Source organism: Rhizobium sp. N122, assembly GCF_002211295.1.
Taxonomy (GTDB): Bacteria; Pseudomonadota; Alphaproteobacteria; order Rhizobiales; family Rhizobiaceae; genus Rhizobium.
On sequence record NZ_LOKU01000002.1, the window covers coordinates 1 to 55654 of the forward strand.

Sequence of the window (55654 nt, forward strand, 5' to 3'; positions counted from 1 at the left end):
AGGCCTATGGCCGCGGCGTCAAACTGATCGGCGCCACCGCCCATTACGTCACCGCCGACCTCGACGAAGGCCCGATCATCGAGCAGGATACGGCTCGCATCACCCATGCCCAGTCGCCCGACGACTATGTCTCGATCGGCCGCGACGTCGAAAGCCAGGTGCTGGCCCGCGCCATCCACGCCCATATCCACCACCGCACCTTCATCAACGGCAATAGAACCGTGGTCTTCCCGGCCAGCCCGGGCAGCTACGCCTCCGAACGCATGGGTTGAGCGCGGTCGAGACCCACATCTCTTTTACAGGCAACGACAATCTCCCGTTGCCTGCCAGCAGCAAGTATTTGATTATCGCCAATAGGTAATCGAATCATGCTGCGGGAGGGGTGTCATGACCGACGAGGCGCTTGTTGATCGCATGACGCTGCCGCGTCCCGACGTCACCGTCGCGGACGCGGAAGAAATCCTTCTTGCCCATTACAGCCTGTCCGGCACCATAACCGAGCTCGGCAGTCAGCAGGATCGGAATTACCGCATCGACAGCGATCGCGGCCGCTACGTGCTGAAGATCTGCCATGCGGCCTACGAGACCCGCGAACTCGAAGCGCAGAATGCGGCGATCCATCACCTCAACAGCAAACAGGATGCGCCACGCGTTCCCAATGTGATCGCCACCAATGACGGGCGGGAGATCGTCGTGCTGACCGTGCGCGGGCAGGGCTGCCAGGTCCGGCTGCTGGAATATCTGGAAGGCCAGGGGCTGACGGAACTGACCTACCTGGCGCCGGCGTCCGTCGCCGCACTCGGCGCGCTCTGCGCTAGGCTGGCGCAGACGCTTGCCGATTTCAACCATCCCGGCCTCGACCGTAGCCTGCAATGGGATCTCCGGCGGGCCGGGCCGGTCGCCGTGCAGCTGCTTTCCGCCATCACCGACAGCGCCGCGCGCGACCGAATCGCCAAGACGATGGTAATGGCCGTTCGCCGCATCCAGCCCTTGGCGCCGTCGCTTCGGCTGCAGGCAGTGCATCACGACGTCACCGGCGACAATGTCGTCGGCCATCGCAGTGCCCATGGCCATATCATTCCCGACGGGGTGATCGATTTCGGCGACATCATTCGCGGCTGGCTGGTCGGCGACCTCGCCGTCACATGCGCCTCGCTGCTGCATCAGGCCGAGGGCGACCCTTTTCATATCCTGCCCGCCGTCACCGCCTATCAGGCGATCTATCCGCTGACGGACGAGGAGTTGAAGGCGCTCTGGCCATTGGTCGTCGCCCGCGCGGTCATTCTCGTCGCGAGCAGCGAGCAGCAGATTTCGATCGACCCCGATAATGAATATGTCCGCGGCAATCTCGATCGCGAGCGGGCGATCTTCGATACCGCGATGTCCGTTCCCTTCGAATTGATGGAAGCCGCAATCCTCAAAGCGGCCGGCGTGGATGTCGCCGCCCCGGAAACATCCGGATGGTTGCCGCTGCTGCCCGACATCGATCCCGCCGGGATCGCCTATGTCGACCTCGGGGTGCGAAGCCCGCATTTTTCCGCCGGCAACTGGCTGAATGCCGACATGGACTGGCGGCTGCTTGCCCGGGCTGCAACCGAAAACGGCACGGCAGCGACGCGTTATGGCGAATATCGGTTGTCCCGGGCGGGAACCGCCGGGAGACAGGCGACCTGCGCCCTGCATATCGATATATGCCTTGCCGCCGGCAGCGCGGTTGCCGCGCCCTTTGCCGGCCGCATCGGCTGGAAGGACCAGCATCTGACGCTGACCGGCGACGGCATGACCCTGCATCTCGACGGGCTCGACCTCTCGGTCGAGGACGGCGCCGAGATTGCCGGCGGCGAGCCGCTCGGCACGGTCGTCGGCGAGGCTTCATCGCTCGGTGGGCTGCGCGTCCAGCTTTGCACTGTCGCGGGGCTCGAGCCACCGCTCTTTGCCACGCCGCGCGAGACGGCAGCCTGGTCGGCGCTCTGCCCTTCGCCCTCGCTGCTTCTCGGCCCTGGAGCCGATGCGCCGAAACCTGAAACCGCCGCGCTGCTCGCCAGGCGGCAGGCGCATCTGGCAGGGGCTCAGAAGAATTATTACGCAGCGCCGCCGCAGATCGAGCGCGGCTGGAAGGAGCATCTGTTCGATGTCGAGGGCCGCGCCTATCTCGACATGGTCAACAATGTCTCCATTCTCGGCCACGGCCATCCCAAGCTTGCGGCGGCGATCAGCACCCAATGGCTGCTGCTCAACACCAATTCACGTTTTCACTATGCCGCGATCACGGAATTTTCCGAGCGGCTCGCGGCACTTTTACCGGATGGGCTCGACGCGGTCTTCCTGGTCAACAGCGGCTCGGAGGCGAACGATCTGGCGATCCGGCTGGCGCAGGCTCACAGCGGCGCGCGCAACATGCTCTGCCTGCTCGAAGCCTATCATGGCTGGTCGTCGGCAAGTGACGCGGTCTCCACCTCGATTGCCGACAATCCTGAGGCTCTGACCACCCGGCCGGACTGGGTGCATGCCGTCGTGTCGCCGAATACCTATCGCGGCGCATTCCGCGGCCCCGATACGGCGGCCGGTTATCTCGGCGCGATAACGCCGGTGCTGGAGGCGATCGACGCCGCCGGCGAGGGCCTTGCCGGCTTCATCTGCGAATCGGTCTACGGTAATGCCGGCGGCATTCCGCTGCCGGACGGGTATCTCACCCAGGTCTATGCGCAGGTGCGCGCCCGCGGCGGCCTCTGCATCGCCGACGAAGTGCAGGTCGGCTATTCCAGGCTCGGCCATTATTTCTGGGGCTTCGAGCAGCAAGGGGTCGTGCCCGACATCGTCACTATCGCCAAGGGCATGGGCAACGGCCATCCGCTCGGCGCCGTCATCACCACCCGGGAGATCGCTCGGTCGCTGGAGAAGGAGGGCACGTTCTTTTCCTCCACCGGCGGCAGCCCAGTCAGTTGCGTCGCCGGCTTGACGGTGCTCGACATCATGGCCGAGGAAAAGCTGCAGGAAAATGCGCGAGAGGTCGGCGACCATCTGAAGGCGCGGCTTGCCGCGCTGATCGACCGCCACCCGATCGCCGGCGCCGTGCACGGCATGGGCCTCTATCTCGGGCTCGAATTCGTCCGCGACAGAACGACGCTGGAACCGGCGACCGAGGAGACGGCGGCCATCTGCGAGCGGCTGCTGAGCCTCGGCGTCATCATGCAACCGACCGGCGATCACCAAAATGTTCTGAAAATCAAACCGCCGCTGTGCCTCAGCACCGAAAGCGCGGATTTCTTCGCGGACATGCTGGAAAAGGTGCTCGATGAAGGCTGGTGACAAGGGCTTGCGGCCTTAACCAAATCGTTCATTTCGAGGCATTTCGATTTTTAATGAAACGGCCCATTGCCTGAATCAGCGGGGCTTCCTATGTCTGCTGCGGCGATGGAAAGAGTTTCGATTCTGTCATGCGAAGTTTACGAAGAGCTGATATGTTTCTTTCCGTAAAGTTCGGCTGGTATGGAATGAATTTTTTCGGATCGTCGATATTTTGACACGTTTCGGAATATGTTTCTGACAGGCCGCAGGGTAATCTCTACCAAGTTGGTAGATTATCAAAAGCAGCCATCGCCGGGCCCGGGCTCTTCCGGGACCTCTCAAGTGCAACGCCAACGCAAGGAACGAGCATGATAGACATCGATATTCTCGCCGACCTTGGGCGATCTGTGCTTGGCAATGACCGTCCGGGCGCCCTCTCCCGCCCGAACTGTCGAATGTGACGTTCGTCCTCCTTTCAACGGTACCAGACAAGTCAATTCGCCATGGCTGCGCATATCGCGCGGCAGGAGTTCTATCTATGAAGAAGCAAGTTATCGAATATGCAGGCGTTCCCGTCGGGATCGTCATTCCCGATCAAGACCGGCTGAAGTTCATCGCCGTGAAATTTCATGTCCACGACCTCGACGAGCAGCGTTTCGGCTCGCCGGACGAGGTGCGGCTGGCCATCCACGACCTGATGACCCGCCGTCATCCAAAGCCGCTTCATGCCTGAGGGCATGAGGCCGGCAATAGCATTCACGGCTTTTCCCGATCTCCGACCGGTCCCGCCATTTGGGGCCGGTCTTGTTTTTTGAAGGCAATTGCAGTCCTATCAGCGCCCATCCGCATAAGGATCCGCCCTTGCCCGATCTTCTCAACCTGATCACCGACATCGAAGGCGTTTCCGTCGGCCACGCCACCGACCTTGCGCTCGGTTCCGGCGTCACAGTCATTGTCTTCGACGCGCCGGCCGTCGCCTCCGGCACGGTGCTCGGCGGCGCGCCGGGCGGGCGCGACACCGGCCTGCTGGACCCGTCGATGACCGTCAACGCCGTCGATGCCTTCGTGCTCTCCGGCGGCTCGGCTTTCGGGCTGGATGCCGCCGGCGGCGTGCAGGCGGGTTTGCGCGAACTCGGCCGCGGCTTCGCGGTCGGGCCGGTGCGCATACCGATCGTGCCGCAGGCGATCCTGATGGATCTGCTGAACGGCGGCGACAAGGATTGGGGCCTGCACTCGCCCTATCGCGACATGGGCTATGCGGCCTTGAAGGCGGCAGCCAAGGGCGCCTTCGCGCTCGGCACGACAGGTGCCGGCACGGGAGCGACGACGGCCACCTTCAAGGGTGGTCTCGGCTCGGCCAGCGCGGCCAGCAGCGCCGGGCATCGCGTCGCGGCCATCGTCGCGGTCAATGCGCTCGGCTCGGCAACGATCGGCGACGGGCCGCATTTCTGGGCAGCCCCCTTCGAGAGAGACGCGGAATTCGGCGGGCTCGGCATGCCTGCGATCGCGGATCACAGGATGCGGCTCAAGGGAATGAATACGCCGGCAACGACGATCGGTGCGGTGGTGACCGACGCGCAGCTGACAAAGGCCGAGGCGCACCGGCTGTCGCTCGCCGGCCATGACGGTCTTGCCCGGGCGCTGCTGCCGGCGCACCTGCCGCTCGACGGCGACACCGTTTTTGCCGCTTCGACGGCCAGGCATCGCCGAGACGACATGGCGAGCCTGATGGAGCTTTGCCATCTTGCCACCATCGTCATGGCGCGGGCGATCGCCCGCGGCGTCTACGCCGCCACCGCGCTGCCGGCCGAGGGCGCGCAAAAGGCGTGGCGTGACCGCTATCCTGACGGGCAATGATTGAATAGGGTCCAGCCCCGACAGAATGGCGGAGAGACGTGAATGCAGATCCGGGCGCTGATGTATTTCGACGAGCTGGTCAGGACCAATTCGATGCGCCAGGCGGCCGAAAACCTCAATGTCGCGCCGACGGCGATCAGCCGGCAGATCGAAAATCTCGAATCTCATTTCGGCGCACCGCTGGTCGAGCGCAGCTCCCGCGGCGTCAAGCTGACGGCTGCCGGTGAGCTGCTTGCCGCCCGCGCCGGCCGCACGCTACGCGAACTCGATCACGTCCAGCAACTGATCGAAGACCTGAAGGGCCTGCAACACGGCCATGTCAGCATCTATGCCAACGGCGCCACACTCACCAGTCTGCTGGCGCCGGTGCTTGCGGAATTCAGCCTGAAATATCCAAAGCTGCGCTTCACAGTGACGATCAGCAGCGCGCGGCAGGCCGTCGACGCCGTCAGCAGCGCCGCGGCGGATATCGCCGTGACGCTGTTTGCGCCGGTCATATCAGGCACCAAGGTCCGGCTGCGCTCCGAAATCGCCTATGATCTTATCGTCGCGCCGCAGCATCCGGCTGCTGCTCAGCCCGATATCCGCTTGAGGACACTTGCCGACTACCCGCTGGCGCTGCCGGAGCATTCTTTTGGTTTCCGTCAAGCCTTCGACGCGCTGATCGAAAAGGAGGGACTGGAGCTCGATCCCGTTTTCGTCACGAGTTCGATCGAGATGCTGAAGGAGCTTGTCCTCAGCGGGGCTGCCGCCACCTTACTGCCGGCGCTTGCCGTTCGCCGCGAGATCGAAGCTGGCCAGCTGCGCGCCATCCCGCTTGCCGGCGAGAGCATTCGCACCCATGTCGATCTCTGCGTCGCGCCCGACCGGCAGTTATCTTTTGCGGCGGCGACCTTGGTTGACTTCATCGAAAACTTCATGCGCGAACGCGCGGAGATCAAAGGCTGACGCTTGCATTTGCAGCGGATTTGCTGTGTAGCTGTTTTGGCTACACCGTTCGTTAAAAATCATCATAATGTGTGCACGGAGTAGGCCGCAGCCTATTGATGAAAGGCCTTCGCCCTAAGCGCGGCCGGACAGGGACACGATGATCAAGGTTTCTTTCGCGCCGTCGGCGCGCTTTACCCGGCAGATTTCCTTCAGGGCTGCGCTTACGGCGGGACTGATGATGGCGGCGATGGCGCCGGCCGAGGCGGCGAAGAGCAGCCTCACTCTCGGCATGAGCGTCGAGCCGACCGGCCTCGACCCGACGGTCGCGGCACCGGTGGCGATCGGCCAGGTGACCTGGCAAAACGTCTTCGAGGGCCTGGTGAGCATCGACCAGGCCGGCAAGGTCCAGCCGCAACTGGCGAAAAGCTGGGAGATTTCTCCCGATGGCCTGACCTATACGTTCAAGCTGCAGACCGGCGTCACATTCCATGACGGCGAGGCCTTCAATGCCGCCAGCGCCAAATTTTCGCTCGACCGCGCCCGCGGCGCCGATTCGGTCAATCCGCAGAAGCGCTTCTTCGCCTCGATCGCCTCGATCGATACGCCCGATGCCGAAACGCTGGTGCTGCATCTCTCGGCACCGACCGGCAGCCTGATCTATTGGCTCGGCTGGCCGGCTTCTGTGATGGTGGCGCCGAAGACGGCGGCCGGCGACAAGGTCACCCCGGTGGGCACCGGTCCCTTCAAATTTGTCGGCTGGGCGAAGGGCGACAAGGTCGAACTGGAAAAGAATGCCGACTACTGGAACAAGGCTGCGGCCGCCAAGCTCGACAAGGTGACCTTCCGCTTCATCGCCGATCCGCAGGCGCAGGCGGCTGCGCTGAAATCCGGCGATCTCGATGCCTTTCCGGAATTTGCAGCACCCGAATTAATGCGTTCCTTCGACGGCGATACCAGGCTCGTCACCCGGATCGGCAATACCGAACTCAAGGTCGTCGCCGGCATGAACAATGCCAGGAAGCCGTTCGACGACAAGCGGGTGCGCCAGGCGCTGATGATGGCGATCGACCGCAAAACGGTGATCGACGGCGCGTGGTCAGGCCTCGGCACGCCGATCGGCAGCCACTACACGCCGAACGATCCGGGTTATCAGGATATGACCGGCGTGCTTCCCTACGATGTCGGCAAGGCAAAGGCGCTGCTTACTGAGGCCGGCTATCCCAATGGCTTCACCTTCACGATCAAATCGCCGCAGATGGCCTATGCGCCGCGCAGCGCCGAGGTGATGCAGGCGATGTTTGCCGAAATCGGCGTGACGATGATTATCGAGCCGACCGAGTTTCCGGCGAAATGGATCCAGGACGTCATGAAGGACCGCAACTTCGACATGACGATCGTCGCCCATGCCGAGCCGCTCGACATCGACATCTATGGGCGCGATCCCTATTATTTTAACTATAAGAACCCCGTCTTCAACGCGCTGATGAAGAAGGTCCAGGAGACGACCGATCCCACCGCGCAGAATGCGATCTACGGCGAGGCGCAGAAGATCCTCGCCGAGGACGTGCCGGCGCTCTACCTCTTCGTCATGCCGAAACTCGGTGTGTGGGACAGGAAGCTGAAGGGGCTGTGGGAGAACGAGCCGATGCCGTCCAATGTATTGTCCGGGGTTTCGTGGGAGGAGTGAGGCGGCCCTGATGAGCAGGAGACCTTGGAAGGATCCGACATGTATTTGGCCGATATAGGACACAACCTTTCCTCTGTCTCGCCAAGTCAGTTTAACCCGGGCCGACATTGTTTGATTTCGCTAGCGGATGGCGCGCCTGGCGCCGGCGCCTCGGAGGTCTCCTTCCGCCCACCCCACCCTCCGTCATGCTCGGCCTTGAGCCGAGCATCCACGCGGCACCCATCAGCAGGCGCGGCATTGATCCTCGGCTCAAGGCCGAGGAGGACGGAGAGTAGGGTTGACCTTCTCGCCAAACCCACCGCCGGCGCATCGGAGAGCCGCCAAGCCACCTCTGCAGCGCGGCCCGCATGATCGCCCTGCTCGCCCGCCGCTTCGCCGGCCTCCTCGTCACCCTCCTCATCGTCTCGCTGCTGGTCTTCGCCATCATGGATCTCCTACCCGGCGATGCCGCCTCGATCATGCTCGGCACTTCGGCAAGCCCGGAGACCTTGGCGGCGCTGCGCCATGATCTCGGGCTCGATCAGCCGCTGATCCTGCGTTACGGGCGATGGCTGGCCGGCATATTTTCGGGCGATCTCGGCCAATCCTACACCTATGGCGTCCCGGTCGCCGGGTTGATCGTCGAGCGGCTGGCGGTGACGCTGCCGCTGGCGCTGATGGCGGTCGTGCTTTCGGTGGCGATCGCGCTGCCGCTCGGGGTGCTGGCCGCGTCACGCCGCGGCGGTCCCTTCGACGTCATCGCCACGCTGTTTTCGCAGATCAGCATTGCCGTGCCTGCCTTCTGGGTGGCGCTGCTGCTGATCATCCTGTTTTCGACGATGCTCGGGCTGATGCCCGCCGGCGGCTTTCCGGGCTGGAGTGCCGGCCTTCTGCCGGCGTTGCAGGCGCTCGTCATGCCGGCCGTCGCGCTGGCGATGCCGCAGGCCGGCGTGTTGACGCGGGTGGCGCGCTCGGCGGTGCTGGAGACCATGCATGAGGATTTTGCCCGTACTGCCGTCGCCAAAGGACTGTCTCGTAGGGCGGTGCTGTGGCGGCATATCGTGCCGAACGCGCTGATCCCGATCCTCGCCATGATCGGGCTGCAATTCACCTTTCTCGTCGCCGGCGCGGTGCTGGTGGAAAACGTCTTCAACCTGCCCGGCCTCGGGCGGCTGGCGCTGCAGGCGCTCGCCCAGCGCGACATCATCGTCATGCAGGATGTCGTGCTGTTCTTCGCCGCCCTCGTCATCATGGTGAATTTCATCGTCGATCTCTCTTATCTGGCGATCGATCCCAGGATGAGAAAGGCGGTTTGAGGCATGGCTCCCATCATCTCCAGCGCCACTGCCGGCCGCCGCACCCTCAAACTTGGCCGGCGAATTAACCTGATTTCCGGAGCCGCGATTATCGGCATGCTGGCCGCCGTTGGGCTGCTATCGCTCGTCTGGACGCCGCTGCCGCCGGCGAAAATGCAGATCATCCATAAGCTCCAGCCGCCGCTTGCCTTCGGCCTGCTCGGCACCGACCAGTTCGGCCGCGACGTGCTGTCGATGCTGATGGCGGGATGCTGGAATTCGCTGTCGATCGCCATCACCGCGGTTGCGGTCGGCGGGACGCTGGGCTCGATCGCCGGCATTTCTGCGGCAGCGATCCGCGGTCCTTTCGAAGCGCTGCTGATGCGCCTCTGCGACGTCATCTTCGCGCTGCCGCCGATCCTGTCGGCCATGGTGCTCGGCGCCTTTCTCGGGCCTGGGCGTTTCACGGCAATCACCGCGATCGCAGTCTTCATGATCCCGGTCTTTGCACGGGTGACGCTTGCGACCTCGCTGCAGGCCTGGAGCCGCGATTATGTGACGGCGGCGCGCGCACTCGGCAATACGCGCCTGAGCATTTCACTGCGCCATGTGCTGCCGAACATCATCAGCCAGATCATCGTGCATGGCGCCATTCAGCTGGGGCTGGCGATCCTGACCGAAGCCGGGCTCAGCTTCCTCGGGCTCGGCATGGCGCCGCCGGCGCCGAGCTGGGGACGGATGCTGGCCGAGGCGCAAACCTATCTGGCGCTTGCGCCCTGGCTGGCGATCCTGCCCGGCCTTGCCATTGCGCTCGCCGTCTTCGGTTTCAACATGCTTGGCGACGGCTTGCGCGATCTGCTCGACCCGCGCGAGGCGTGACCCTGATCAGCCGATCGGACGGCGGTAGTCGGTCGGCTGCTCGTAAAGCCAGCCGATGCGTTTGACGGCGGCCTCGAAATTCTCGCGCGCCACCGTCATGCTGTGGCCGTTGGCGTGCAGGATGGTTTCCGGATCCTCGAAGACGGCCACGTGGCCCTTCCAGAACACCAGGTCGCCGCGGCGGATTTCGGAACGGTCGATCGGCCGGCCGAGACCGGCTGCCTGCATGTCGGTATCGCGTGGCGCATCTCTGCCGGTCATCAGCATTGCCAGCTGGACAAGACCGGAGCAATCGATGCCAAGGCCGGAGCGTCCGCCCCAGAGATAGGGCGTCTCCAGGAAACGGGCTGCGATCTCGACGTAATCGGCGCCATCGAGCCCGCCGATCGGCTGGACGTGTTTGGCGAAGATCGCGGTTCCATCCTCCAGCACGACATAGCGATTGCCGCGCGCCTCCGCCTCGCCGGCGACATGGACGCGGCTTCCCATGGACAGGATCGCCCGGTGGGGTTTGCGCAGCTCCGGTTCCGGATAAAGGAAGGTGCGCTGGACGGTGACGACATGGGTCGGCGCCATCAAGCCTTGCGACAGGGCCTCTGCAGAGAGGTAACCGACATAGCCGTCCGAAGCAGCTTTCACCCAGCACCAGCCATCGGCGCGATCGAACACCGTCACGCCCTCGCCAAGCAGAAGCTCGGTGTCGATGCCACGCGCAAGGTCGGGCTCGGGGCGCAAGGCCGCGACCGGAATGACAATGCGAGCCGGGGCGCCTTCGACGAAGCGCAACGCCTCCACCTTGCCTTCAAGCCCCGCTTCGGCGAGGTCCGACCGATAGGCATGCAGGCGGCGGTCGAGCATCGTCATTGAGTTTCCTTTCAGATGGCCTTTCAAATGGCCTCTCAGAGCGGCAGCCGGCGGGCCTGATCACGGACGAGGTCGCCGAGCTTTTCCAGGTATAGCGCGCCGCCGACCGTGCGCTTGATGATCACGCTGCGCCGGTCGGCGTCGTCGCGCACACGATCGACCAGGCCCATCTCGCCCATCGTGTCCAAGGCGCGGGTAATGACCGGCTTGGTGACCTCAAGCGTCGCGGCAAGCCCGCGCACCGTATGCGGCGGCGGCACCAGATAAATATGCAGCAGGATCGCCATCTGGCGCAACGTCAAATCGCGGTCATCGTGGCGGACCTGATCGAGCGCCACGCCATGCCAGAGTCCCAGCGCCTGCGAGGCGGTCAGTTCGATCGGCACGGCCCCTCCGGAAAATCGTTACGCTAACGTTTCATTTTCCGGCAGTTGCCATGGACATGCAAGAGGCGGCAGGAATTGCCGCCCGGCAGGGTGAATAAAATTTTAACGATCGGCTGCGCGGGCAAGATGCGACCGCCCCTCAGCCCTCGTTTACACCGTCAGCGCAGGCTCTCACGGATATGATGGAAGAGCGCGCGGATTGCCTGCGCTTCACCGCCGCCCGGCGAATGCGGCCGCTCGGACTGGGCCCAGCCGTAAATGTCGAAATGCGCCCAACTCTTGGTCTTACCGATGAAACGCTTGAGGAAAAGGGCCGCGGTAATCGCTCCCGCCATGCCGCCGGCCGGCGCGTTGGTGAGATCGGCGAATTTGGCGCGGATATCCTTGTCGTAGCCGGAATAGAGGGGCAGCCGCCAGATCGGATCGTCGGTTTCCAGGCTCGCTTCGGTCAGGTCATGCGCCAGATTGGCGTCGTCGGTGAAGAAGGGCGGGAGATCGGGACCCAGCGCGACGCGGGCAGCGCCCGTCAGCGTCGCCATGTCGATCAGGAGATCGGGCTCTTCCTCGTCGGCATAGGCCAGCGCATCGGCAAGGATCAGACGGCCTTCGGCATCGGTATTGTCGATCTGGACGGTCAGACCCTTGCGGCTCTTATAGATGTCGCCGGGGCGGAAGGCATTGGAGGAGATCGCATTTTCGACGACCGGGACGATGACGCGCAGATCGACCTTCAGCTTGGCGTCCATGATCATCAGCGCGAGCCCCATGACATTCGCCGCGCCGCCCATATCCTTCTTCATCAGCAGCATGGAGGCGGCGGGCTTGATGTCGAGGCCGCCGGTATCGAAGCAGACGCCCTTGCCGACAAGGGTCACCTTGCGATGGCCCTTCTTGCCCCAGCGCAGTTCGAGAAGGCGCGGCGCATCGGCACTGGCGCGGCCGACGGTATGAACCAGCGGGAAATTCTGCTCGAGCAGATCGTCGCCCGTGATAACCGATACCTCTGCCTTGTAATGTGCAGCCAAACCACGGAACACGGTTTCGAGCTGGTTCGGTCCCATGTCGTTGGTCGGCGTATTGATGAGGTCGCGGGCGAGAAAGACGCCGGCGAGCTGGCGCTTGATGTCGGCACTGTCGGCATCGCGAGGGATCATCAGCGTCGCCGCCGGCGATTTTTCGGACTTGTAGCGGTCGAAACGATAGCTGCCGAGACCAAAGCCGAGCGCCAGACGATTTGCCGTCAGCGGTGCGGTTTCGATGTGCCAGTCGCCGGCGGGCAGCGTCCGGGCGAGCCTGCCGGTAATGTAAGGCTGCTCGGAGGGATTGGTGCCGAGGCCAAAAAGCGCGCCGCCGAGATGGCCTTCGGCCGTCGGGATCAGCAGCAGCGACCCGCTTTCGGCCTTGTAGCCCGCCCTCTGCGCCCAATCGAGCGCGATCGGATCGATCGTGCCGGTCTCGATATGGGCAGGGGTGACGGCAAAGATCGGCAGCGTCGAACCGCCCTTCGTGTTGAAAGGGGTCGGTCTCTCGATAAACTGATAGGGGGCCATGATTGTCCTTCGGCGGTCGTAAGGAATCACTCCTTAACGGTCTGTTAGGGTTAACAGACTATTGCTGGAGCGAAGATTGCGTCAAACCTTTCCCTGTTCCGCTTCGAGGTCAGGCGCCGATTTCGGAATCCAGGGAACGCATCATGCCGGCCTCGCTCACCACCACATTCACCCATCGTCTCCTGCGGGGCGTTGCCGCATCGCTGCTCGTCCTGGCACTTGCCGGCTGCTCGACGACCAAGGATCGGATGACCACAGGCTCGGTGCCGAAGCTTACCAAGCCGGTCGAAGAGATGGACGCGACCGAGCTGCGGTCGGCAACCGACCGCCTCGGTCAGGCCTATGAAAAGAACCCGCGCGATCCGGTCACCGGCGTCAGCTATGCCAATCTGCTGCGCATGAACGGCCGTGATGCGCAGGCGCTCGCCGTCATGCAGCAGGTGGCGATCAGCAATCCCGCCGACCGCAATGTGCTGGCCGCCTACGGCAAGGCGCAGGCGGCGGCCGGCCAGTTCCAGCAGGCGCTCGACACGATCGGCCGCGCCCAGACACCGGATCGTCCGGACTGGAAGCTGATTTCGGCCGAAGGCGCGATCCTCGACCAGATGGGCCGGGCAAGCGATGCCCGGCAGCGCTACCGCGACGCACTCGACATCCAGCCGAACGAGCCCTCGATCCTTTCCAATCTCGGCATGTCCTATGTGCTGACCGGCGATCTGCGCACCGCCGAAACCTATCTGCGCTCGGCCGCCGGCCAACCGTCAGCCGACAGCCGCGTCAGGCAGAACCTTGCGCTCGTCGTCGGCCTGCAGGGACGTTTCCCGGAGGCCGAGCAGATCGCGCGGCGCGAACTTTCGCCGCAGCAGGCCGATGCCAATGTCGCCTATCTCCGCGGCATGCTCTCGCAGCAGAACTCCTGGCAGAAGCTTGCCGCCAAGGACAAGACGCCGGGCGCCGCAGACGCCGGCAACACCAACTGACGATGCTTTAGCGGGCGCTCAGGGCTGAAAGTATAAGACGAAGTCCGAGGCCGCCCATGACCGCACCGGCGGCCCGGTCGATCCAGCTCTTCGCCGCGAGGTAGAGCCGCCGCGGATGGCGGGCCGAAAAGGCCAGCGCCACGATCGAATACCACCCCGCCTCCACCGCAAAGACGCCGAACGGCAGCGCGACCATCAGACCGAGCGGCACCGTCCTCGGCAGAAGCGCGGCAAAGAGGCTGGCATAGACGATGATCGTCTTCGGGTTGCTGAGCTGGGTCAAAAGCGCGGTCGTGAAGCTCAGCCTCGGTGCGCGATGGCCATCGCCGGCTTCGGAAACTTCCAGCGGCTGCGCAGCGCCTCTCCAGATATTAACGGCGATATAGACGAGGTAGGCGCCGCCGGCGACCTTGAGCAGGATATAGAGCCATTCGAACTGCGACAGCAGCGCCGTCAGACCGGCGAGCGCCAGCACGGCAAAAAACACGCCGCCGGCGCCCATGCCGAGTGCGGCGGCAAGACCGTCCAGCCGTGACCGCGAAATGGCAATCCTGGAGACGACGACGAAGCTCGGGCCGGGGCTCATCGCGCCGACCGCCAGAGCTGCCATGATACTGATGAAAACGCCTGCGGAAGACATTCCGGACCCCTCGTGAGGGATCGAAGACTACTGCATTATTCCTCAAATCGGAACCGGTTTAGACGGCGGCAAGCCTCAGAACTTGTCCGACACCTGGATGCCGGCCGGGCCGAGAATGACGGCGATCAGCACCGGCAGGAAGAACAGGATCATCGGCACCGTCAGTTTCGGCGGCAGGGCGGCCGCCTTCTTTTCCGCCTCGTTCATGCGCTCGTCGCGCCCTTCCTGAGCGAGGACACGCAGCGCCTGCGCCACCGGCGTACCGTAGCGATCGGCCTGGATCAGCGCCTGGGTGACCGAGCGCACCAGTTCAATCTGGGTGCGCGTGGCAAGATTTTCGAGCGCCACGCGGCGATCCGGCAGGAAGGAGAGTTCGGCCGTGGTCAGCACCATCTCTTCGGCGAGCGCCGGCGACTGCTCGCCGAGTTCTTCCGACACACGACGCATCGCCGCCTCGATCGAAATGCCGGATTCGACGCAGATCAGCATGAGATCGAGCGCATCCGGCCAGGCACGCTTGATCGAGTGCTGACGCTTGCCCATACGGTTCGAGATATAGATGTTCGGCGAGTAGAAGCCGAGATAGCCGATGCCGATAACGGCAAAGACGCGGATGGGCGTGCCCCTGTCGGCGAGATTGCCGAGGCCGAAGACCCAGAAGGTGGCAAGCGCCAGGAAAAGGAAGGGCAGCAGAAAACGCGCCACCAGGAAAGTATTCAGCGCGTTCTCCGAGCGAAACCCAGCGGCACGCAGCTTGTTGACCGTATTCTCGTCGACGAGCGCCTTGCGCAGGTTGAAGCGCTCGACGATCTGGCGGACCGAGCGATTGTTCTGGTTCCTGAGCGATGCCTTGCCGGCGCCGGTTTCGGTGTTCATGCGGGCGCGTTCGCGCGCGCGGATCTGCTCGCGCTCGGTCGAAACGGCTTTCATACGCTTGTTGAGATCGCCCCGTTCGAAGAAGGGGACGGCGATCGTATAAAACGTGGCGAAGACCGCGATCGCCACGAGGAGCGCGATCAGCATGCTTGGATTGGTCAGGGTTGCGGCAAGGTCCTGCGACATGGTGCGTCCTTCCGGCTAAATGTCAAAATTGACCATGTTGCGCATGACGAAGATGCCGATCGACATCCAGATCGCCGAGATACCCATGATGAGGTGTCCGCGCGGATCGGTGAAAAGGATCATCATGTAGCTTGGCGACGTCAGATAGACGAGGGTCGCGACGATGAAGGGCAGCGCACCGATGATGACCGCCGACGCCTTGGCTTCCATCGAAAGCGCCGAGACCTTGGCCTTCATCTTCCGGCGCTCGCGCAGCACCTTGGAGAGGTTGCCGATCGCTTCCGACAAATTGCCGCCGGCCTGTGACTGGATGGCGATGACGATGGCGAAGAAGTTGACTTCCTGGAGCGGCATATGGAGCGTCATGCGGGCGCAGGCGTCGGGAATGCTGAGGCCGACCTGCTGTGCCTCGATCACCCGCCGGAACTCGCTCTTGACCGGCTCTGTGCCTTCGGTGGCGATGAGGCGGATCGCATCGTTGAGCGGCAGGCCCGATTTGATCGAGCGGGTGATGACGTCAAGCGCATTGGGGAGCTCGTTGAGGAACTTGTTCTGGCGGCGCTTGATCAGGAAACCGACGATCCAGCGCGGCAGGCCGAGACCGGCGACGACGGCAATACCGATCATCACCATCGGCGACATGCCGATGATGAAAGCCATGAGCAGCAGCACGCAGGCGAAGAAGGCACTGATCAGATAGAATCTCCCGACCGTGACCGCCAAACCGGCCTGCACCAGCCGGGATTTCATCGACAGGGTCTTCTTGGTCTTTTCGTGCTGGCGCTTTTCCAGATCCTTGAGATTGTCCTGCACCGATTTCCGGCGCTTCGACATTTCCTGCACCCGGTCTCGGGCAGCCTTGACCTTCACCCGGTCGCTTTCGGCCGATTTGACGCGGTCGATGCGGCTTGCCGATTTCTTGTCGGCCTCGATCCGAGAATACATCAGCGCATAGGCGACCGCCGCCGCGGCGACGGCGGCGAGGACGACAATTGCCAGCACTATCGGATCGAACCCGAACATCTCGCCTAATCCTTCGTTTTCGCTTCCATCGCGTCGAGGGCGGCGGCAAGACGCTTTTCCTCGTTGAAGTAGCGGGCGCGATCCCAGAAATGCGGCTTGCCGACGCCGGTCGACATATGCCGACCGATCAGGCGGCCGCCGGCATCCTCGCCTTCGATCTCGTAACGCATCAGGTCCTGGGTGATGATGACGTCGCCTTCCATGCCGATCACCTCGGTGATCTGAGTGATGCGGCGCGAACCGTCGCGAAGGCGCGCCGCCTGGACGATCACATCAACCGAGCTGGAGATGATCTCGCGCACCGTCTTTGCCGGCAGGGTGAAGCCGCCCATGGCAATCATCGATTCGATACGGCTCAGGCATTCGCGCGGCGTGTTGGCGTGGATGGTGCCCATCGAGCCGTCGTGACCGGTATTCATCGCCTGCAGCAGGTCGAAAACTTCAGGTCCGCGCACTTCGCCGACGATGATGCGCTCGGGGCGCATACGCAGGCAGTTCTTGACGAGATCGCGCATGGTAATCTCGCCCTCGCCTTCGATATTCGGCGGGCGTGTTTCCAAGCGTACGACATGCGGCTGCTGCAGCTGCAGTTCTGCCGTATCCTCGCAGGTGATCACGCGTTCGTCCCTGTCGATATAGTTTGTGAGGCAGTTCAGCAGCGTCGTCTTGCCCGAGCCGGTGCCGCCCGAAATGACGACATTGCAGCGCACGCGGCCGATGATCTGCAGCACGGTCGCACCTTCTGCCGTGATCGCGCCGAAACGGACGAGCTGATCAAGCGTCAGCTTGTCCTTCTTGAATTTGCGGATGGTGAGTGCCGGCCCGTCGATCGACAGCGGCGGCGCGATGACGTTGACGCGCGAGCCATCCGGCAGGCGGGCGTCGCAGATCGGGCTCGATTCGTCGACGCGGCGGCCGACCTGGCTGACGATGCGCTGGCAGATCGAGAGAAGCTGCGCATTGTCGCGGAAGCGGATCTCCGATTCGATCGTCTTGCCGCCGACTTCGATGAACGTCTGGCCGGCGCCGTTGACCATGATGTCGGCGATATCGTCGCGCGCCAGCAACGGCTCCAGCGGACCGTAGCCGAGCACATCGTTGCAGATATCCTCGAGCAGTTCTTCCTGCTCGGAGATCGACATCGCAAAGTTCTTGATGGTGATGATGTCGTTGACGATGTCGCGGATTTCCTCGCGCGCGCTTTCGCCGTCTAGCTTGGAAAGCTGGGAGAGATCGATCGTATCGATCAGCGCGGAAAAGACCTGCGCCTTGGTGTCGTAATATTCGTCGGTGCGAACAGGGCGCTTGCGCTGCGGCGTCTGCATCGGCGGTGGCGTCACCTGCTGGCGTGCGGGCTCACGCGAGGGTTCGACCAGAATGGAGGGAGCAGCGGCCGCAGGGGCGGCAGCCGGAGCCGGCGGCGGGGGAGCAATTGCCCCTCCGACCTTTCCGGAACCTTCATTTCCGCGTTTTCCAAACATGCCGCTTAATCCAATCTGCTTGTTCTGCTTGCTATTTACGCTTCAGGAGGCCCAGCAGGCCGCCCTTCTTCGCCTTCCTTATCGCGACACGGCCGGTGACGACGTGCGATATCTGCGAAAAGGTCTCCGCCGTCGGCGATTTCGGGTCGACCTCCGAGATCATCCGGCCGCTATTGGCAGCGTTGCCGAAAAGATTGATGTCGAAGGGGATGATCGCGATAGGATCGATCTCCAGCGGCTCGCAGAAATCCGACGGTGAAATCTCCGGGCGTTTCGGCATGCCGACCTGGTTGAGGACGAGATGCGGCGGCTTGTCGTTCGGCCGCATCTTGCGCAACGCATCCAGCATGTTCTTGGCATTGCGCAGATTGGCGAGATCGGGAACCGCGGTGATGACCACTTCGTCGACGCTCGACAGCACCGAGCGTGTCCATTCCGACCATGCATGCGGAACGTCGAGCACGGTGACGGGCGCGCTGCGCTGCAGGACATCGAGCACCGGCTGGAAAGCATGGCCGTCGAAATCATAGGCGCGGTCGAGCAGCGAGGGTGCCGCCAGCAGGGAGAGATGCGCAGAGCATTTCGTCAGCAGACGGTCGAGGAAGACCTCGTCGAGACGATCGGGCGCGAAGACCGCTTCGGCGATGCCGAGCGCCGGATCCTGATCGAAGTCGATGTTCGCCGTGCCATAGGGCAGGTCGAGATCCGCCAGGATCGTCTCGGTGGAGAAGAGGTTGGAAATGCCGAAGGCGCAATTATGCGCGATGGTCGAAGCGCCAGTGCCGCCTTTCGAGCCGATAAAGGCGATGCTGCGGCCGAGCGGCTCGGCTTCGGGATCGACGAAGATCGAAGCCATCGACGCCAGAATATCGGGCATCGCGACGGGCTGGACCATATATTCGGAAATACCGTTGCGGATGAGTTCGCGATAGAGCCCGATATCATTGTAATAGCCGACGATCACCACCTTGGTCGTCGGATCGCAGACGGCGGCGAGCGGCGCCAGTTCACCGAGCAGGCTCCCGGAATTCGCTTTGGTCTCCAGGATGATCAGGTTCGGCGTCGGGGCGCCTGAGAACATATTGGCGGCAGCGGCGATGCCGCCGCTGGTGATGCGCATACTGACCTTCGCCATACGCCGGTCATTGGCGCAGCGTTCCATGACCTGCTGCAGCGCTTCGCTCTCGCAAAAGGCATGCACGGAAATGCGCGGCAGCGGCCGCATATTTTCCAGATCCGCCATGCGCACTGCCTCTTCGGCGTGGCGAAGCTCGCTCGGATTTTTGATTTCGTATTCGATCGCGCTCATCGTCCCGTTCCGTCTCAGAAGCTGCTGTCGCTGCCGGCGACCTCTTCGATCGTCGATGTCGTCGTGCGGTATTCCTGAATCGCATTGTTGCGCCGTTGCGCGTCGATCGGGGTCATGCCACGCGGCGCCACCAGATCTTCCGGATTGGCAATCTGGGCCGCGAGGTTGTTCTGCGAGGCGCAGCCGAAATTATAGTAATTCTGGTTGGTGAAATCGTTCGAGATGTCCTTCGGCCACTGGCCGCACTGCGTGGTCACCGCGGTGGTGCCGGTAAAGCTCAGCCGGATCGGCGCCGCGTCGCCGGGGCCGACCGCGGCATAGGAGGTGTTGACGATTTTCGAGCTTGCAATTCCCCTCCTCGCCAGCTCGGCCCGGACCTGATTGCGCAGCTGATAGGCGGCGGCCGAATTCGGCGAACCCTGCGGCGACAGCACGTAAACCGGACCCGAGGCGCGGGCCATGTAGTTTGCGGCAAAGCCGCGGATGAGGTCGCGTTGGGCGCTGGTCAGGCGGCGATCGGTGGAAGCCACCGGTATGTCGACCGTCTGTTCCGCTTCGGTCACGATGATCGGGTGGCGGGCACGATAGTCGTCGGGAATGCCGCCTGTTGTCAGCTGGTCGTGCGGACCGGCGCATCCGGAAAGGATCACCGCCGAGAAGCCGGCTGCGGCCAGCAGCGCCTTCGAGAGTCCGAGGCGGGGTGTCGTCGAATTGATATGGGTCATCGCCTGATCTCTGTTCTCTTCCATTGCTGCCGACCGTGCCCCGCTCATTTGTAGATGAACCCGATCGAGCCGTGGAACTGCGCATCGGCCACGGGCGCCTCGCGGCGGCCATAGACCTTGTTGACACGGTTGAGGAAGAAGGTCGCACCGTCGTTTTCGGGGCTGAAATTATCGTCCGGCCGGTTGAGCTGATTGCGCGCCACCGGGCGCACCAGATAGGGCGTCGCGATGATGACGAGCTCGGTTTCCTGACGCTCGAAACCCTTCTGGCGGAAGAGCGTGCCGAGCAGCGGTATTTTCGAAACACCGGGTGTGCCGCCCATCGTCTGCGAGACGTTGTCGCGGATCAGGCCGGCCAGCGCGATTGAGCCGCCCGAGGGCAGTTCCACCGAGGTTTCCGCCGAACGGCGCTGATAGGTGGCGTTGCCGCTGCCGGCGACCGGTTCGGAGACATTGGTCTTGATCTCAAGGCTGATGCGTCCCGATGAGAGCACGACCGGCTTGAAGGCGAGGTTGATACCGTAATTGAACGGCACGACGGTGACGTTGCCGTCGTTGTCGGTCGTCGAATACAGCTGTTGCCCGCCGGAATTGAAGGTCGCGGCCTGGCCCGATATCGCCGTCAGCGTCGGCTCGGCAAGCGTCTTGACGACCTTGGCCTGCTCCAGCGCGTTGAGGTAGGTCGAAATGTCGTATTTGCCGATCGAGCTCTTGAAAAGCGCCGCCAGCCCGCCGCCAACCGTCGAAGCGGCGCTGTCGGCGCTGGGGGTCCCGAGTTGGGCAACCGTCATGCCGGAAGAATTGGAAACCAGATTGTCGAAGCCGAGCTGTTTCAGCACTTCTCGACGGACTTCGGCGATCGTCACCTTGAGGGTAACCTGGTCCTCGCCCTCGATCTGCAGCAGGTTGACGACCTGCGACGACTGACGGCCTTCGGCAAAGAGCGCCACCGAGCTGTCGCCGCCGGTGCCGGATGCCGTTTCGGTTCTGGTCGTCGCTTCACCGCCCTTCAGGAACACCTGCGCCAGATCGGCCGCCTGCGTGGCATCCTGCGGCGTGCGCACGGTGCCGGTCAGCACGATGTTGTCGGAGACGATTTCGACGTTGATGTTGGAGTCTGGAATAAAGCGGCGGAGATTGACTTCAAGGCCGGACACGTCGCGCTCTATCTCGATGTCGAGATTGACGATCTCCTGCCCGCCGGCGCCGAAAACGAAAATATTCGTCTGGCCGACCTTCTTTCCGAACAGGTAGATGCGCCGCGAAGTGCGGGTGACGGCATCGGCCATAGTCGGATCGGAGACGAGGATATCATGTGCATCCTCGGGCAGATCGACGACGACCGCCTTGTTCAGCCCGAGCTTCAGCCGACGGTGGGCATCGCGGCCAGTCTGCGAGATGCGGACCAGGTTTTCAGAATCGGCACGCGCCTCGCCTGACCCGAGAAGCGGCGCGAAAAAGGCCGGCGCAATACCGGAGACGCCGACTGCCAGCGAGAGGCAACCTTTCAGGAGAAGCCCGGCGCGCCGCTTTGAATTGCCCATTTGCACGTCCTCTTACTCCGCTTTCGGCGCTGCGCCGGCATCGGTAACGATGGCGCCCGATTTGATGACCTGGATGATCGCACTGCCGTTGTCGCCGCTCAGCAGATAGTCGGCCGCGCTGGTATCCTGCTCTTGCGCGTCGGCAACCGAACGCAGCGCCAGCGACAGCCGGTCCGCCATCTGCTGGGCGACGGCGAGGACCTTCGTCTGATCCGGCGTCAACTCGAGCGTGGCGGTCGTTCCCACAACCGATTTCGAGCCGTCATCCTTTTCCTGGATCTGCTGATCGATGGCGAGGACGCGGACATTGCTCAGCACCGTTTCGGTGATGAGCTTGTTGGCCTCGGTGCCCTTGCGGACCATGATGACATCGACGCGGTCGTTCGGCAGGATGAAACCGCCGGCGCCTGTCGCCACCGATATCTCGGTCGCGACGGCGCGCTTGCCGGCCGGCAAGAGCGAGGAAAGGATGCGGCTGTTGGAATCGGCGACCTTTTCCGGCCGGATCGGTTCACCTTCGAAGATCGGCAGGCGCACGACGGCACCCTGCAGATCCTTGATCGCGTCCGGCTTGTCGGCTTCGGTGATCAGGCCCGGGACGACGCCGCCCTGCGGCCAGGGCATCCAATGAACCGTCTGGTCGCTTAGCCTTTCGCCGACCGCCAGATTGCCGGTGGAGACGAGGACGTTGACGGTCGGTTCCTTCTCGATCACCGACTGAACCTGGGTGACGACACCGCCACTACCCGCCATTTGCATCGCCAGGAAGCCGGCGAGACCGGCTGCCACCAGGGCGACAGCTAGGATTATAAGGCGGGCGGGTTTCATCGATCATTCCTCAGGGCACGATATGTTCGCCCTGCAGAATGCTCAGCAATTGGTATAATTATGGTTAATGGAACGCTTACATTTTAAGTTAACAGGCATTTAAAATGCCGTTATTTCAGGCTTTCCAATGCGGCGAGGAAGAGTGGCGAGGAAGGGAAGGCCATGAATCCGCCAATCGCGATGGCGATGCCATAGGGGATTTTCTTGGCGAGCAGGACCGAATTCGGCACCGGCAGGCCAATGGCGAGGATCGTGTTCGATTGCGCTCTCACCAGCAGGATCAGCAAGGTGATCAAGCCGCCGATCACGGCAACATCGGTCATCAGGAAAAGAAGGGATTCGTTCAAGCCGAACCAGAGCGCGGTGGCGCTCAACAGCTTGGCGTCGCCGCCGCCCATCACATTGAAGGCAAAAAGAGCGAAGCAGGCGGTAAAGACGATGGCGCCGGCGGCAAGATGCATGCCGATCGCCTGCAAGCCAAGGCCAGACAGCGGCGCGAGAACGAAAAAGGAGGCGATGAGGATCAGGGAAACGCGGTTCGGGATCGTCATGGTGAACAGATCCGAGAAGGCGGCCATGGCCAGACAGAGGGGCAGTATCACGAAGACTGCAGCTGCGATCATGCGTATACCCGATCCTGATTTGATGCGAAAAGGCTCACGGCCGTTCAGCCTGTGAGCCCGCTCGATAGTTCGGCCAAATCAATGGCCGGTATTATGCGGATGCCGTCGGACGGCAGCTATGATTAGCCGCCGCTTGCGGTCTGAGCGCCATCCATCTTGGTGCTCAAGCCGTTAAACGTGTTGCCGATCTTGCCGCCGAGGGCCGTTGCGCCGGTGATGAGCGCTACGGAAATGAGAGCGGCGATCAGGCCGTATTCGATTGCGGTCGCGCCGGATTCGTCCTTCAGAAAACGGCTAAAAAGCTTGGTCATGGTAACTCCTAACTCCAGTTGATGTTCAGCACGTCCGCCAACTGTTGCCGTTGATCGGATGACTGCAACCTAGCGAATGGGCGTTTCCATCGGCTTAAGGAAAAGAGTTAACCAGGTGTGAACGAGACAACATGCCTTTGTAGAGTAAGTATTTTCTTGCAGGCTTACCTCAATATTTAACAATATTCCCGCTATTTCACCTGCATTCATCCGGAAATAGCACAGGCTCGACTTCCAACCGCCGCGAGCATCTCCCGACGCCGCGCCAAATTGGGTCATCACGCTTCATTCCGGCACAAGGCAACCAGCTTAAGGCTTCGTTCACCAATTTTTTCCATTCTATGGCGATATTGCGCTGTGATCGTGAAAGAGGACCAAATGTCATCGAGCGGCAAAACCATATTCTTTGCCGGCATGATCGCCGTTTTCGGTGTTACGGGAATTTCCGCGGCCGCAGACGATGACATGCTGCGTGTCTATATGGATCACGCGCGCGTGTTGAAGCTCGACCGCCCCGTCAGCAAGGTCATCGTCGGCAACGCCAAGGTTGCCGATGCGACCGTCGCCGACGCCAAGACGATCGTGCTGACAGGACGCAGTTTCGGCACCACCAATCTGGTACTGCTCGATGCCGATGGCAATGCCATTCTCGACGAGCGTATTCTGGTGTCGATCGATGAGGGCAATACGGTGCGCGTTTACCGGCAGACCGAACGCTCCGTGCTGTCCTGCACGCCGAACTGCGAGCAGCACGCCCAGCAGGCGGCCGGCGCCACCTCTCCCTGATCGGCTTCCTTCACTTCTTCGGCCATTCGTTAAAATCGTCGCGTCAGACTGAAACGGAAAATCAACGAACGGACCCTAGTGTGGCGAACAGAGAATGTCGCTCGGGTCCAGGCAATGACGGCAATTGATCAGAAGACGGAAAAGGCGCACTCCCCAGCGCCGTTCCGATTCTTGCGGTTTCGCGCTCTCGCCCGCTCACGCGAAGGGGCTGCGGCAATCGAATTCGCCTTGCTCGCCATTCCCTATTTCCTGGTGATCTTCGCCATCCTCGAAACCTTCGTCGCCTTTGCCGCCGAGGAACTCGTTTCCAACGCCGTCGATACGATGAGCCGCAAGATGCGAACCGGGCAAATCACCTATAATCTCGGCCGCACGACCGATATGAACAAGACGCAGTTCCGTCAGGCTTTCTGCGATGAAATCTCGATTCTGATCCGCTGCTCGACGAGCGAAGTGGCGACGCCGAGCAAGCTCTACGTGGATGTGCAGACGTTCAGCACCTTCTCGGCCATTCCGACGACGATTCCCAAGCTTTCCACCGCCAAATATGCCGACATCAATACGGCAGCCTTCAAATATACGCCGGGCGGCGCCGGCACCATCAACATGGTTCGCGCCTACTACCGCTGGGAAATCATCACGGATCTGGTCCGGCCTTACATCACGACGATACGGCCTTCCGATGGTTCGATGCCGAATTATTATCTGATCGTCGCAACCGCGGCCTTCCAGAACGAGCAGTATCCATAATGGCGCTTCGCAACCCGTTCACCAGGCTGGTATTGGCGGCGCGACGGCTGGCCCGAGACCGCAAGGGCGCCGGAGCGATCGAATTCGCGATCCTCTTCCCCGTGCTCGTCATGCTCTATATCGGCGCTTTCGAGATCACAATCGGCCTCAGCGTCAGCAAGCGGGTGACACGCGCCGCAGGAACGGTGGCCGACCTAGTCACCCAGCAGCAATCCGTCACGAAGAGCGCGCTCGCGCAGATGCCGTCGGTCGCAAACTCGATCTTCGTGCCCTATAACTCGACGTCGCTTACATTGAAGATCACCGGGATCACGGTCGACGCCGGCGCCAATGCGAAGGTGCTCTGGTCCTGGGCGCAGGATGGCACGGCGCCCTATGCCAAGAATACCGCAGTGTCCAACGTGCCGTCCGATATGAAGACGGCGAACAGCTTCCTGGTTCGCACCGAACTCAGCATCCCCTATACGATGTTCCTGTTTGCCCCGAACTTCATGCCGGACGGCATGCGCACGATCACCATCAGCCGCAGCTATTTCTACCGCCAGCGGCAAGGCGACTCGATACCCTGCGGCGACTGCTGACGCCACTTTTGCCTCACCCCGAATTTGCCAAGCCGGCCGCAGCATTATATGGCTGAACCTCTGCCGCCTCTGACATTTCCAGGGCCGGCGATCGGCTCTCTCGGGTGTAAAATGGCGCGTGCCTTTCTTTTCGTTCTGGATTCCTTCGGCGTCGGCGGCGCGCCGGATGCGGCGGCCTATGGCGACGAGGGCGCCGATACGCTCGGCCATATTGCCGAGTTCTGCGCCGCCGGCGCGGGAGACCGCGCCGGATTGCGCAGCGGGCCGCTTTCCCTGCCCAACCTATCGGAACTCGGGCTGATGCAGATTGCCCGCTCCGCCTCCGGACGGTTTCCGGCCGGCATGCCGATCCCGGAAAAGGTCTACGGCATTTACGGCGCCGCTACCGAAATCTCCCGCGGCAAGGATACGCCATCAGGCCATTGGGAAATCGCGGGAACACCCGTCAGTTTCGATTGGGGTTATTTCCCGACGGAGGGCGACGCCTTTCCCGCGGAGCTCATCGAGGCACTCTGCAAGGAGACAGGCGTGCCGGGCATTCTCGGCAACTGCCATGCTTCCGGAACGGAGATCGTCGCCCGGCTCGGCGAGGAGCATATCCGCACCGGCAAGCCGATCTGCTACACTTCCTCGGATTCAGTCTTCCAGGTGGCGGCGCATGAGCTGCATTTCGGCCTCGATCGCCTGCTCGCCTTCTGCGGCACTGCCCGCGGACTGCTCGATCCCTATAATATCGGCCGCGTCATCGCCCGGCCCTTCGTCGGTCACTCCAGCCCTACCTTCCAGCGCACCGGAAACCGGCGCGACTTCTCGGTGCTGCCGCCGGAGCCGACGCTGCTCGACCGGCTGATCGAACATGGCCGGCAGGTGCACGCCGTGGGAAAGATCGGCGACATCTTCGCGCATCAAGGGATTTCGCGCCTCATCAAGGCGAACGGCAACGAGGCGCTGATGGATGCGTCGCTTGCCGCCATCGACGAGGCCGACGACGGCGATCTCGTGTTCACCAATTTTGTCGATTTCGACATGATGTACGGCCATCGCCGCGATGTGCCGGGTTATGCCGCGGCGCTCGAAGCCTTCGATGCACGCTTGGCCGAAGTCCATAAGAAATTGAAGCCGGGCGATCTCGTCGTGCTGACCGCCGACCACGGCTGCGACCCGACCTGGCGCGGCACGGACCATACGCGCGAGCGGGTGCCCGTCATCGCCTACGGCCCCGGCATCCGGTCGCGTTCGATCGGCGTGCGCCGCAGCTATGCCGATATTGGTGAAAGCATCGCGCGCCATCTCGGCATCCCGGCCGGACCGCATGGAAGGAATTTTCTGTGACATCGCATTTGAAGAAGGTCGAGCTGCACTGCCATCTGGAGGGTGCAGCACCTCCTGAACTGACCGAAGCGCAGGCACGCAAATACGGTGTCGATATCAGCGGCGAGCTGCGCAGCGGAGCCTACGTCTGGCATGATTTCGCAAGCTTCCTCGAATGTTATGACAAGGTTTCCGAGGTCTACAGGACCGAGGAGGACTATGCGCTCCTGACTGAAACCTATCTCGACGAACTCGCCGGTATCCATACGATCTACAGCGAACTGATCGTTTCTCCCGACCACGGCAAACGCATCGGTCTCGGCGCCGACGCCTATATATCAGGTGTCTGCGAAGGCATCCGGCGGGCCAGGGAAAAGAGCGGCATCGAGGCGCGGCTGATCGTCACCGGCGAGCGGCATTTCGGCCCGGAGAGCGTGATCGGTGCTGCCGAATATGCGGCAAAAGCCGGCAATCCCTTGATCACCGGCTTCAACCTTGCCGGCGAAGAGCGCATGGGCCGCGTCGCCGACTATAGCAGGGCCTTCGATATCGCCCGCGATGCCGGACTGGGGCTCACCATCCATGCCGGCGAGGTCTGCGGCGCCTTCAGCGTCGCCGACGCGCTCGATGCTGTGCGCCCTGCACGCATCGGCCATGGCGTACGCGCCATCGAGGATCTCGATCTGGTGAAGCGGCTAGCCGATCTCGGCACCGTGCTCGAGATCTGCCCGGGCTCCAATATCGCGCTCGGGGTCTTTCCCGATTTCGGCTCCCATCCGCTGCGCCGGCTGAAGGAAGCCGGCGTGCGGGTGACGATCAGCTCGGACGATCCGCCTTTCTTTCACACCTCGCTTGCGCGGGAATACGAACTTGCCGCCGAGGCTTTCGGTTTCAGCGACACCGAGATCGATGCCATGACGCGAACGGCGATCGAGGCGGCCTTCGTCGACGAAGAGACACGCAAAGTCCTGCTCGCCCGGCTTTGAGAGCCAAATGCTGAGCGAGGCTGGGGAAGATCGGTGCAAATTTGCCGCCACTCTTGCGGTCGGGCCGATTTCCGTGAAAGAAACATTCGACAGAAAGAATGAAAGGCTTCCCCATGGACGGCGTCACGGTCATCGATCACCCGCTGGTGCAGCACAAGCTCACCATCATGCGGCGCAAGGAAACATCGACGGGCAGTTTCCGCCGGTTGCTGCGCGAAATCTCGACACTGCTCTGTTACGAAGTGACCCGTGATCTCGAACTGACGATGGCAACGATCGAGACGCCGCTGCAGACAATGGAATCACCGATCCTCGAAGGCAAGAAGCTGGTCTTCGCCTCGATCCTGCGGGCCGGCAACGGGCTGCTCGAAGGCATGCTCGATCTCGTGCCTTCCGCCCGCGTCTCGCATATCGGCGTCTACCGCGACCACGAGACGCTGCAGCCTGTCGAATATTACTTCAAGGCGCCTGAAGACGTGGCCGAGCGCCTGATCATCGTCGTCGACCCGATGCTGGCGACCGGCAATTCCTCGATCGCGGCGATCGACAAGCTCAAGGAACGCGGCGCCCACAATATCCGCTTCCTCTGCCTGCTCGCCGCCCCGGAAGGCATCCAGAACTTCCGCGCCGCCCATCCCGATGTTCCGGTGTTCACCGCCTCGATCGACAGCCATCTCAACGAGAAGGGTTATATCATGCCCGGTCTCGGCGATGCCGGCGACCGCATGTACGGCACCAAATAAACTTCAGTCTTCTTTTACCAAATCGAAAGAGTTTGCGGCCCGGTGGTTCATTCCGGGCCGTTTTTGTTGTCGGTATTAGCAACTTGTCAGCACTTGTGGCGTAGCAAGCTTGAAGAATGAGGCCCCGCATGAAGCGGGGTTTATACAGGAAGGATTTCTGTTTCATGCTCGTGCGTACCGTCATATTCGCCAGCATCGCCGCAGTGCTGGCCACACAGGCGCCTTCCTTCTTCGGAAGCACCGGCCAGCAGCCCGCCGACACTCTCTCCGCCAATTACATCTCAACCGAAAGCGACAAGTCCGCCGCACCCGCGCCGGTCTCCGCCGGCAATGCTATCCGCCTGCAGGCGGATGCGCAGGGCCACTATACCGGCAGCTTCAGGATCAATGGCAAGCCGGTGCAGGGCCTGATCGACACCGGCGCGACCTATGTGGCGCTCAACGAGACGCTCGCCCGCCGCCTCGGTTACACGGCCAACCAGCTCGATTTCCGCTACGGGGTCAACACCGCCAACGGCCAGACGAAGGCGGCGCATGTGATGCTCGACCGGGTCGAAATCGGCGGTATTCGCGTGCGCAATGTCGAAGCCTTCGTGCTCAAGGACGACGCGCTGACGACGACGCTGGTCGGCATGAGCTTCCTGCAGAAGCTCGCCTCCTATTCCGTCGCAGATGGTTCGCTCAGCCTCAAGCAGTAAACCGCATCAGATCCGGGTCGAAATCACCGGGGTCAGCTGCGGCTTTTCCTCGGCGATACGGTAGTGCGCGGCAAGCGCGGCCGCTGCACTTTGCGCCGCTGTGTCATCGGCGGCGTGAACCAGCGCGATCGGTTCCCCCGCGCTGACGCGGGTGCCGAGCGGCAGGAGTTCGGAAAAGCCGACACGATGGTCGATCCGGTCGGCCGGATGGCGTCTGCCGCCGCCGAGATCGATGACGCTGACGCCGATACCGCGCGCATTGCAGGCGGCAAGCCAGCCGGACCGGGCGGCCGGGACCGGCTTTTCCACCGGCGCCCTGGCGAGGTGCCGGTCGGGGTTTTCAAGGAGATCGGCCGGACCGCCGAGCAGGGATACCATGCGCGCAAAAACCTCTGCCGCCCTCCCCGATGACAGTGCCCGACGCGCCATCCCCTCACCTTCCTCAGAAGACGCGGCAACGCCCGATGTCACCAGCATCTCGGCAGCGAAGGCAAGAACGACGGTCTCGAGCCGCGTGTCCGCTTTCCCACCGGCCAGGAAATCCAGGCAATTGCGCATTTCAACGGCGTTGCCGGCAGCATCGGCGAGCGGCTGGTTCATGTCGGTGATCAGCGCCGAGGTCCTGACACCCGCGCCATTGGCCACCTCGACCAGCGACTGCGCCAGGATCTCTGCCTGGTCGCGGTCGGCCATGAAGGCGCCGTTGCCGACCTTGACGTCGAGCACCAGGGTCTGAAGCCCGGCCGCCAGCTTCTTCGACAGGATGGAGGCGGTGATAAGCGGAATGGAATCGACGGTGGCGGTCACGTCGCGCACGGCATAGAGCCTGCCATCGGCCGGCGCCAGAGCGCCGGTCTGGCCGATGATGGCACATCCCGCCTCCTTCACGACCTTGTGGAACAGACGGGCATCCGGCGTGACCCTATAGCCCGGAATGGATTCGAGCTTATCCAGCGTGCCGCCGGTATGACCGAGGCCGCGCCCTGATATCATCGGGACGGCGAGGCCGCAGGCGGCAGCAATCGGCGCCAGCATCAACGAAACGTTGTCGCCGACGCCGCCGGTCGAGTGTTTGTCAGCGATCGGGCGGTCGATATCCCCCCATTGCAGCCGATCGCCGGAATCGGCCATCGCCAGCGTCAAGGCGACGATTTCCTCACGCGACATGCCCTTGAACCAGACGGCCATGGCAAATGCGCCGATCTGGCCTTCCGACAGGTGACCGGCCGCGAGTGCCGCAATGAAGGACCGGATATCGGCGGGGTCGAGTTCGTCGCCGTCGCGTTTACGCCGGATGATCTCCTGCGGGATCATGTCAATAGCTCGACGCCGCGGCAGGTGCAGACTGCGTTCCGCTCAGGACTGCCAGGATATCATCGAGCAGGCCCGAGGCCCCGAAGCGGAAGGTCGACGGCATCGCCCAGTCGGGCGCCATGATGGTTTCGGCCAGGCTCAGATAGAGCGCCGCATCGGCCACCGAGCCGATGCCGCCGGCCGGCTTGAAGCCAACCTTGCGGCCGCTTTCGCGAATGGCGCGGATCATGATGTCGGCGGCTTCGAGCGTCGCGTTGACGGCGACCTTGCCGGTGGAGGTCTTGATGAAATCGGCGCCGGCTTCGATGGCAAGTTCGGAGGCGCGGCGAATCAATGCCGCCTCCTTCAACTCACCGGTCTCGATGATGACTTTCAGCAGGACCGGGCCGGTGCATTCGGCGCGCACCGCCCTGACCATGTCGGTCACCGCCTTTTCATTGCCCGATATGAGCTTGCGGTAGGGGATGACCAGATCGATCTCATCGGCGCCGTCGGCAATCGCCTCACGGGTTTCGGCGGCGACATCGGCGACTTCCATCTCGCCCGCCGGGAAATTGACCACGGTCGCGATCCGCACAGCATGGCCGGTGCCGAGGATATTGCGGGCCTGCGCGACGAAGCGCGGCCAGATGCAGATCGCAGCACTGTTGCCGTAGGGCGTCTGCGCGCGGGTGCAGAGCGCATCGATCTGCGCCTCGGTACAATCATCCTTCAGATTGGTCAGATCGAGAAGGGAAAGGGCGACCGCCGCCGTTTTCCGGATGGAATGGCTATTCATCTTTACTTCCTCTAGAGCATGATGCCGAAAAGTGTGAGCGGGTTTCGGACGACATCATGCTCTAACTATAGAATTGAGAACAGGATTCAGATTTTAGGCCGACCCGGTCTAAAATCATCCTGTTCTAGCCGCAATCGTCTCTTTCAGAATGGCGGCGAGACGGGCGCCGCCGATCGGCGCCATGTCGTTGGTTTCTTCATGGCTGAGCTCATTGCCGGTCATGCCTGCCCCATAGTTGGTGATAACCGAAGCGGCCGCAACCCTCAGACCGAGCATTCTTGCGATGATCACCTCGGGCACCGTCGACATGCCGACCGCATCGGCGCCCAGGATGCGCGCCATGCGGATTTCGGCCGGCGTTTCGAAGCTCGGGCCGGAGAACCACATATACACGCCTTGCGCCAGCTCGATCTTGAGCTTTGCCGCTGCCGTCTGCATCGCCGTAGCGAGGCCGGTGTCGTAAGCGTTGGTCATGCCGACGAAACGATGATCGCTTTCCTCGCCGATCAGCGGGTTCATGCCGGAGTAATTGATGTGGTCGGTGATCTGCATCACCGAGCCGGGCGGTATGTCGTCGCGCAGCGATCCGGCCGAATTGGTCAGGATCAGCGCTTCGACGCCAAGCGCCTTCAGCACCTCGATCGGCAGGCGCATGGCATTGGCATCGCCCTTCTCGTAATAATGCACGCGACCGGAGAGCATGACGACAGGCACGCCGCCCAGCCGGCCGGCGACGACTTCGCCCGCATGGCCGGAGACGGCGCTGACGGGAAAGCCCGGCAGGTCGCGATAGGGAATGCGCACGGCGCCTTCCAGCTGCCCAACCAGCGAGCCGAGACCGGAGCCGAGCACGATGCCATGGCGCGGCTTGATGGTGCCGAGCAATGCGGCGAGCAGATCGACCGTCGCCCTCATCCGAGTTCAGTCTCGAAGCTGAAGGGAAGAAGCTCGTCCATCGTCATGGTCTTCTGCACGCCCGCGTCATCGCAAAGATAGATTTTCGTATCCTTGGAAGCGAATTCGGAGATCTTCTGGCGGCAGCCGCCGCAGGGCGGGCACAGCGGCAGCTTTTCGGCGATGACGGCCATTTCGACGATCTTTTTGGCGCCGCCCATGATCATCGCGCCGATCGCCGTCGGCTCGGCGCACCATCCTTGCGGAAAGGAAAGGTTTTCAATGTTGGCGCCGGTATAGACCTTGCCATCCTCGGCGCGGATCGCCGCGCCGACCGGGAACTTCGAATAGGGCGCATGGGCAAAGGCCATGGCGCCGCGGGCGGCTTCGAACAGATCGTGGGACATGATCAACGTTCCTTCGTATAGGGTACGCCACCGGCCTTCGGCGGGATCGCGACGCCGATGAAGCCGGCAAGCAGGATGCAGGTCAGGATATAGGGCAGCGCCTGGAAGACCTGAACCGGCACTTCGCCGATCAGCGGCACCTGCTTGCCCTGCATGAAGTTGGCCAGCGCATCGAGGAAGCCGAAGAGCAGGCAGGCAAACATCACAGGCACCGGCTTCCACTTGGCGAAGACGAGAGCAGCCAGCGCGATATAGCCCTTGCCGGCCGACATGTCCTTGATGAAGGCGGCGGATTGAGCGATCGCCAGATAGGTGCCGGAAAAGCCGCAGAGAATACCGGCGCACATGACGGCACGATAACGCAGCCAGGCGACCGAAATGCCAGCCGTATCAACCGCACCCGGATTTTCGCCGACGGCGCGAAGCCTGAGGCCGAAGCGTGTGCGGTAAAGCACCCACCAGGAGAAGGGCACGGCGAGGAAGGCGAGGTAGGTGAGGATGTTGTTGCCCGAGATGACATTGGCATAGAGCGGGCCGAGGATCGGCACACTATGGATGGCATCTGCGCCCGGCAGGATGATCGGCGCGAAGCGCGCTTCCGGCGAAAGCTGCGGCGTGCGCCCGCCCTGGCCGAACCAGGCCTGGCCGAGCACGATGGTGATGCCGGCAATGAAGAAGTTGATCGCCACACCCGAGACGATCTGATTGCCGCGATTGGTGATCGAGGCGAAGCCGTGTACCAGGCTGAGCGCCACCGAGCAGACGATGCCGGCGCCGAGCCCCAGCCAGGCCGAATCGGTGAGATAGGCGATGCAGGCGGCGGCGAAAGCCGAGCCCAGCATCTTGCCCTCCAGGCCAATATCGAAGATGCCGGCGCGTTCCGAAAACAGACCGGCAAGTGCGGTGAAGATCAGCGGGATCGACAGGCGGATCGTAGAGGCGAGAACGCTGATGAAAATGTCATAATAATCCATCGTCCGTCCTCAGGCTCGCTTGAACTGTTGATAGAGGTGCACTATCGCCGGCCGGAACATATATTCCAGCGCGCCGGCGAACAGGATCACCAGCCCCTGGATGACCAGGATCATCTCGCGAGTGATGTTCGGCATTTCGAAGGAGATCCAGTCGCCGCCCTGATAAAGGATGCCGAACAGGATCGCGGCGAAAATGATGCCGAGCGGATGATTGCGCCCCATCAGCGAGACGGCAATACCAACAAAACCGGCGCCGCTGACGAACCCCACCTGCAGGCGGGCAGAGGCGCCCATGACAGGATTGAGCGCCATCATGCCAGCCAGCGCACCGGAAAGCATCATCGCGATCATCACGATCCGCACATAGGGAATACCGGCATAGGAAGCGGCCGTCGGGCTGACGCCCAGCGTACGCATTTCGAAACCGAGTTTGGTACGCCAGATGAGAAGCCAGACGACATAGCACATAACCAGCGCGATGATAAAAGAGACGTTCAACGGAGCGGCACCGAGCTTTGCCCCGAATATTTCCATCAACCAAGTCAGCTTCGGTAACTGCCCACCTTCGAGGAAAGTCCGTGTTTCGGGTGCCATTTTTCCTGGCACGATCAATACGTGCACAAGCAGGTAATTCATCAGTGACGCGATGATGTAGTTGAACATGATCGTCGTGATGACGATATGGCTGCCCCGCTTCGCCTGAAGCCATGCCGGAATGAAGGCTGCGACCGCGCCGAAGAGGGCAGCGCCGACGACTGCAATCGGCATCGTCACATACCACGGCACGTAATTGTCGAGCGAAAGCGCCACCAAGGCACAGCCGAGGCCGCCGACATAGGCCTGGCCTTCGGAGCCGATGTTGAAGAGACCGGCATGGATCGCCACCGCGACGGAAAGACCGGTGAAGATGAAGCTCGTCGCGTAGAACAGCGTCAAGCCGATGCCTTCGCCGCTGCCGAGCGCACCCTCAAGCAGCAGCGACAGCGCACCGAGCGGGCTCTCGCCGATCAGCCAGACGACGAAACCGGAGATCAAGAAGGCGACGATGAGGTTCAGAAGCGGGATCAGGCCGTAATTGATCCAGTTTGGCAGCGTAACTGATGCAGTGCTCATAAAGGCCTCACGCGGCAATGCCGGCCATCATCAGGCCGAGGGTCTGTTCACCGGCATCGGGCGTCTTCTCGCCGACCACATGGCCGGCGAACATGACAAGGATACGGTCTGAAAGGGCGCGGATCTCATCGAGTTCGACGGAGACGAGCAGGATCGCCTTGCCCGCGTCGCGCATCTCGATGATCCGGCGGTGGATAAATTCGATGGCGCCGATATCGACGCCGCGTGTGGGCTGGCCGATGATCAGCATCTTCGGGTCGCGCTCGATCTCGCGGGCAACGACGATCTTCTGCTGGTTGCCGCCGGAGAAGTTCGCCGTCTTCAGCCGCGGGTTCGGCGGGCGGATGTCGTATTTTTCGATCTTCTCCATCGCATCCTTGCGGATCGCCTCAAGATCGAGCAGCGGACCTTTGCTGTAACCCGGACGCCGGTGATAGCCGAGCACGGAATTTTCATATTCCTCGAATTTCAGAACCAGACCCATGTGGTGGCGATCTTCGGGAATATGGGCGAGGCCGAGCTCGCGCAGGCGGGCGGGATCGGCCTTGTCGATCGTCTCGCCGTCGAGAAGGATTTCGCCGGAGGCCGGCTTGCGGATGCCGGCAATCGCCTCCAGCAATTCGGACTGACCATTGCCGGCAACCCCGGCAATGCCGACGATCTCGCCGGCGCGCACGTCGAATGAGACATTGTCGACCATGGTGACGCCGCGATTGTCCTTGACAGTGAGGTTGCGGACGGAGAGCACGGCGGCCCCAGGATTCGCCTCGCCCTTCTGCACGCGCAGCAGCACGCGGCGGCCGACCATCAGCTCGGCGAGCTCTTCCACCGTCGTTTCCGCGGTCTTGCGGGTCGCGACCATCTCGCCGCGGCGCATGACGGAGACCGTATCGGTGATCGCCATGATCTCGCGCAGCTTGTGGGTGATCAGGATGATGGTCTTGCCCTGATCGCGCAGCACCTTGAGGATGCGGAAGAGGTGATCGGCTTCGGCCGGCGTCAGCACGCCCGTCGGCTCGTCGAGGATCAGGATCTCGGCGCCGCGATACATCGCCTTCAGGATTTCGACGCGTTGCTGCAGGCCGACCGGCAGCTCTTCGATCAACGCGTCCGGATCGACCTCGAGGCCGTATTCCGTTTCCAGCCGCTTGAGTTCGGCGCGGGCCGATGCAACGCCTCTCGCCAGCAGCATGCCGCGTTCGGCGCCGAGCATGATATTCTCGAGCACCGTAAAATTGTCGACCAGCATGAAATGCTGGTGCACCATGCCGATGCCGGTGGCGATCGCCGCCTGACTGTCGCGGATGGTGACCGGATTGCCGTTGACGCGGATCTCGCCGCTGTCGGCATGGTAAAAACCATAAATGATCGACATCAGCGTCGATTTGCCGGCGCCGTTTTCACCGATGATGCCGTGGATCGTCCCCTTGGCAACGGTGAGGTTGATGTCCTTGTTGGCATGGACGGCACCAAATTTCTTGTCGATGCCGACAAGCTCGATAGCGGGCTTATCTGTCACTGCAGGCTCCAAATAAGAAAAGGGCGTATGGCGAAAATCCCCTCCGCCATACGCCCGATCTCAATCGTCGATTACTTCAGGGCGCGGATCACTTCGGGCAAGCGTTGTCCGAGGTATAGTCGTGAACCTTGATGGTCCCCGCGATGATATCGGCCTTGGCCTTGTCGACGGCCGCCTGCATTTCCGGCGTGATCAGCGACTTGTTGTTGTCATCGATCGCGGCGCCGACACCGTCTTCCTTGACGCCGAGCGCCTGGACGCCACCGGTGAACTTGTCGTTCTTGGTGTCGGTATAGGCGTTGTAAACGGCGAGGTCGACGCGCTTGACCATCGAGGTCAGGACGGAGCCCGGATGCAGATGGTTCTGGTTGGAATCGACGCCGATCGACAGCTTCTTGTTGTCGGCAGCGGTCTGCAGAACGCCGAGACCGGTGGCGCCGGCTGCCGCGTAAATGACATCGGCGCCCTGATCGATCTGGTTCTTGGTGAGTTCGCCGCCGCGAACCGGGTCATTCCAGGCTGCGCCCGTGGTGCCGGTCATGTTCTGGAAAACTTCGACATCGGCCTTGGCGGCGCGTGCGCCCTGCTCATAACCGCATTCGAACTTGCGGATCAGCGGGATGTCCATGCCGCCGACGAAGCCGACCTTGCCGGTCTTGGATGCCATGCCGGCAAGAATACCGACAAGATAGGAACCTTCTTCTTCCTTGTAGACCACCGAGCGGACGTTCGGCTTGTCGACGACGGAGTCGACGATGATGAACTTGGTGTCGGGGAATTCGGCTGCGACCTTCTCGATGGCCGAAGTCCAGGCGAAGGAAACGGCAACCACCGGGTTGAATCCGCGGCTTGCGAAGTTGCGGATGGCCTGCTCGCCCTGGGTGTCGCCGGTCGGCTCGAAATCGCGATAGGCAATGCCGGTTTCGGCCTTGAACTTTTCGGCGCCGTTATAAGCCGCCTCATTGAAGGACTTATCGAACTTCCCGCCGGTGCCGTAAACCAGCGCCGGCTTGACATCGGCAGCCAGCGCCGTCGTCGACATCGCAGCCACGGCAAGGAGAGTGAGAAGGGATTTTTTCATTGTGCAGCCCTGTTGTTGCTATTCGTTAGGGGTCCTCCCGCAAGTCCTTTCCGGACATGTCTGCGGAACCACCGACCTCCCCCCGGAGGCCTGGCTGCGCGCATCCTTGCATGGCTCACGGAAAAATTCACCAGAAATTTTTCAGGCGGTAAAGATTTGCAGCAATTGCCGAAAATCCATTCTCCGGGGCTGATTTTTAGACATTTCCGCCGGCGGAATGCGGAATTTCCAGCCAAACCGGCGGCCCTGCCGGGGCCGGAGGCGGCCGATCGGAATCCGGGCCGCTCGTGGCGGCAAACCCGGCGTGCCTATGCGGTGAAGCGACCGGCCACCGGCGGTTTCTTATAGCCGATCATCCAGAGAAGCAGCGCGATCACCAGGAAAACCGCAAAGGCCGGCTGCAGCATCAGCCATTGGAAGATGAAGGCGTAGAAACGCGGGTGGATATAATAGGAAAGGGAGGATTGCAGCGATGTGAGGGTTGCCGGGCTCACATCCTGCCAGGCATCGGAGATCGGCGTCACCACCACGGAGGAGGCCGCAACCGATTGGATCGAATCGATGGTCCCGGCAATAACGGCCGCCGCAAGCGCGACAAGGCTGGCCAGACGCAACAGGAAACGCATCAATTCCTCCGACGCTCGTTATACCGGACAATCCCGGCCGGCCGCGCCATTCTCCACCTCGAGAATTACATAGTCGTCGATGGGGTGAAGCACAATGGACGGGCGGAGGCGAGTTTTATCTGAAGAAGTCAAAAAACTGTTAGATTTCGGTTGATCGACAAAAATTCATCGGTATATATCGCGCCGTTCCGACGATTTGCTCCTATCCAGGCGCGAACGCCCAAGAAGGACAGGTGGCCGAGTGGTTTAAGGCGCACGCCTGGAACGCGTGTGTACGTGAAAGCGTACCGTGGGTTCGAATCCCACCCTGTCCGCCATGGTGCATTTCCGCATCGTATGTCTCCCACTGTCTGACGTCGTTTGACAAAGACCAGTTCGCATCGAAATGCGAGGGGCAATTTCAGCATCCAGGCCGAATCTCTCCGACATCCGCATCCATACCCTCTGATGCCAACGACGGCCGGCGTGAAACGACAGCGTGGTTGATTGTCCGGCATTTTGCCGTACAATTAAACAAGGAGAAGAAACTATGCCGCAGCAAACCGCCCGCACGACCCGATTGGAAGCTCGCATCAGTCCTGAAGCGTTGGCAATCGTCAAGCGCGCCGCCGAGATGGAGGGCCGTAGTCTCAGTGACTTCGTCGTCTCAGCAGCACAGGATGCAGCGCGGCGAACGATCGAGGAAAACCAGCTTATCCGTCTTTCGATCGAGGATCAGATACGGTTTGTCGATATGTTGCTCGACCCGCCGGAGCCGGCGGATGCCCTCAAACGCGCTAGGACGGCCCATGACGCCTTGATCTTGAAGGCGCGGTGACGGTGCAATTTACAATCGAAGCCTTGAACTCCGGTCATGACCGCAGGAATTTCGCCTGCGGTATTTTCGTGCTGGACCGCTATATAAAGGAACAGGCGGGGGAAGATATCAAACGCCGCGCGGCGCTTTGCTACGTCGCCTGTCCGGAAGGTTCCACCCGTATCGCCGGGTATTATACGCTTTCTGCCGGGGACGTGGCGTTGAAAGATATTCCAGACGACAAGGCCCGCCGCCTTCCGCCTTATCCAGTCATTCCAGTTGCTCGTGTCGGACGGCTGGCGATCGACAAGGACTTTCAAGGCCGACGGCTCGGTGCAGCCCTCCTATGGAACGCTGCTAACCGTGCCCTGCGTTCGGAATTGGGCGTTTTTGCGTTGGCCGTCGATGCGAAAGACGAGCAAGCCGCTGCATTCTACCGCCATTTCGGATTCGTCGCTTTCGAAGCGAAACCGTTGCAGCTTTTCCTCCCGTTGGCGACTGTAGCGAAATCGCTCTGACATTCATACAGGTCCATAGCTGTCGCGGCCTCAGTCACCGTTGCGACGAGAGACGCTCGATCGTCCAGCTTGATCGAGCGATATTCGCGCTGCGCCTCGCGGACGGTTTTCTTCCTGCCCGCATATTCTCAAGGGCGCTGCAGCAGGGCGCGTCCGATCGGCTTCGGATTCTCGCTGCGCAACACAAGTGATGTCGTCACGGCGCCAAAACGAGCGATCGTATCGACGATGGTTTCGAGTTCTCCCGGAGACGGAACCAGCACCTTCAGGAGGAAACAATCCTCTCCGGTGAGGCGCAGGACCTCCATGACTTGCGGCATTTCGGCAAACTGCTTCAGACAGGCTTTGATATGTTCATGCGTGGTGCGCAGGCGAAGCACGGCCGTCATTCCAATGCCCAAAGCAGTGGGATCGATCCGGGCGGAGTAACCGACAATGATGCCACGGTCTTCCAGCCGCTTGACCCGCTCGGATGCCGCCGGCTGAGAAAGCCCGACCCGTCGACCGAGTTCGGAAATCGCAATGCGGCCATTTTCCTGCAAGGCCTCGATGATCGAGACATCGGTTGGATCGAGCAGCACCCGATTGTTTTCCTGAAAAGCCATGGGAACACCTTGAAATCATCGGAGAAGGACGCGGTTTTCCGATGATCATTCATTCCGACGCAAATGAAAATGCATCATTTTCATCCGCACGAATGATCAGAGGAAACCACATGAAGGATATCATCATATTGCCGGGGATCGGTGGTTCGGGCGACGCTCATTGGCAAACCCGCTGGGAAATATCGAACCCGGAAATGCGGCGTTTTCAACCAGCCGACTGGGACAAGCCCGACCTGGCGGACTGGATTTCGGCCCTCGATCGCGCCGTCGGCGCATCGGCAACCCCGCCGCTGCTCGTTGCCCACAGCCTTGCCTGTCTGCTGGTTGCTCATTGGCAGCAACTCTCATCGCTAGACGTCGCGGGGGCTTTTCTTGTAGCGGTCCCGGATCCGAAGTCCGCTTCATTCCCTGCCGAGGCGGCCGGATTCGGCAATCCACCAACGAAAAAGATGCGCTTCCCCACTCTGATTATCGCAAGCACCGATGATCCTTTCGGCTCGCTCGACTATGTCCATGCGCGCGCCGACCTCTGGGGTAGCGGCCTTGTTGAGATCGGCCCTTTCGGCCATATCAACGGGCAGAGCGGCCTTGACGACTGGGGCCAGGGCAAGGCCTTGCTGACGGCCTTCTCCGCCGGATTGGCAGGGTCGCACCGGGCTTGAATTTGTTTTCTGAGTTCACGACCGAAATAGGGTCTTGCGATGGCGCCGCGACGTTTAAAGCGTCACAAGCTTCCTGAATTTTTACCATGCGGCTTCACCGCGTCTTTGCACGTTTGGGTTTATCTTCGGCCAAATTAAAAAACGGAGATAAAACAGGTGGAAGAACTTTCGGTCAAATCGAAGATCATTAAATCGGTCTATTTCAGCCAGGAAGACGGGCGGCTCAGGATTTGCTTCAAGAATGGCGAAGAGCGGCTGTTCGAAGGCGTTCCGTCCTCCGAAGCCCATGCAATGACGGTGGCGCCGTCTCCCGGCCATTATTATCTCGACCGGATCAGACCGCGGTTTCGGCGATTGGCTGCCTGACAAGCCGAGGAATGCCGCCGGCCCACCTGCAGGAGTGCACGGGATCGGGACAGGCCCGGTGGATATTAACGGCCCGTCAACCCTTCCCATCATCTTGGTTGGATCGTATCGGCCGGAAGGCGGCAACGTGTCGGCGCTGTCGGCTTGTTCAAGGTCGGCTAGCCGGGAGGCTCGGCGGCGGACCCCAGCCAGGAAGCCGGGCCTCCCCATTACGCTATTTTCGGTGGCGGTGATCGCATCATCGCGAGCCGCGCCAGTCTTGACGATGCCCTGAACTAGCGATTTGGGGCTAATCCTGTGAAAAACCCCAAATATCGAATCCGGACTCGACAATGCTTTATTAGGATGATTGCATACACCCATCGGATCAAGACCGGGGGATGACGATGTTCGAGACTCTGCTTGAAATGCAGGAGCGTGGTGTGCGGGACCGTGCACGTGGCCGCAGCCTCGCCGACAATCCGATGTCGAAGCCGGATATCCTGCCGATCACCGATTTTCAGGAATGGTACTCGATGTTCGACGCCTGGCGCTTCGGCTGGTCGATCGAGGATGCGATGGCCGGGCATAGCAATGCGCCGCGGGATCGCGGCACCGTGTCCCTCGCCTACACCAGAACGGTCTGATCGATCCTGTCCTCGGCGCCGAAGAATTTCAGGTAACGCTCGACCTCTGCCGGATCGCCCGTCGCCTTCTGCGGGTTGTCGGAAAGTTTTACCGCCGGGCGGCCGTTGGCGTCGCTGACCTTGCAGACCACCGAGATCGGGTTGAGGCCGGATATTTCGGTCGGCGCGCAGCCGGAAAAATCATTCGTCAGATTGGTACCCCAGCCAAAGCTCATGCGCACGCGGCCTTCGAAATGCCGGTAGGTATCGATGATGGCGTCGACATCAAGACCGTCGGAGAAGATCAGCAGCTTCTGGCGCGGATCGCGGCCCATCTTCTTCCACCAGTCGATGATCTTTTCGCCACCTTCGATCGGCGGGGCGCTGTCCGGGCGGAAGCCGGTCCAGTCGGCAACCCATTCCGGCGCGTCGCGCAGGAATGCTGCAGTCCCGAAAGCATCCGGCAGGACGATCAGGAGGTTGCCGCCATAGAGCTTATTCCAGTCGCGCAGGATCTTATAAGGCGCGTTGCGCAGCTGCTCGTCGGTTTGCGCCAGGGCGGCAGCCACCATCGGCAGTTCGTGGGCATTGGTGCCGACGGCTTCAAGATCGGAATCCATCGCCAGCAATACGTTGCTGGTGCCGGTAAAGGCCGGGCCGATGCCTTCCTTCAGCGCCTCGACGCACCAGCGCTGCCATAGGAAACTGTGACGGCGCCGGGTGCCGAAATCGGAGATGCGCAGGCCCGGCAGTTCCTTCAGCCGCTCGACCTTCGACCACATCTTCGCCTTGGCGCGGGCATAGAGCACATCGAGGGTGAAGGGACCGAGCGCCTTCATCGCCGAGCGCGACCGCAGCTCGTTGACGATGGCAAGCGCCGGGATTTCCCACATGGTGGTTTCCTTCCAGGACCCATGGAAATCCAGCACATATTGCCCGTCCTTCTTCGACAGCTCGTATTCGGGGAGCTGGAAGTTGGAAAGCCAGGCGAGGAATTCCGGCTCGAAGATCTGGGCGCGGCCATAGAAGCTGTTACCGGCCAGCCAGATCATCTCCTTCTTGGAAAGCTTCAGCGTGCGGGCATGATCGAGCTGTTCGCGCAATTCGCCTTCGTCGATCTCATCGGCGAGCCGCACACGCTTGGTGCGGTTGATGAGGGTGAAGGACGCGTTCACATCGGGATAGAGCTTCCAGATCATCTGCAGCATCAGCAGCTTGTAGAAGTCGGTATCGATCAGACTGCGAACGATCGGATCGAGCTTCCAAGCGTGATTGTAGACGCGTCTTGCGATGTCGGTCCTGGCCATGAAATTCCTGCCCCTGTCCACCCCGGTCAGGTGCCGCCAAATTCCCCAGGGCTGCCAAGTGCGGGGCCGGCGCACGAAACCGGGTCGTGCGCCTTCTTATCGAAAAATCGGCAGAGAAAGTCCAGACAAATCAATAAACATCCCGCCGCGGTACGGCGGCGGGATGCGGAAGATCATCCGCCGAAGGCTTATTGCGCTGGCGCGGCGGGCTGGGCCGGCGTTGCGGGCGTGACGCCGGGGGCGGCCGGTGTCGCGTTTGGCGTCTCTGTGGGAACCGCAGTGCCGTTTTGCATGGTCGGCGCAGGGGTTCCAGGCTGCTGCGACTGCAGCTGCTGGCCTGGCTGCTGCGGCGCTACCTCGTTTGCTTCGCGTTTGCCCCAGATCTCGACGGGGATCCAGACCACGAAAGCGAGCACCAGTGCGGCGAGCAGCACCAGCAGAATGCGATAACCCGTGCGCCCCTGCCGTGCCTTCACCGGCGGGATCTGCTCTTCCTTGTGAAGCTTGCCGTCAGACTTTTCCCAGCGTGTTTCCGTCTGATGCACCATCATCGTCTCCTTCCGCTGTCTTAACGGACCGATCCGGCCCGAAGAACTTCCGCAGAGAAAACGGGTGGCTGTATGGAAGGTTCCCGGCGCCTAATAGCCGGCGGCGCGGTCGACCACGAATTGCAGCGGCTCGCCGCGCTCGAACCGGGCGATCTGCGTCTCGACGTGACGGAACAGCGCGTTTTCTTCCGAGACCGCCGCGTCGTGCGGCGTGATGAAGACGTTCTCCAATTCCCACAACGGATCGTCGGGGCTGAGCGGCTCCGTCTCGAAGACATCGAGCGAGGCACCGCCGAGGGTGCCACTGCGGATTGAAGAAACGATGTCAGCCTCGACCTGGCTCTTGCCGCGGCCAGCATTGATGAAGACCGGCCCCCCGAGCGCGCCGTTGCGGCGCAGCCTCTTAAATAGCCCGCTATCATAAAAACCTGTCGTCTCGGGCGTCAGCGGCAGCAGGCCGACAAGGATGTCGGTCTTTCCGAGGAACGCGTCCAGCGCGCCGGCATCGAAGGTTTCGACGCCGTCGATCTCCTTGCGTGTGCGTGACCAGCCGATGACATCGAAACCCATCACCTTCAGCTTGGCGGCCGCATCCTGGCCGAGCACGCCGAGGCCCATGACGCCGACGGTCACCTCGGCCGCCTCCGGCGCGATCAGCTTGGCCCATTCACGGCGCCGCTGATGGCTGTCATGCGCATATTGCCCGCGCAGGTGCATCAGGCACTGCATGACCACCCATTCGCTCATGCGGGTCGTCAGGCTGCGATCGACGAAACGCACGATCGGGATTTCGGGCAGGCCGTGCATGCCGATGATATGGTCGACGCCGGCGCCGCCGGAGAAGATCACCTTGAGGTTCGGCGCGCGAGCGAAAAGGTCGGCATCCGGCTTCCAGACCAGCGCATATTCGGCCTCGCAGAGGTCGCGCCCCCGATCGGCCGGATCGGCGAGGTTGATGCTGCCGCGATCGGCAAAGGCCGTCTCCAGCGCGCGGGCGACGCCTTCGGGATTGAACTTGATATCGACGAGAACGGGAGGTGTCGGCATGATGATCTTTACTGTTGCACGGCTGGTGTCGACACCGCCTCGATGTTGAAGGCGGCCGCCATCAGCGCCCTGGTGTATTCGTCCTTCGGCGCACGGAAGATTTCCGATGATGGGCCCTGCTCCACCACCTTGCCGAAACGCATGACGATGACGTCGTTGGCCAGCGCCTTCACCACCTTCAGGTCGTGGCTGATGAAGAGATAGGCGAGGTCATGCTTCTTCTGCAGATCGCGCAGGAGATCGACCACCTGAGCCTGCACGCTCATGTCGAGTGCGGAGGTCGGCTCGTCGAGCATGACGAAGCGCGGCTTCAGCACCATGGCGCGGGCAATGGCGATACGCTGGCGCTGGCCGCCGGAAAATTCGTGCGGATAGCGCCACCGGGTCAGGGGATCGAGACCGACTTCCTCCAGCGCCCAACAGACCCGCTGGTCGCGCTCTTCCGACGTCGCCGAGCGCTCATGCACCTTCAGCCCTTCGGCGACGATATCGCCGACCGACATGCGCGGGCTGAGCGACCCGTAGGGATCCTGGAAGACCACCTGCAGCTGGTTGCGCAGCGGCCGCATCTCGCTGAAAGAATAGCCGGCTATATCCTTGCCGACGAAGGCGATCCGCCCTTGCGAGGAAATCAGCCGGGTGAGCGCCAGGCCGAGCGTGGTCTTGCCGGAACCGGACTCGCCGACGACGCCGAGCGTCTGCCCGGCGCGCAGCGAAAGATCGATGCCGTCGACCGCCTTCACGTGATCGACGACGCGGCGCATCAGGCCCGCCTTGATCGGGAACCAGACGCGAATGTCGGACCCCTCCATCACCATCGGTTTTGCGGGGTCGGCAAGCGGCGGCTCGCCACGCGGCTCGGAGGCGAGGAGGTGGCGGGTATAGTCGTGCTTCGGATTGGCGAAGACCTCTTCGACCGTTCCGGTTTCGACGATCCTGCCCTTGGTCATGACGCAGACCCGATCGGCGAATTTGCGCACGATGCCGAGATCATGGGTGATAAACAGCATCGACATGCCGTGCTCGCCCTTCAACTGCCGAAGCAATTCGAGGATCTGCGCCTGCACGGTGACGTCGAGGGCGGTGGTCGGCTCGTCGGCGATCAGCAGTTCCGGCCGGTTGGCGAGGGCCATGGCGATCATGACGCGCTGGCGCTGGCCGCCTGACAGTTCGTGCGGATAGGCCTTCAATCGCTTTTCCGGCTCGCGGATGCCAACCTGGTTCAACAATTCCAGGATGCGCTGGCGCGCCGGCTGGCCGGTGAGACCCTGGTGCAGCGCCAGAATCTCGGCGATCTGCTTCTCGATCGTATGAAGCGGATTGAGCGAGGTCATCGGCTCCTGGAAGATCATGGTGATGTCGTTGCCGCGCACCTCGCGCAGCGCCCGCTCCGACGCCTTCAACAGGTCCTTGCCCTTGAACAGGATCTCGCCGGAGGGATGGCTCGCCGAGGGATAGGGCAGAAGCCGCAGGATCGAGTTGGCCGAAACCGACTTGCCGGAGCCGGATTCGCCGACCAGCGCCACGACTTCACCCTCGGCGATATCGAAGGAGATATGATCGACGGCAAGCGAGGTCTGGCCGCCCTGATGAAAGGCAACCGAGAGATCGCGGACGGAAAGGAGCGGTTCTGTCATGTCACTCATTGAAACGTCTTCCTCGGGTCGAAGGCATCGCGCACGGCTTCGCCGATGAAGATCAGCAGGGACAGCATGATCGACATGGCGAAGAAGGCCGTCAGCCCGAGCCATGGCGCCTGCAGGTTGCTTTTGCCCTGGGCGATCATCTCGCCGAGCGAAGGGGAGCCAGGCGGCATGCCGAAGCCGAGGAAATCCAGCGAGGTCAGCGTCGTGATCGATCCGGAGAGGATGAAGGGCAGGAAGGTCAGCGTCGCCACCATGGCGTTCGGCAGCATGTGGCGCCACATGATGGTGCGGTTGTTGACACCGAGCGCGCGGGCGGCGCGGACATATTCGAAATTGCGGGCGCGCAGGAATTCGGCGCGCACGATGCCGACGAAGCCGACCCAGGAAAAGAGCAGCATGATGCCGAGCAGCACGAAGAAGCCGGGCGGCAGAATGGCGGCGATGATGAGCAGGATGTAAAGCACCGGCATCGACGACCAGATCTCGATGAAGCGCTGCAGCAGGAGATCGGTCCAGCCGCCGAAATAGCCCTGCACGGCGCCTGCCGTCACGCCAATGATCGCCGAGCAGATGGTCAGAGCCAGGCCGAAGAGCACCGATATACGGAAGCCGTAGATGACGCGCGCCAGCACGTCGCGCGCCTGGTCGTCGGTGCCGAGCCAGTTGAGATTGCCGAGCGTGCAGGCAGGATCGTTCACCCCTTCAGGATAACCGGAGCACCGCTCCTCCTTGCTCATCAGCCAGAAGGGGGCGGTCGGCGCCGAATGCGGAATGTTCGAGTTGACCGAGCGGTAGGAATAGCGGATCGGCGGCCAGACCATCCAGCCATTGGCATTGATCTCGTCTGCGATCACCGAAGATCGGTAATCGGTCTCGGCGAGAAAGCCGCCGAACTTCTCCTCCGGATAGTCGACCAGAACCGGAAACAGGATCTCGCCCTTGTAGGAGGCGATGATCGGCCGGTCGTTGGCGAGGAATTCGGCAAACAGGCTGAGGATGAACAGCAGCAGGAACAGCCACAGCGACCAGTAACCACGGCCGTTCGCCCGGAAATTCTGCCAGCGGCGAATGTTGGTCGGTGACAGCAGGCCCTTGCGCGGCGGCTTGACGGGTGTTGCGACAGCAGGATTTGCGGCGGCGTCCATCAGACATCCCTCCGCTCGAAATCGATGCGCGGATCGATCCAGGTGTAGATCAGGTCGGAAACCAGGCTGACGACGAGGCCGAGCAGCGAGAAGATGTAGAGCGTGGCGAAGACGATCGGATAGTCCCGGTTGACCACCGAGAGATAACCGAGGCGGCCAAGGCCATCCAGCGAGAAGATATTTTCGATGAGCAGCGAGCCGGTAAAGAAGGCGGAGATGAAAGCGCCGGGAAAACCGGCGATGATGATCAGCATGGCATTGCGGAACACGTGGCCATAAAGCACCTGCCGCTCATTCAGGCCCTTGGCGCGGGCGGTGACCACATATTGTTTCTTGATCTCCTCGATGAAGGAGTTCTTCGTCAAGAGCGTTGTCGTGGCGAAGGCGGCCAGCGACAGCGAGATCAGCGGCAAGGTGAGGTGCCAGAAATAATCGAGCGGCTTCTGCCACCAGGCGAGCTGGTCGAAATTGTCGGAGACCAGGCCACGCAGCGGGAACCAGTCGTAGAACGAGCCGCCGGCGAAAAGCACGATCAGGAGAATGCCGAAGAGGAAGCTCGGCACGGCGTAACCGATGACGATGACGCCGGATGTCCAGACGTCGAAGGTCGATCCATCCCTGATCGCCTTGCGGATGCCGAGCGGGATGGAGATGGCATAGGAGAAGATCAGGATCCAGATGCCGAGCGAGATCGACACCGGCAGCTTCTCCTTGATGAGATCGAGCACGGAGGTATTGCGGAAGAAGCTCTCGCCGAAATCGAAGCGGATATAATTCCACATCATCTCGCCGAAACGCGTCAGCGGCGGCTTGTCGAAGCCGAACTGCTTTTCCAGCTTGGCGATCAGCTCCGGATCGAGGCCCTGGGCGCCGCGATATTTGGAGCCTTCGTCGATGCCGCCGCCGCCTGGAAGATCGCCGCCGCCGGACAGGCGCTGGTCGGCACTATCGGCCTGACCGGTCAATTGGGCGATGACCTGCTCGACCGGCCCGCCGGGGGCGAACTGAATGACGATGAAGGAAATCGCCATGATGCCGACGATGGTCGGGATCATCAAAAGCAGACGGCGAATGACATAGGCGCCCATCAGCCTTCAGCCTCCGGGAATGTATTTCTTGTCTGCCCGCCGTCCAGTCCAATGCCGCTCAATCCGCCAGCCTTCCCTTGCCGGCCCCGCCGGCGTGTCGTGATTCGTTCGTTCCATTTGGAGCCGAGGGCCCCTGCATTGCAAGCCCGCTCATTTTGCCGAGGTGGACCACCAAGCATCGGGGAAGCCAAGGCTGTAGGCCGGAAACTCAGCCGGATGCGTGACAGTGTTCCAATAGGCGATGTTATAGGTATCGCGGTAAAACAGCGGAATGACGTAGTGATTTGCCAGCAATACTCGGTCCATCGCCTTGATCGCGGCAACCTGCTCATCGCGGTTGGGGGCGAAGATAATCATGCGTATGAGTTCATCCACCGCCGGGTTGGCAATACCGGCATAATTGTGAGAGCCTTGCTGGTTGACCGAGCCGGATCCCCAATAGTCTGCCTGCTCGTTGCCCGGGTTCATCGTCTCTGCCCAGACATTCCAGATCATGTCGTAATCAAAGCTGCGTTCGCGGTTGACGGCTTGCGAGGCGTCGACCGTGCGCACCCGCGCATCGATGCCGATTTTCTTGAGATTGTTGGCATAGGGCACCGCCCAGCGTTCCAATATGGGGCTCGACAACAGGATCTCGAAACTCATCGGCTGACCGGACTTGCTATTGACCATGCGATTGCTCTTGATCTCCCATCCAGCTTCTTTCAGCAGTGCAATCGCCTTGCGCAGGTTGTCGCGGCTCTTCTGCGGATCGCCGCCGACAGGATTGGTGTAGGGCGTCGTGAAGACCTCCGGCGGAACCTTGTCCTTCATGGCCTGCAGTATTTCCAGTTCACGTCCCTGCGGCAGGCCGGATGAGGCGAGTTCGGTGTTCCAGAAGTAGCTGTCGATGCGCTTGTAGCTGTTGAAGGCAACGGTCCGGTTCAGTTCCTCGAAATCGAGGCCGTAATTCAGCGCCTCACGGACCCGCTGGTCCTTGAAAAGATCACGCCGCATATTGGGCACGAGCGCTTGCAGGATGCCGGTGGAGCGCAGCGGATTTGCAACCTCTTCCTTCTTGATGCGCCCTTCCTTCACTGCGGGAAAATCATATCCCGTCGCCCAGCGGGAAGCCGTCGTCTCCTGCCAATAGTCGCTATTGCCGGCGCGGAAGGCTTCGAACTCGACATCCCGATCACCGAAATAAGTGTAGATAATATTGCGAAAATTGTTCTGGCCGACATTCACATTGAGGTCCTTGCCCCAATAGTCGTCACGCAACTCATAGCGGATTGTTGCGCCGGGCGAAAAGGAAGCGATCTTGTAAGGCCCAGAACCCATCACGGGCTCCAACGTCGTCTTGGTGATGTCGCGCGGCTTGCCATCCGGTCCGGGCGCTTCCCACCAATGTTTCGGCACAATCATCAGCTGGCCGAGAATGTTGGGCAGCTCACGATTGTTCTTCTCGTCGAAGGTGAACGTAACGTCGCGCTCGCCGGTCTTTTCCGCCTTGATAACGTGATGATAATAGTTGCCGGCAAGGGGGTTCAGTTCCTTGGTCTTATCAAGACTGAAGATGACGTCTTCGGGGGTTACAGGCTGACCATCTGCCCATTTCGCCTCTTTGCGCAAGCGAAAGGTCGCGCTGGAGACGTCAGCGGGATAGGATAATCCCTCGGCAAGCAGACCGTAGGAGACGAGGAGTTCATCATCCGCCGGCTTCATCAACGTGTCGTAGGCAAGCGACAGTCCTATCGCTATCTGGCCTTTTGCCAACAGCGGATTGAAGGTGTCGAAGGCGCCGCTGGCGGAAAGACGCAGGTCTCCGCCCTTTGGAGCATCGCGATTGACGTAGTCGAAATGCGCAAAGCCCGGTTTGTACTTCATCTCGCTGATGACGGAGCTGCCGATCTGAAAGGGCTGGTCCTGACCCGTTGCCGTCATGGGCGCCAGGATCCCCGCCAGCGATGCAAACAAACCGATCTTCGACCACAAAGCCGCCATTCACACTTTCCCCTCATTATTGGTGGGTTCGACAATACGAAAAATACAGGCGAAAAACAGGTAAGAGTTTGGTTTTTGCCGGACTCGCGAAAATTTGAGCCATTGGCATCATCCCTCTCGCACTCCTTCCATCCCCGCCCGCCAAAACATCGATTCACCAAAATCACTTTTCACGATAGATTCAAACGCAAATCACTTCTCAAGGAAACAGCATGGCTTTCGGCTTCGCTCAGGCTTTCAGGACATTCGGCAAACTGGCGCTTGCCGGCGCAATCGGCGCAAGCCTTGCCGCCGGCGATGTCGGGGCTGAACAGAGGACGCCGAGCCCTGGCAGTGCCAAGGGGCAGTTCGGCGCAGTCAGCCTGCCGACGCAGGGCTCGGCGCAGCCGATCGGCTTTTACGCCAAGGGCTGCATGACGGGTGCGGTGGCGCTTCCCACAGACGGGCCGACCTGGGAGGCGATGCGGCTTTCGCGCAATCGCCGCTGGGGCAATCCGGCGATGATCGCGCTGCTCGAACGTCTTTCGCAGGATGGGGTCAAATATGCCGGCTGGCCGGGCCTTCTCGTCGGCGACATCGCGCAGCCGCGCGGCGGACCGATGTTCAACGGTCATGCCTCGCACCAGATCGGCCTCGATGCCGACGTCTGGTTCACACCGATGCCGGCGCGGCGCATGACGGCCAAGGAGCGTGAGGATCTGCCGTTCACCACGATGCTGCAGAAGGACAAGTTCCTGACCGTCGACCCCAATGTGTGGACGCAATCGCGGGCGCGGCTGCTGATGCTGGCGGCAAGCTATCCCGAGGTCGAGCGCATCTTCGTCAACCCGGCAATTAAGAAGAAGATGTGCGACACCTGGACGGGCGACCGCACCAATCTCGGCAAGCTCCGGCCGGAATATGGCCATGACTCGCATTTCCACATCCGCATCAAATGCCCGGCCGGTGCGGCCGGATGCACGCCGCAAGCGCCTGTTGCAGCCGGTGACGGCTGCGACAAGTCGCTCGCCTGGTGGTTCACGCCGGCCCCCTGGGCCGCGCCGAAGCCGCCCAAGCCCGGCGCCAAGCCGCCGAAGCCGCCGCGCGAAATGATTGTTTCCGACCTGCCGAAGGCCTGTGCCGCCGTGCTCGACGCCGCTTCCGTCAGTTCGATGCAGGCCGCCACTTATGGCGGGCCCTCGGCCGCAAGCGCGCTCACCGCCGCTCCGGCAGCAGAGCCGGCCGCCGATGAGGAAGAAGAATTGCCGGATGTCGGCCCGGTTCCGAACGACAAGCCGGCGATCCAATGACGGTGCCTGAGGGGCTGAGGCGGGCGGAAGAGGCGCTGTCTTTCAAATCGCACATTCTTGGTATAGAAGCGGTCAAATCGATTGAATTGGGCGGAGATGGGGTTCATGGCCGGCGGCAAGTGCCTTGCTTTGATTGCACATGACCAGAAGAAAGACGATATGGCGGATTTCGCCCGCGCCAACAGGGATATTCTCTCCGGCTGGAAGATCGTCGCCACCGGTACGACCGGCGGGCGGGTGCTCGATGCCGCTCCGGATCTCGACGTCACCAGATTGAAAAGCGGACCGCTCGGCGGCGACCAGCAGATCGGCGCGCTGATTTCGACCGGCGAGGTCGATGCCCTGATCTTCTTTGTCGACCCGTTGACGCCGATGCCGCACGATGTCGACGTCAAGGCGCTGATGCGGCTCGCCATCGTTTACGATATTCCGATGGCGCTCAACCACGCGACCGCTATAAAACTTCTTCCCACACTCGAAGCCTGATCAGCACGGAACCGGCCATGCCAAAACCGAACCACAGCACCGCTCCGCTGCCCTTCCCGATCCTGATCGGCGATATCGGCGGCACCAATGCCCGCTTTTCCATCCTGACCGATGCCTATGCCGAGCCGAAGCAGTTTCCGAACGTGCGCACGGCGGATTTCGCGACGATCGACGAGGCGATTCAAAAGGGCGTGCTCGACAAGACGGCCGTGCAGCCGCGCTCGGCGATCCTTGCCGTCGCCGGCCCGATCAACGACGACGAAATCCCGCTGACCAATTGCGACTGGGTGGTGCGGCCAAAGACGATGATCGAGGGCCTCGGAATGGAGGACGTGCTCGTCGTCAACGATTTCGAGGCGCAGGCGCTCGCCGTCGCCGCCCTTTCGGATGAGAACCGCGAACGCATCGGCGACGCCACCGGCGATATGATCGCGTCCCGCGTCGTGCTCGGGCCCGGCACCGGTCTCGGTGTCGGCGGGCTGGTGCATGCCCAGCACAGCTGGATCCCGGTTCCCGGCGAAGGCGGCCATGTCGATCTCGGACCGCGCAGCAAGCGCGACTATCAACTCTTCCCGCATATCGAGACGATCGAAGGCCGCGTCTCGGCCGAGCAGATCCTCTGCGGGCGCGGCCTCGTCAATCTCTACCATGCCATCTGCGTGGTCGACGGCATCCAGCCGACGATGAAGGACCCGGCCGACATCACCTCGCACGCGCTTGCCGGCAGCGACAAGGCGGCGATCGAGACCGTGTCGCTGTTCGCCACCTATCTCGGCCGGGTGGCGGGCGACATGGCGATGGTGTTCATGGCGCGCGGCGGCGTTTATCTCTCAGGCGGCATTTCGCAGAAGATCCTCCCGGCGCTGAAGAGACCGGAATTCCGGTTGGCCTTCGAGGACAAGGCGCCACATTCGGCGCTGCTTCGCACCATCCCGACCTATGTGGTGACGCATCCGCTGGCAGCGCTTGCCGGGCTCTCTTCCTATGCGCGCATGCCGGCGAATTTCGGCGTCTCGACGGAAGGCCGCCGCTGGCGACGCTGAGCCCGGCGCTCTAGCCAAACCAATCCCAACTCTTTATAGAGCCGGCAAAAGTACGCGTCGCCCCCTGCGCCGCGTTCGGTGCGAGACAGGAAACCCGATTTTTGGAAGCGGCGGAAAGCAGAACGCAGAGCGTCAGCAGCGATACCGTAACCGGCATCCTGAAGCGCATCATCGCTGAAAACGGCCGCGACCATCTCTGGGGCTATGTCTTTGCGATTGCCTGCCTGATCGTGGTGGCGCTTTCGACGGCGTTTACCGCCTGGATCATGCGGGCGATTATCGACGAGGCCTTCGCCAACCGGCGCGCCGACGTCGTCTGGATCATCTGTCTTTCGATCTTCATCGCCTTCGTGCTGCGCGGGTTTGCAAGCTACGGCCAGGCCGTGGCGCTGTCCAAGGTGGGCAACGATATCGTCGCGCGCTACCAGCGCCGGCTTTATTCGCATCTGATGACGCTTTCGGTCGGCTTCTTCAGCGAGGCCCGCTCCGCTCATATCGCCGCGCAGGTCAGCCAGAACGTCAGCGGCATCCGCGACGTGCTCAACCTGACGATCACCTCGACGGTGCGCGACCTTTTGACCTTCGTTTCGCTGCTGGCAGTAATGATCCTCCAGGATCCATTGCTCAGCCTTGCGGTGTTCATCATGGCGCCGCCGCTGCTTTATGCGCTGCGCTATGTTTCCAAGCGGCTGCGCTCGGCAACGCGCGAGGCGGTGCATTTGAACAGCCACGTTCTCGGCGCCATGCAGGAGACGATCCAGGGCATCGCCATCGTGAAAGCCTTCACGATGGAAGACGAGCTGGAACGCAAGGTCACCAAGCTCATCAAGGGCGCCGAAAACAGGGCGAACCGGATTGCCCGGCTTTCCGAGCGCACGTCGCCGCTGACCGAGAGTTTCGCGGGCTTTGCCGTCGCCAGCGTACTGGCCTATGCCGCCTACCGCTCGATCTATTACAATGTGCCGCCGGGCGCCTTCTTCTCCTTCGTCACGGCGCTGCTGCTTGCCTATGATCCGGCCCGCCGGCTTGCCCGCCTACAGGTGCAGATGGAGCGGGCCGTCGTCAACGCGCGGATGATCTACGAACTGCTCGACATGGAGCCGCGCCAGCGCGACCTGCCGGATGCAAAGCCGCTGACCGTGACGCAAGCGCGGATCGAATTCCGCAACGTTTCCTTCGGCTACGGCAATGAGAGCGTGCTGAGCGGTGTGAGTTTCATCGCCGAGGGCGGCGCGACCACGGCGTTGGTCGGCCCTTCGGGGGCCGGCAAATCCACGGTCATCAACCTCATTCCGCGCTTTTACGATCCGCGCGAGGGCGAGATCCTGATCGACGGACAGGACATCGCCCACATCACCAAGAAGTCGCTACGCCATCAGCTCGCCTATGTCTCGCAACAGCCTTACCTGTTCGAGGGCACGATCCGCGACAATATCCGCTATGGCCGGCCGGAAGCGACCGATGCCGAGGTGGAAGCGGCAGCCCGGCTTGCCTATGCACATGACTTCATCTCGGCACAGCCGCAGGGTTACGACACGCCGGTCGGCGAAAACGGCGTGACGCTTTCGGGCGGCCAGCGTCAGCGGCTGTCGATTGCGCGCGCGCTGGTGCGCAATGCGCCGATCCTGCTGCTCGACGAGGCGACCTCGGCGCTGGACACCGAATCCGAAGCGGCCGTGCAGAAGGCGCTCGACGAGGCAATGACCGGACGCACCGTCGTCGTCATCGCCCACCGGCTTTCGACCGTGGTGCGCGCCGACAAGATCGTCGTCATGCAGCAGGGCCGCGTCGTCGAGGAAGGCAATCACGAGACGCTTGCGAAGGTCAGCGACGGTCTTTACGCTCGCCTCAACAATCTGCAGCGGCCTTCGGCTTCCGATTCAAACTGACCTGGTGAGACTGACATGAGCGATGCTGCGATGAAACTGGTGGTGGTTGGGGCAGCCGGGCGCATGGGGCAGACGCTGATCCGGCTCATCCATTCGATCGAGGGCGCCACACTGCATGCCGCGGTCGAACGCAGCGGTTCGCCCTTTATCGGCAAGGATGCCGGCGAGATCGCCGGTCTCGGCCCGACGGGCGTGATCATCGGCGACGATCCGCTCCAGGCCTTCCTCGACGCCGAGGGTGTGCTCGACTTCACCTCGCCGGCCGCGACAGTGGAATTTTCGGGGCTGGCCGCGCAGGCCCGCATCGTCCATGTCGTCGGCACCACCGGCTGCTCGGACGACGACAATGCCAGGATCGAGGCGGCGGCTCGCCATGCCCGCATCGTCAAGTCAGGCAATATGAGCCTCGGCGTCAATCTGCTCAGCGTGCTCGCCGAGCAGGCCGCCCGGGCGCTCGAGCCTGCTGATTGGGACATCGAAATCCTGGAAATGCACCATAAGCATAAGGTGGATGCGCCGTCCGGCACCGCCCTTCTGCTCGGCGAGGCCGCGGCCAAGGGGCGCAATATCGATCTCGCCGCCAAATCGGTTCGCATACGTGACGGTCATACGGGCGCCCGGCAAGCCGGAACGATCGGCTTTGCGACCCTGCGCGGCGGCTCCGTCATCGGCGAGCATTCCGTGCTTTTCGCCGGCGAAGGCGAGATCGTCACCCTGTCGCACAGCGCTGCCGACCGCTCGATCTTTGCGCGCGGCGCCATCAAGGCCGCACTCTGGGCGCGCCACGAGAAGCCGGGTCTCTATTCCATGCTCGACGTGCTCGGGCTTT

Annotated in this window: 56 protein-coding genes and 1 tRNA gene (1 of these 57 cut by a window edge); 27 read left to right on the forward strand and 30 right to left on the reverse strand. The window is 62.0% G+C overall.

Translation table 11 applies throughout. The features are described from left to right. The 8 genes from ATY75_RS01825 to ATY75_RS01860 all read left to right on the forward strand — a co-directional run. A partial coding sequence (locus ATY75_RS01825) for a formyltransferase family protein (RefSeq protein WP_280950563.1) occupies positions 1 to 272 on the forward strand: 272 nt, incomplete at its 5' end. A gap of 115 nt (positions 273 to 387) precedes the next feature. Next, positions 388 to 3309: an aminotransferase gene (locus tag ATY75_RS01830; RefSeq protein ID WP_088936254.1), complete on the forward strand. Its 2922-nt coding sequence runs from the start codon at positions 388 to 390 to the stop codon at positions 3307 to 3309. Between the two features lie 517 nt (positions 3310 to 3826). Beyond that, positions 3827 to 4021 carry a hypothetical protein gene (locus ATY75_RS01835; protein WP_064835855.1) on the forward strand — a complete coding sequence of 65 codons (195 nt, stop codon included), beginning with the start codon at positions 3827 to 3829 and terminating at the stop codon, positions 4019 to 4021. Positions 4022 to 4149: 128 nt separating this feature from the next. Continuing rightward, positions 4150 to 5145: a P1 family peptidase gene (locus tag ATY75_RS01840; RefSeq protein WP_088936255.1), complete on the forward strand. Its 996-nt coding sequence runs from the start codon at positions 4150 to 4152 to the stop codon at positions 5143 to 5145. Between the two features lie 42 nt (positions 5146 to 5187). Further along, a complete protein-coding gene (locus ATY75_RS01845) occupies positions 5188 to 6093 on the forward strand; it encodes a LysR family transcriptional regulator (protein WP_088936256.1) in 906 nt (301 codons plus the stop codon). Between the two features lie 139 nt (positions 6094 to 6232). After that, positions 6233 to 7762: an ABC transporter substrate-binding protein gene (locus ATY75_RS01850; RefSeq protein ID WP_088936257.1), complete on the forward strand. Its 1530-nt coding sequence runs from the start codon at positions 6233 to 6235 to the stop codon at positions 7760 to 7762. A 347-nt stretch (positions 7763 to 8109) separates the two neighbouring features. Then, positions 8110 to 9057, forward strand: coding sequence for an ABC transporter permease (locus ATY75_RS01855; protein WP_088936258.1), 948 nt, complete (start codon positions 8110 to 8112; stop codon positions 9055 to 9057). 3 nt (positions 9058 to 9060) lie between these two features. Continuing rightward, on the forward strand, positions 9061 to 9915 hold the full coding sequence (locus ATY75_RS01860) for an ABC transporter permease (RefSeq protein WP_088936259.1): 855 nt from the start codon (positions 9061 to 9063) through the stop codon (positions 9913 to 9915). Positions 9916 to 9921: 6 nt separating this feature from the next. Here the strand turns inward: ATY75_RS01860 and ATY75_RS01865 are convergent, their stop codons facing one another. The 3 genes from ATY75_RS01865 to ATY75_RS01875 form a co-directional block, all read right to left on the reverse strand. Continuing rightward, on the reverse strand, positions 9922 to 10779 hold the full coding sequence (locus ATY75_RS01865) for an NlpC/P60 family protein (protein ID WP_088936260.1): 858 nt from the start codon (positions 10777 to 10779) through the stop codon (positions 9922 to 9924). A 35-nt stretch (positions 10780 to 10814) separates the two neighbouring features. Next, positions 10815 to 11165, reverse strand: a complete 351-nt coding sequence (locus tag ATY75_RS01870; RefSeq protein ID WP_007634042.1) for a MarR family winged helix-turn-helix transcriptional regulator — start codon at positions 11163 to 11165, stop codon at positions 10815 to 10817. Positions 11166 to 11323: 158 nt separating this feature from the next. Beyond that, entirely contained in the window at positions 11324 to 12715 is a 1392-nt protein-coding gene (locus tag ATY75_RS01875) for a M17 family metallopeptidase (RefSeq protein ID WP_088936261.1), read from the reverse strand. Between the two features lie 143 nt (positions 12716 to 12858). On the opposite strand from ATY75_RS01875, the gene ATY75_RS01880 reads away from it, so the two are divergent. After that, the gene (locus ATY75_RS01880; protein ID WP_088936262.1) at positions 12859 to 13695 is read left to right on the forward strand and encodes a tetratricopeptide repeat protein; all 837 of its coding nucleotides are present in this window, start codon (positions 12859 to 12861) and stop codon (positions 13693 to 13695) included. Positions 13696 to 13702: 7 nt separating this feature from the next. Here the strand turns inward: ATY75_RS01880 and ATY75_RS01885 are convergent, their stop codons facing one another. The 10 genes from ATY75_RS01885 to ATY75_RS01930 form a co-directional block, all read right to left on the reverse strand. After that, positions 13703 to 14335, reverse strand: a complete 633-nt coding sequence (locus tag ATY75_RS01885; RefSeq protein WP_088936263.1) for a LysE family translocator — start codon at positions 14333 to 14335, stop codon at positions 13703 to 13705. A gap of 75 nt (positions 14336 to 14410) precedes the next feature. Continuing rightward, positions 14411 to 15397 (reverse strand): type II secretion system F family protein, encoded by a 987-nt coding sequence (locus ATY75_RS01890; protein WP_088936264.1) that lies wholly within the window; start codon positions 15395 to 15397, stop codon positions 14411 to 14413. A gap of 15 nt (positions 15398 to 15412) precedes the next feature. Continuing rightward, a complete protein-coding gene (locus ATY75_RS01895) occupies positions 15413 to 16420 on the reverse strand; it encodes a type II secretion system F family protein (RefSeq protein ID WP_088936265.1) in 1008 nt (335 codons plus the stop codon). 5 nt (positions 16421 to 16425) lie between these two features. Continuing rightward, positions 16426 to 17901, reverse strand: coding sequence for a CpaF family protein (locus ATY75_RS01900; RefSeq protein ID WP_064835829.1), 1476 nt, complete (start codon positions 17899 to 17901; stop codon positions 16426 to 16428). Positions 17902 to 17932: 31 nt separating this feature from the next. Continuing rightward, the gene (locus tag ATY75_RS01905) at positions 17933 to 19210 is read right to left on the reverse strand and encodes a CpaE family protein (protein WP_064835828.1); all 1278 of its coding nucleotides are present in this window, start codon (positions 19208 to 19210) and stop codon (positions 17933 to 17935) included. A gap of 14 nt (positions 19211 to 19224) precedes the next feature. Further along, the gene (locus ATY75_RS01910) at positions 19225 to 19983 is read right to left on the reverse strand and encodes a CpaD family pilus assembly protein (RefSeq protein ID WP_088936266.1); all 759 of its coding nucleotides are present in this window, start codon (positions 19981 to 19983) and stop codon (positions 19225 to 19227) included. Then, on the reverse strand, positions 19980 to 21479 hold the full coding sequence (locus ATY75_RS01915; protein ID WP_088936267.1) for a type II and III secretion system protein family protein: 1500 nt from the start codon (positions 21477 to 21479) through the stop codon (positions 19980 to 19982). Before ATY75_RS01915 ends, ATY75_RS01910 begins: the two co-directional genes overlap by 4 nt. A gap of 12 nt (positions 21480 to 21491) precedes the next feature. Continuing rightward, positions 21492 to 22307 (reverse strand): Flp pilus assembly protein CpaB, encoded by an 816-nt coding sequence (gene cpaB, locus ATY75_RS01920; RefSeq protein WP_064835823.1) that lies wholly within the window; start codon positions 22305 to 22307, stop codon positions 21492 to 21494. A 110-nt stretch (positions 22308 to 22417) separates the two neighbouring features. Continuing rightward, on the reverse strand, positions 22418 to 22930 hold the full coding sequence (locus ATY75_RS01925) for a prepilin peptidase (protein WP_088936268.1): 513 nt from the start codon (positions 22928 to 22930) through the stop codon (positions 22418 to 22420). A gap of 122 nt (positions 22931 to 23052) precedes the next feature. Then, positions 23053 to 23241 carry a Flp family type IVb pilin gene (locus tag ATY75_RS01930; protein ID WP_003571085.1) on the reverse strand — a complete coding sequence of 63 codons (189 nt, stop codon included), beginning with the start codon at positions 23239 to 23241 and terminating at the stop codon, positions 23053 to 23055. 378 nt (positions 23242 to 23619) lie between these two features. Between ATY75_RS01930 and ATY75_RS01935 the strand changes: the two genes are divergently transcribed. The 7 genes from ATY75_RS01935 to ATY75_RS01965 all read left to right on the forward strand — a co-directional run bounded on the left by ATY75_RS01935 (position 23620) and on the right by ATY75_RS01965 (position 29096). Beyond that, on the forward strand, positions 23620 to 24027 hold the full coding sequence (locus tag ATY75_RS01935; protein ID WP_064835819.1) for a pilus assembly protein N-terminal domain-containing protein: 408 nt from the start codon (positions 23620 to 23622) through the stop codon (positions 24025 to 24027). A 114-nt stretch (positions 24028 to 24141) separates the two neighbouring features. Continuing rightward, complete coding sequence (locus ATY75_RS01940) at positions 24142 to 24777, forward strand: TadE/TadG family type IV pilus assembly protein (protein ID WP_064835817.1); 636 nt, start codon at positions 24142 to 24144, stop codon at positions 24775 to 24777. Then, the gene (locus tag ATY75_RS01945) at positions 24777 to 25358 is read left to right on the forward strand and encodes a TadE/TadG family type IV pilus assembly protein (RefSeq protein WP_088936269.1); all 582 of its coding nucleotides are present in this window, start codon (positions 24777 to 24779) and stop codon (positions 25356 to 25358) included. Before ATY75_RS01940 ends, ATY75_RS01945 begins: the two co-directional genes overlap by 1 nt. A 111-nt stretch (positions 25359 to 25469) precedes the next feature. Further along, a complete protein-coding gene (locus ATY75_RS01950) occupies positions 25470 to 26690 on the forward strand; it encodes a phosphopentomutase (RefSeq protein ID WP_088936270.1) in 1221 nt (406 codons plus the stop codon). Further along, the gene (locus ATY75_RS01955) at positions 26687 to 27655 is read left to right on the forward strand and encodes an adenosine deaminase (protein ID WP_088936271.1); all 969 of its coding nucleotides are present in this window, start codon (positions 26687 to 26689) and stop codon (positions 27653 to 27655) included. Before ATY75_RS01950 ends, ATY75_RS01955 begins: the two co-directional genes overlap by 4 nt. A gap of 113 nt (positions 27656 to 27768) precedes the next feature. Further along, positions 27769 to 28398: a uracil phosphoribosyltransferase gene (gene upp, locus ATY75_RS01960; protein WP_049734167.1), complete on the forward strand. Its 630-nt coding sequence runs from the start codon at positions 27769 to 27771 to the stop codon at positions 28396 to 28398. A 128-nt stretch (positions 28399 to 28526) separates the two neighbouring features. Then, entirely contained in the window at positions 28527 to 29096 is a 570-nt protein-coding gene (locus ATY75_RS01965; protein ID WP_088936272.1) for a TIGR02281 family clan AA aspartic protease, read from the forward strand. 6 nt (positions 29097 to 29102) lie between these two features. Here ATY75_RS01965 and deoA read toward each other — a convergent pair whose 3' ends face one another. The 9 genes from deoA to ATY75_RS02010 form a co-directional block, all read right to left on the reverse strand. Next, positions 29103 to 30410 (reverse strand): thymidine phosphorylase, encoded by a 1308-nt coding sequence (gene deoA / locus ATY75_RS01970; protein WP_088936273.1) that lies wholly within the window; start codon positions 30408 to 30410, stop codon positions 29103 to 29105. Between the two features lies 1 nt (position 30411). After that, positions 30412 to 31188 (reverse strand): deoxyribose-phosphate aldolase, encoded by a 777-nt coding sequence (gene deoC / locus ATY75_RS01975; protein WP_088936274.1) that lies wholly within the window; start codon positions 31186 to 31188, stop codon positions 30412 to 30414. Positions 31189 to 31302: 114 nt separating this feature from the next. After that, positions 31303 to 32103: a purine-nucleoside phosphorylase gene (locus tag ATY75_RS01980; protein WP_088936275.1), complete on the reverse strand. Its 801-nt coding sequence runs from the start codon at positions 32101 to 32103 to the stop codon at positions 31303 to 31305. Next, on the reverse strand, positions 32100 to 32489 hold the full coding sequence (locus ATY75_RS01985; protein WP_064835800.1) for a cytidine deaminase: 390 nt from the start codon (positions 32487 to 32489) through the stop codon (positions 32100 to 32102). The genes ATY75_RS01980 and ATY75_RS01985 overlap by 4 nt, the downstream gene beginning before the upstream one ends. A 2-nt stretch (positions 32490 to 32491) precedes the next feature. Next, the gene (locus ATY75_RS01990; protein WP_064835798.1) at positions 32492 to 33463 is read right to left on the reverse strand and encodes an ABC transporter permease; all 972 of its coding nucleotides are present in this window, start codon (positions 33461 to 33463) and stop codon (positions 32492 to 32494) included. A 9-nt stretch (positions 33464 to 33472) separates the two neighbouring features. Beyond that, entirely contained in the window at positions 33473 to 34576 is a 1104-nt protein-coding gene (locus ATY75_RS01995) for an ABC transporter permease (RefSeq protein ID WP_088936276.1), read from the reverse strand. 7 nt (positions 34577 to 34583) lie between these two features. Continuing rightward, positions 34584 to 36095, reverse strand: coding sequence for an ABC transporter ATP-binding protein (locus ATY75_RS02000; RefSeq protein WP_088936277.1), 1512 nt, complete (start codon positions 36093 to 36095; stop codon positions 34584 to 34586). 88 nt (positions 36096 to 36183) lie between these two features. Continuing rightward, positions 36184 to 37176 (reverse strand): BMP family ABC transporter substrate-binding protein, encoded by a 993-nt coding sequence (locus tag ATY75_RS02005; RefSeq protein WP_064835792.1) that lies wholly within the window; start codon positions 37174 to 37176, stop codon positions 36184 to 36186. A 308-nt stretch (positions 37177 to 37484) separates the two neighbouring features. Then, on the reverse strand, positions 37485 to 37802 hold the full coding sequence (locus ATY75_RS02010) for a hypothetical protein (RefSeq protein ID WP_003589247.1): 318 nt from the start codon (positions 37800 to 37802) through the stop codon (positions 37485 to 37487). A gap of 227 nt (positions 37803 to 38029) precedes the next feature. On the opposite strand from ATY75_RS02010, the gene ATY75_RS02015 reads away from it, so the two are divergent. From ATY75_RS02015 to ATY75_RS02025, 3 genes are all read left to right on the forward strand, one after another. Then, positions 38030 to 38119, forward strand: a tRNA-Ser gene (locus ATY75_RS02015). 212 nt (positions 38120 to 38331) lie between these two features. Beyond that, the gene (locus ATY75_RS02020) at positions 38332 to 38619 is read left to right on the forward strand and encodes a DUF1778 domain-containing protein (protein WP_088936278.1); all 288 of its coding nucleotides are present in this window, start codon (positions 38332 to 38334) and stop codon (positions 38617 to 38619) included. Then, positions 38616 to 39116: a GNAT family N-acetyltransferase gene (locus tag ATY75_RS02025; RefSeq protein ID WP_088936279.1), complete on the forward strand. Its 501-nt coding sequence runs from the start codon at positions 38616 to 38618 to the stop codon at positions 39114 to 39116. Before ATY75_RS02020 ends, ATY75_RS02025 begins: the two co-directional genes overlap by 4 nt. 128 nt (positions 39117 to 39244) lie before the next feature. Here the strand turns inward: ATY75_RS02025 and ATY75_RS02030 are convergent, their stop codons facing one another. Then, complete coding sequence (locus ATY75_RS02030; RefSeq protein WP_088936280.1) at positions 39245 to 39721, reverse strand: Lrp/AsnC family transcriptional regulator; 477 nt, start codon at positions 39719 to 39721, stop codon at positions 39245 to 39247. A 41-nt stretch (positions 39722 to 39762) separates the two neighbouring features. Here ATY75_RS02030 and ATY75_RS02035 point away from each other — a divergent pair, with 41 nt between their 5' ends. The 3 genes from ATY75_RS02035 to ATY75_RS02045 all read left to right on the forward strand — a co-directional run bounded on the left by ATY75_RS02035 (position 39763) and on the right by ATY75_RS02045 (position 41375). Beyond that, positions 39763 to 40383, forward strand: a complete 621-nt coding sequence (locus tag ATY75_RS02035; protein ID WP_088936281.1) for an alpha/beta hydrolase — start codon at positions 39763 to 39765, stop codon at positions 40381 to 40383. Positions 40384 to 40539: 156 nt separating this feature from the next. Then, positions 40540 to 40749, forward strand: coding sequence for a KTSC domain-containing protein (locus tag ATY75_RS02040; RefSeq protein WP_088936282.1), 210 nt, complete (start codon positions 40540 to 40542; stop codon positions 40747 to 40749). Between the two features lie 386 nt (positions 40750 to 41135). Next, positions 41136 to 41375: a CrpP-related protein gene (locus ATY75_RS02045; protein ID WP_064841231.1), complete on the forward strand. Its 240-nt coding sequence runs from the start codon at positions 41136 to 41138 to the stop codon at positions 41373 to 41375. Here ATY75_RS02045 and pncB read toward each other — a convergent pair. The 7 genes from pncB to ATY75_RS02080 all read right to left on the reverse strand — a co-directional run bounded on the left by pncB (position 41357) and on the right by ATY75_RS02080 (position 50118). Next, on the reverse strand, positions 41357 to 42661 hold the full coding sequence (pncB, locus tag ATY75_RS02050; protein WP_065092011.1) for a nicotinate phosphoribosyltransferase: 1305 nt from the start codon (positions 42659 to 42661) through the stop codon (positions 41357 to 41359). The two genes, ATY75_RS02045 and pncB, sit on opposite strands and share 19 nt — an antisense overlap. Before the next feature lie 188 nt (positions 42662 to 42849). Further along, positions 42850 to 43212, reverse strand: a complete 363-nt coding sequence (locus tag ATY75_RS02055) for a hypothetical protein (protein ID WP_190241301.1) — start codon at positions 43210 to 43212, stop codon at positions 42850 to 42852. Between the two features lie 87 nt (positions 43213 to 43299). Next, positions 43300 to 44256, reverse strand: coding sequence for a glyoxylate/hydroxypyruvate reductase A (locus ATY75_RS02060; protein ID WP_088936283.1), 957 nt, complete (start codon positions 44254 to 44256; stop codon positions 43300 to 43302). Between the two features lie 8 nt (positions 44257 to 44264). Further along, on the reverse strand, positions 44265 to 45902 hold the full coding sequence (locus ATY75_RS02065; protein WP_088936284.1) for an ABC transporter ATP-binding protein: 1638 nt from the start codon (positions 45900 to 45902) through the stop codon (positions 44265 to 44267). Further along, positions 45899 to 47047: an ABC transporter permease gene (locus ATY75_RS02070; RefSeq protein ID WP_064835778.1), complete on the reverse strand. Its 1149-nt coding sequence runs from the start codon at positions 47045 to 47047 to the stop codon at positions 45899 to 45901. Before ATY75_RS02070 ends, ATY75_RS02065 begins: the two co-directional genes overlap by 4 nt. Further along, a complete protein-coding gene (locus ATY75_RS02075) occupies positions 47047 to 48135 on the reverse strand; it encodes a microcin C ABC transporter permease YejB (RefSeq protein ID WP_088936285.1) in 1089 nt (362 codons plus the stop codon). Before ATY75_RS02075 ends, ATY75_RS02070 begins: the two co-directional genes overlap by 1 nt. Positions 48136 to 48285: 150 nt before the next feature. Then, positions 48286 to 50118 carry an extracellular solute-binding protein gene (locus tag ATY75_RS02080; RefSeq protein ID WP_088936286.1) on the reverse strand — a complete coding sequence of 611 codons (1833 nt, stop codon included), beginning with the start codon at positions 50116 to 50118 and terminating at the stop codon, positions 48286 to 48288. Positions 50119 to 50330: 212 nt separating this feature from the next. Here ATY75_RS02080 and mepA point away from each other — a divergent pair, with 212 nt between their 5' ends. From mepA to dapB, 5 genes are all read left to right on the forward strand, one after another. Beyond that, a complete protein-coding gene (gene mepA, locus ATY75_RS02085) occupies positions 50331 to 51407 on the forward strand; it encodes a penicillin-insensitive murein endopeptidase (protein WP_088936287.1) in 1077 nt (358 codons plus the stop codon). Positions 51408 to 51512: 105 nt separating this feature from the next. After that, positions 51513 to 51893, forward strand: coding sequence for a methylglyoxal synthase (locus tag ATY75_RS02090; RefSeq protein WP_064835770.1), 381 nt, complete (start codon positions 51513 to 51515; stop codon positions 51891 to 51893). 17 nt (positions 51894 to 51910) lie between these two features. Beyond that, a complete protein-coding gene (locus ATY75_RS02095) occupies positions 51911 to 52936 on the forward strand; it encodes a glucokinase (RefSeq protein ID WP_088936288.1) in 1026 nt (341 codons plus the stop codon). A 101-nt stretch (positions 52937 to 53037) separates the two neighbouring features. Continuing rightward, the gene (locus ATY75_RS02100; RefSeq protein WP_088936289.1) at positions 53038 to 54825 is read left to right on the forward strand and encodes an ABC transporter ATP-binding protein; all 1788 of its coding nucleotides are present in this window, start codon (positions 53038 to 53040) and stop codon (positions 54823 to 54825) included. Positions 54826 to 54840: 15 nt separating this feature from the next. After that, on the forward strand, positions 54841 to 55654 hold the 5' portion of the coding sequence (gene dapB / locus ATY75_RS02105) for a 4-hydroxy-tetrahydrodipicolinate reductase (protein ID WP_088936290.1). The gene runs 11 nt beyond the window's last position; the window shows 814 of its 825 coding nt (coding positions 1–814); its start codon is at positions 54841 to 54843; the stop codon falls past the right edge of the window.

What these genes read in the sequence shown, in the direction of transcription:
- ATY75_RS02090 (WP_064835770.1), top strand. Translation starts at nt 51,513, where the DNA reads ATGGCCGGCGGCAAGTGCCTTGCTTTGATTGCACATGACCAGAAGAAA.
- ATY75_RS02020 (WP_088936278.1), top strand. Translation starts at nt 38,332, where the DNA reads ATGCCGCAGCAAACCGCCCGCACGACCCGATTGGAAGCTCGCATCAGT.
- ATY75_RS01875 (WP_088936261.1), bottom strand. Translation starts at nt 12,715, where the DNA reads ATGGCCCCCTATCAGTTTATCGAGAGACCGACCCCTTTCAACACGAAG.
- ATY75_RS01985 (WP_064835800.1), bottom strand. Translation starts at nt 32,489, where the DNA reads ATGTCCCACGATCTGTTCGAAGCCGCCCGCGGCGCCATGGCCTTTGCC.
- ATY75_RS01905 (WP_064835828.1), bottom strand. Translation starts at nt 19,210, where the DNA reads ATGAGCGCGATCGAATACGAAATCAAAAATCCGAGCGAGCTTCGCCAC.
- ATY75_RS02080 (WP_088936286.1), bottom strand. Translation starts at nt 50,118, where the DNA reads ATGGCGGCTTTGTGGTCGAAGATCGGTTTGTTTGCATCGCTGGCGGGG.
- ATY75_RS01850 (WP_088936257.1), top strand. Translation starts at nt 6,233, where the DNA reads ATGATCAAGGTTTCTTTCGCGCCGTCGGCGCGCTTTACCCGGCAGATT.
- ATY75_RS01915 (WP_088936267.1), bottom strand. Translation starts at nt 21,479, where the DNA reads ATGGGCAATTCAAAGCGGCGCGCCGGGCTTCTCCTGAAAGGTTGCCTC.
- ATY75_RS01995 (WP_088936276.1), bottom strand. Translation starts at nt 34,576, where the DNA reads ATGAGCACTGCATCAGTTACGCTGCCAAACTGGATCAATTACGGCCTG.
- ATY75_RS01935 (WP_064835819.1), top strand. Translation starts at nt 23,620, where the DNA reads ATGTCATCGAGCGGCAAAACCATATTCTTTGCCGGCATGATCGCCGTT.
- ATY75_RS01945 (WP_088936269.1), top strand. Translation starts at nt 24,777, where the DNA reads ATGGCGCTTCGCAACCCGTTCACCAGGCTGGTATTGGCGGCGCGACGG.
- ATY75_RS01830 (WP_088936254.1), top strand. Translation starts at nt 388, where the DNA reads ATGACCGACGAGGCGCTTGTTGATCGCATGACGCTGCCGCGTCCCGAC.
- ATY75_RS01855 (WP_088936258.1), top strand. Translation starts at nt 8,110, where the DNA reads ATGATCGCCCTGCTCGCCCGCCGCTTCGCCGGCCTCCTCGTCACCCTC.
- ATY75_RS01890 (WP_088936264.1), bottom strand. Translation starts at nt 15,397, where the DNA reads ATGTCGCAGGACCTTGCCGCAACCCTGACCAATCCAAGCATGCTGATC.
- ATY75_RS02070 (WP_064835778.1), bottom strand. Translation starts at nt 47,047, where the DNA reads ATGGACGCCGCCGCAAATCCTGCTGTCGCAACACCCGTCAAGCCGCCG.
- ATY75_RS01835 (WP_064835855.1), top strand. Translation starts at nt 3,827, where the DNA reads ATGAAGAAGCAAGTTATCGAATATGCAGGCGTTCCCGTCGGGATCGTC.
- ATY75_RS02045 (WP_064841231.1), top strand. Translation starts at nt 41,136, where the DNA reads ATGTTCGAGACTCTGCTTGAAATGCAGGAGCGTGGTGTGCGGGACCGT.
- ATY75_RS01910 (WP_088936266.1), bottom strand. Translation starts at nt 19,983, where the DNA reads ATGAGCGGGGCACGGTCGGCAGCAATGGAAGAGAACAGAGATCAGGCG.
- ATY75_RS02095 (WP_088936288.1), top strand. Translation starts at nt 51,911, where the DNA reads ATGCCAAAACCGAACCACAGCACCGCTCCGCTGCCCTTCCCGATCCTG.
- deoC (WP_088936274.1), bottom strand. Translation starts at nt 31,188, where the DNA reads ATGAATAGCCATTCCATCCGGAAAACGGCGGCGGTCGCCCTTTCCCTT.
- upp (WP_049734167.1), top strand. Translation starts at nt 27,769, where the DNA reads ATGGACGGCGTCACGGTCATCGATCACCCGCTGGTGCAGCACAAGCTC.
- ATY75_RS02010 (WP_003589247.1), bottom strand. Translation starts at nt 37,802, where the DNA reads ATGCGTTTCCTGTTGCGTCTGGCCAGCCTTGTCGCGCTTGCGGCGGCC.
- ATY75_RS01990 (WP_064835798.1), bottom strand. Translation starts at nt 33,463, where the DNA reads ATGGATTATTATGACATTTTCATCAGCGTTCTCGCCTCTACGATCCGC.
- pncB (WP_065092011.1), bottom strand. Translation starts at nt 42,661, where the DNA reads ATGGCCAGGACCGACATCGCAAGACGCGTCTACAATCACGCTTGGAAG.
- deoA (WP_088936273.1), bottom strand. Translation starts at nt 30,410, where the DNA reads ATGATCCCGCAGGAGATCATCCGGCGTAAACGCGACGGCGACGAACTC.
- ATY75_RS02035 (WP_088936281.1), top strand. Translation starts at nt 39,763, where the DNA reads ATGATCATTCATTCCGACGCAAATGAAAATGCATCATTTTCATCCGCA.
- ATY75_RS01965 (WP_088936272.1), top strand. Translation starts at nt 28,527, where the DNA reads ATGAAGCGGGGTTTATACAGGAAGGATTTCTGTTTCATGCTCGTGCGT.
- ATY75_RS02060 (WP_088936283.1), bottom strand. Translation starts at nt 44,256, where the DNA reads ATGCCGACACCTCCCGTTCTCGTCGATATCAAGTTCAATCCCGAAGGC.
- ATY75_RS02055 (WP_190241301.1), bottom strand. Translation starts at nt 43,212, where the DNA reads ATGATGGTGCATCAGACGGAAACACGCTGGGAAAAGTCTGACGGCAAG.
- ATY75_RS01900 (WP_064835829.1), bottom strand. Translation starts at nt 17,901, where the DNA reads ATGTTTGGAAAACGCGGAAATGAAGGTTCCGGAAAGGTCGGAGGGGCA.
- ATY75_RS01885 (WP_088936263.1), bottom strand. Translation starts at nt 14,335, where the DNA reads ATGTCTTCCGCAGGCGTTTTCATCAGTATCATGGCAGCTCTGGCGGTC.
- ATY75_RS01980 (WP_088936275.1), bottom strand. Translation starts at nt 32,103, where the DNA reads ATGAGGGCGACGGTCGATCTGCTCGCCGCATTGCTCGGCACCATCAAG.
- ATY75_RS01925 (WP_088936268.1), bottom strand. Translation starts at nt 22,930, where the DNA reads ATGATCGCAGCTGCAGTCTTCGTGATACTGCCCCTCTGTCTGGCCATG.
- ATY75_RS02065 (WP_088936284.1), bottom strand. Translation starts at nt 45,902, where the DNA reads ATGAGTGACATGACAGAACCGCTCCTTTCCGTCCGCGATCTCTCGGTT.
- ATY75_RS01950 (WP_088936270.1), top strand. Translation starts at nt 25,470, where the DNA reads ATGGCGCGTGCCTTTCTTTTCGTTCTGGATTCCTTCGGCGTCGGCGGC.
- cpaB (WP_064835823.1), bottom strand. Translation starts at nt 22,307, where the DNA reads ATGAAACCCGCCCGCCTTATAATCCTAGCTGTCGCCCTGGTGGCAGCC.
- ATY75_RS01895 (WP_088936265.1), bottom strand. Translation starts at nt 16,420, where the DNA reads ATGTTCGGGTTCGATCCGATAGTGCTGGCAATTGTCGTCCTCGCCGCC.
- ATY75_RS01930 (WP_003571085.1), bottom strand. Translation starts at nt 23,241, where the DNA reads ATGACCAAGCTTTTTAGCCGTTTTCTGAAGGACGAATCCGGCGCGACC.
- ATY75_RS01860 (WP_088936259.1), top strand. Translation starts at nt 9,061, where the DNA reads ATGGCTCCCATCATCTCCAGCGCCACTGCCGGCCGCCGCACCCTCAAA.
- ATY75_RS01865 (WP_088936260.1), bottom strand. Translation starts at nt 10,779, where the DNA reads ATGACGATGCTCGACCGCCGCCTGCATGCCTATCGGTCGGACCTCGCC.
- ATY75_RS02030 (WP_088936280.1), bottom strand. Translation starts at nt 39,721, where the DNA reads ATGGCTTTTCAGGAAAACAATCGGGTGCTGCTCGATCCAACCGATGTC.
- mepA (WP_088936287.1), top strand. Translation starts at nt 50,331, where the DNA reads ATGGCTTTCGGCTTCGCTCAGGCTTTCAGGACATTCGGCAAACTGGCG.
- ATY75_RS02075 (WP_088936285.1), bottom strand. Translation starts at nt 48,135, where the DNA reads ATGGGCGCCTATGTCATTCGCCGTCTGCTTTTGATGATCCCGACCATC.
- ATY75_RS01940 (WP_064835817.1), top strand. Translation starts at nt 24,142, where the DNA reads ATGACGGCAATTGATCAGAAGACGGAAAAGGCGCACTCCCCAGCGCCG.
- ATY75_RS01880 (WP_088936262.1), top strand. Translation starts at nt 12,859, where the DNA reads ATGCCGGCCTCGCTCACCACCACATTCACCCATCGTCTCCTGCGGGGC.
- ATY75_RS01845 (WP_088936256.1), top strand. Translation starts at nt 5,188, where the DNA reads ATGCAGATCCGGGCGCTGATGTATTTCGACGAGCTGGTCAGGACCAAT.
- ATY75_RS02005 (WP_064835792.1), bottom strand. Translation starts at nt 37,176, where the DNA reads ATGAAAAAATCCCTTCTCACTCTCCTTGCCGTGGCTGCGATGTCGACG.